This window comes from Pseudomonas sp. CFBP 8771, assembly GCF_014841695.1.
Classification (GTDB): Bacteria; Pseudomonadota; Gammaproteobacteria; order Pseudomonadales; family Pseudomonadaceae; genus Aquipseudomonas; species Aquipseudomonas baltica.
In genome coordinates this window covers 114307-170802 of record NZ_JACYUJ010000008.1, presented here as the reverse complement: position 1 = coordinate 170802, position 56496 = coordinate 114307, and the positions used below count along the sequence as shown (strand labels likewise).

Here is a 56496-nt window from a genome sequence, read left to right as displayed (position 1 = left end):
TGGCGCGCTGGCGCGAGCAGTTGTTCGCCTTCATGCTGAAGAATGCCAATGGCAACCTGCGCTTCTTCAAGCTGCCGGTGAACCGGGTGATCGAACTCGGTACGCAGGTGGAGATGTAGGTTCGGTGTAGGCCGCACAAAAAAAAGCCCCGGTACCTGCGCAGGTCCGGGGCTTTGCTTTTGCAGTCCGGTCAGTTCGAGCCGGTACGCTTGTCGATCTGCAGCACCAGGCGCTTGGCCAGCGCCGGGTAATTCTCGTCGAAATGGTGGCCCCCCGGCAGCTTGAGCTTCTCGCCCACTGCAGTCGCCTCGGTACAGCCGCTTTCGTCGGCCTCTTCTTCGCCATACACGCACACCACCTTGGCGGCCGGCAGCTTGGCCATTTCTGGCCCGGTGGGGGCCTCCTTGCCAGCGTTGCCGAGCCAACCCTCGACTTCGATCTCGAAGCTGCCACTGCGGGCGAACGCCAACAGGATGATAGCGCTGACGCTGTCCTGTGCCTCGGCGGGCAGGCGGTTATAGATGGCCGGAAGCACGTCGGCACCGAACGAATAACCGGTCAGCACGAAGCGTTTTGCGCCCCACTTCTGCCGGTAGAAGTGCATCAGCTCGACCAGGTCGTCGGCACTCTGCTCGGGCGTCTTGTGTTCCCAGTAGTAGCGCAGGGTGTCGATACCCACGGTCGGGTAGCCCATCGTCGCCATGTCGCCGGCAACCGCCTTGTCGAGGTCGCGCCAGCCGCCGTCGCCCGACAGGAACAGGCTGACGGTCTCGTTGCTCTGCGCGGCGGGCACCTCGACTACCGGGATGGCCAGATGGGTGCCCTCGGTGCCGACCAGGATGGCGGTGATCTGGTTCTTCAGCACCTGCGGCAGCTTCACGTCGTAGTCGCTGATGACAGTCTGCGCATTGGGCTGGTCACGCACGAACGCCGCACTGGCATCGTCGGGGTTGTCATTCCAGGCAACCATCCACTGGCCATGCTCGGCCTTCTTCGGCAGTTCCGGCAGACAGCCGTCCGGTTTCTCCACGCTCAGGTCCACCGACACTGCCTGAGCCTTGTCATTGTCCTGGGTGGCCAACCAGCGCCAGGCCAGCGACGCACCCGGACCTATGCCAGCCACCAGGTCCGGTGCGCCGTCGAGACGCTTGATGGCAGCGTCCAGGGCGGCCTGCTGCAGGCCGCAGTCGGTTTCCGGCAGGATCACCTGGACGATGTGCGCCGAGGCATCCCGGCTCAGGTCCAGCAGTTGCTTGTCGGTCAAGGCTTCGGCAGCAGGCAGTGCAATCGCCACTCGCGACTTGGTCCGAGTGCCGGGTACGACTTCGCGGGCATCGCTGCCGTTGTTCAGGCGTTGGGCGCTGAGCTGCGCTGCAGGAACAGGGCGGGTGGCCCACCAGTAATAACCGGCTACCGCCAGCAGCAGTACCACGATCAAGGCGAACAACTTGCGCCAGTTACGTCGAATCATCAGCGTTTCACCAATCCTGTCAGGCCACCTGCAATGAGGGCGGCGGTATCGGCCAGTGCGACCAGCGGGTCAAGGCCTGCCGGCACGGCCATGTAACGAGGCTCCCAGGTCGGTTGGAACTTGTCCTTGAAGCGACGCAAGCCCTGGAAGTTGTACAGCTGCTCGCCACGGTTGAAGACCATCGAACCCAGGCGCTGGGTCAGGGGTGCGCCGCGCCGAGGCTGCAGGCCCGACAGCGGCACCATGCCCAGGCTGAAGCGAGCGTAACCGTGTTTCTTGTAGTGCTGGATCAAGCCTACCATCATGAATTCCATGGTCAATTTGGGCGCCTGGGGATGCGCGCGCATCAGGTCCAGACTGGCCAGCTCTCTGCTGTCGGTTTCCAGCAGGTTGGCGAACGCCACCGGCTTGCCCTCGAAATGGACGATCGCGATACGAAAATGGTTCAGGTATTCCGGGCTGAAGCGGCCCAGGGAAAACCCCTTCTCGCGCACGTTCTTGCCACTGAGCCAGGCGTCGGAAATGACCTTGAGCTCGTCCAGCGGTGCCTGGCCGGGCTCGTAGATCTCCAGGGACAGGCCGTCGCGACCGCCGCGGTTCCAGGTGTAGCGCAGATCCTTCATTTCCTTGCCCTTGGCTTCCAGATCGAAAGCGTGCAAGTCGACCCGAGCCTCTTCACCCAGCTTGATAGCGGTCAGGCCGATGTCCATGTAGAACGGCAGGTTCTCTGCCCTGACCTGATAGAACACCGGGCGGGCGTGGTGAAAGTCGCACAGGTCGCGAAACTGCCAGATCATTTCGGCACGCGGCTGGGTCGGGCCGATGGGGTCGTACAGCGCCACCAGGCTGCGCCCGCGGCGGGCGTACATCAGAAACGCCTCGTCCTTGGGGTGGAACAGCAGCGCCTTGTCGCCGGTCAGGGCCAGGCCACCATCGGGCTGGTGCGACGCCTTGAGGATGGTTGCAGCGCGCTGCAGTTCATCGGGTGTGGGCAGGTGGATCACCGGGCGTGCGGTGCGCAGCAGCCAGGTCAGGGCGACCACGATCAACAGTACCGCGCTGCCCAGGGCCGAGCGAAGGCCGCGGGGGGCATCGGCATCCAGTGCGAACTGCCACCACAGCTTGGTGCTGTAGGGCACATCCTGGTAAGCAAAGAACAGCAACCAGATCGAGGCGCCCACCACGCACACGCTGGCGATCAGGTACAGCGGTGAAAACGGCAACTCCAGCAGGCGACTGGGGCGGTAGAACGAGCGCTTGAACACGGCGAGCAGCAGTGCGGTCATGCACAGCAACGACGCTTCTTCCCAGTCGAAGCCCTTGAGCAGCGATAGCACGGCGCCCGCCAGCAGCAGCACCATGGTCAATACCCAGGCCGCCGACAGGCGTCGGCGCAACCCTTGGGCCAGCAGCAGGCACAGCACGCCCACCAGGCTTGCGCCCAGGTGCGAGGCGTCGATGAGGCGATGGGGAATGAGGAAGCCCAGGTCCTGCAGGCGGGTGTCGATCTCAGGCGTGGCACCGGAAAACAGCAGCACCACGCCGGACAGGAACACCAGCACTGCCAATATCGGCGCAGCCAGCCCGGAAGCCACGCGAATCGCCTGCTGAGCGAAAAACAGGCGGCGTGCTTCGTTGGCCAGCAGCACCACGCAGGCCACCAGCATCGGCAACACCACATAGATCAGGCGGTACAGCAGCAGGGCCGCGGCGAGCGGCGCGGCGCCCAGGGTATCGGCGAACGCCGCCAGCAGGATCGCTTCGAACACGCCGACTCCGCCAGGCACGTGGCTGAGTACGCCTGCGGCAAGCGCCAGCAGGTAGATCAGCACGAAAGCGCCGAACGGCGGCGCTTCGGGCAGCAACAGATACAGCACGGTGGCTGCGGCCACCACGTCCAGCGCGGTGATGACCAGTTGCAGCAGTGTCAGGCGTGCGCTGGGCAGTCGCAGCGTGCGACGTCCCGCTCGCACCAACAGATTGTGAGGCAGCGGCTGCTCGGCCAGGCGCCGTCGATAGACGCCCAGTACCAGCAGCGCGGTCAGTACCAGCACGACTGCGGCAATCATCCCCAGCAGCCCCTGTGACAGCCCCAGAGCCATGGAAGCGGCGGGCAGGCTGCTGAGGGTGGCCACCGCAGCGAGCGGCGGCAGGGCGCAACCCAGCGAAAGGCTGGCGAACAGGGTCATGCGCGCAACTTCGCCGGCGCCCACGCCCAATCGCGAGTACAGCCGATAACGCACCGAACCGCCGGACAGCATCGACAGGCCAATGGCATTGCCGATGGCGAACGAGGTGAACCCCCCCAGGGCCAGGGTGCGTGCGGGGAGGGTGACGTTGGCATAGCGGCTGGCCGACCATTCGTAGCCAAGCAGGATGATGAACCCGCAGACCATGGCCAGCAGCGCCCCGCCCAAAGCGGCAGGCGGGGTGGCCAGGACCGAGTCGTGCAAGGCGTAGATGTCCAGCTCGCTGAGCAGGTGCCGACAGGCCAATAGCGCGATGGCGAACAGCAACAGGGTAACGGCCAGCCCCACCGGTTGCCGGTAGCGGCTCAGCAGATCGAGCCAGCGGGCACGCGCAGGCTTGATCGGACTGGCAGCGGCAGCGGCGGGGGGGAGTTCCACAGCGGTTGAATCGGGCAAGTCAGAGCGCATCAATCACCTCTTGGATTGTGCGCAACAGGATGCCGGGATCCCGTCAAAGTACCAATCCCTGTGGAAAAAATAATTCGCGCCATTCTAGCGCCTGCGCACGACCGGTGACCGACGCGTGGCGAACTGTAAAGCAACTTTCACATTGCTGGGTTGCAGGGCGTGTTGCCGTGGCGGAGGGCTTTATCGAGCGCATACGAAAAAGGCCACCCGTTTATAGAGTGGCCCTTCCGATGTTTGGTTGCGGGAGCCGGATTTGAACCGACGACCTTCGGGTTATGAGCCCGACGAGCTACCAGACTGCTCCATCCCGCGTCTGTGGAGGCGCATTCTACAGATAGTTGAAAGGCTGTCAACGCTTAAAATGCATTAAGGTTCGAATCAGGCCGAATTCCTGCACCAACGGCAAGAAAAAGCCCCCGGCGCTTGCACGACGGGGGCTGATTCACACGGGCTGATTACACCAGTGGCTTGGGCTCGTCCTGGGTATCTTGCGCGACAGCGGCGCTGGATACCTCAGTGTCGGGCTGCGAGGCAGCGACTTTCGCTGCTTCCTCGGCTTCGCGCTTGCGACGACGCACTTCACGTGGGTCGTTGGGTGCACGACCATTGCTTGGCAGGGCCGGCGCCGGTTCGACTTCCTGAGCAGGCTCGGGCTCCACGACCGTTGCGGGCTCGCTTGCCTGCACCGGCTCGACGACCGGCAGGACGGCAGCCGGTTCGACCACTACAGGCTCGGCGGCTACTGGTTCCGCGCCAGCCGGTTCGCTGATGTGGTGCAAGGCAGGCTCGGCAGGCAACCACGGTGCGTCTGCGGCAGGCTCGGCAGCGCGAGGCTGAGGCGTCGGCTCGCTGACCTGTGCCGGATCGACCACCACCGGTGCGTCCACTTCGACGTCGGCGCCAGGTTGGCTGATCGGCGTTGGCGTGGCGTCGAACGGAGGCGTCAGTTCCACCGGCTCGGCGACGTGCTCCTGCGCAGGCTCGACGGCTTCGACGGCCTCGGCAGGCTTGGCTGCTTCGGTGACGGGCTGCTGCTCGACTGCCGGTGCGGCGCTTTCGTTGGCAGGCGCAGCCCAGCTTTCGGGCGCCGAGACCGTGGCGGGCCGTTCGACTTCGGGCTCGCTGTGGGCCTGGGCCGGAGCAATTGCTGCAGTGTCTACCGGCACTTCAACAGCCGCTTCGGCGGTCGGCGCGGTGGCGACGATCTCCGGTGCAGCCAGGCTTTCGCTTTCGACGGCGGTGCCTTCGCCGGTGGCAGGCTGCACGCTGCGATTGGCCTGTTCGGCCTGCTCGTGGGCCTGGGCTTCGGCGGAGGCACTGATGGCGCTTTCCGCAACCGCTGCGGTGACGGCAACGCCGGCGGCCAGGGCTGCACCGCTCGACTCGCCTTCGGTGGCCGATTCGTTCGACTCTTCCGAGCCCTCGATCACGTCGCCGTTGGCATCGCGTTGACGTTCGCGGCGGTTGCTGCGACGACGCTGACCACGGGAGCGGCGACGCGGACGATCGCCGTCGTTGCTGTCCTGGTTGTCGTCCTGCAGCAGTTCCTCGTTGGTCAGTGCCTCTTCGGCATTGTCGACTTCGGTCTCGGCCGGGTTTTCCGGATGATCGACACGTTCCTCGCGCGCAGCGCGGGGCTGGCGTTCTTCACGGGCCGGACGCTCTTCGCGCGGTGCACGTTCCTCGCGGGCCGGACGCTCTTCGCGGGGCGCACGTTCTTCGCGCGGAGCACGCTCTTCGCGGACGACACGTTCTTCACGTGGCGCGCGCTCTTCGCGGGCCGGGCGTTCTTCACGTGCGGCCGGAGCGTCCAGCGGCTCACGCAGTTCACGGACGCGTGGAGCGTCGTCGCCACCATTGCGTGGGCGACGGTCTTCACGTGGTGCGCGCGGCTGGCGTTCCTCGCGCGGTGCGCGGGCAGGGCGCTCTTCACGGGCGGCAGGTGCGTCTTCACGGGCAGCGCGATCTTCACGCGGTGCGCGATCCTCGCGTGGCTTGCGTTCTTCGTCGCGGCGACCGCTGCTGCGGTTGCGGCTCTGCTGGCGACCGTTGCGACGCTCTTCGCGCGCCGGGCGCTCGGTGGTGGTGGCAGCGGGTTTCTCGACGACCACAGGTGCAGCAGGCGCTTCCTTGGTGGCGAAGAGGCTTACCAGCGACTTGACCAAGCCCTTGAACAGGCTGGGTTCGGCGATCTGCGGAGCAGGAGTGGGGGCAGGCGCTGCCGCAGCCACGGGGGCAGCTTCTTCGGCTACGACCGGCGCGGCGGCGCGGGTCGGCGCGGTTTTCACTGCGGCTTCCTGGCGGACCAGGGTGCGCGTGGCGGCAACCGGCAGCACTTCTTCCACTTCGGCAGCGGCGATTTCGTAGCTGGATTGGCTGTTCTGCGCTTCCGGGCTGTCGTCACGCAGACGCTGAACTTCGAAGTGCGGCGTTTCCAGGTGATCGTTCGGCAGGATCACGATGCGCGCACGAGTGCGCAGTTCGATCTTGGTGATGGAGTTGCGTTTTTCGTTGAGCAGGAACGCTGCGACCGGAATCGGCACCTGGGCGCGGACTTCGGCAGTGCGGTCCTTCAGGGCTTCTTCTTCGATCAGGCGCAGGATGGCCAGTGACAGCGATTCGACGTCGCGAATGATGCCGGTGCCGCTGCAGCGCGGGCAGACGATGCCGCTGCTCTCGCCCAGCGAGGGACGCAGGCGCTGACGGGACATTTCCAGCAGGCCGAAGCGGGAAATGCGACCCACTTGTACACGAGCGCGGTCGGCTTCCAGCGACTCGCGGACCTTGTCTTCCACGGCGCGCTGGTTCTTGGCCGGCGTCATGTCGATGAAGTCGATGACGATCAGGCCGCCGATGTCGCGCAGGCGCAACTGGCGAGCGATCTCTTCAGCGGCTTCGAGGTTGGTCTGCAGGGCGGTTTCTTCGATGTCGCTGCCTTTGGTGGCGCGCGCCGAGTTGATGTCGATGGACACCAGTGCCTCGGTCGGATCGATGACGATCGAACCGCCGGAAGGCAGCTCGACCACACGCTGGAAAGCGGTTTCGATCTGGCTCTCGATCTGGAAACGGTTGAACAGCGGCACGCTGTCTTCGTACAGCTTGATCTTGCTGGCGTACTGCGGCATCACCTGGCGGATGAAGGTCAGGGCTTCGTCCTGGGCTTCGACGCTGTCGATCAGCACTTCGCCGATGTCCTGGCGCAGGTAGTCGCGGATCGCCCGGATGATGACGTTGCTTTCCTGGTAGATCAGGAAAGGTGCGGAGCGGTCCAGCGAGGCTTCCTTGATCGCGGTCCACAGCTGCAGCAGGTAGTCCAGGTCCCACTGCATTTCTTCGCTGCTGCGGCCAAGGCCGGCCGTGCGAACGATCAGGCCCATGTCGGCAGGAGCGACCAGGCCATTGAGTGCTTCGCGCAGTTCGTTGCGCTCTTCACCCTCGATGCGACGGGAAATGCCACCGGCGCGCGGATTGTTGGGCATCAGTACCAGGTAGCGACCGGCAAGGCTGATGAACGTGGTCAGGGCAGCGCCCTTGTTGCCGCGCTCTTCCTTCTCGACCTGGACGATGACTTCCTGGCCTTCGCTCAGGACTTCCTTGATGTTGACGCGGCCTTCGGGGTTTTTCTTGAAGTACTCGCGGGAGATTTCCTTGAGGGGCAGGAAGCCGTGGCGTTCCGAGCCGAAGTCGACGAAGGCGGCTTCAAGGCTGGGTTCGATGCGAGTGATGCGGCCTTTATAGATGTTGGCCTTCTTCTGCTCGCGGGCGCCTGACTCGATGTCCAGGTCGTAGAGGCGCTGGCCGTCTACAAGGGCAACACGCAACTCTTCGGGTTGAGTTGCGTTGATCAGCATTCTTTTCATGTAGTACCGTCGGTTTCCGGGCTGCCGGAAACGGCGTTCGGCACACACGACTTCTCACGGTCGGTGTCAGGTGCGTCAACAGGGCCTAGGCCACTGCAGTGTCCAGCGATTTCTGCCCAACAGGGGCGGAACCGCGACGACGCGTCCTGCTTGCTGTGGTGTCAAAAGCACTCAGTCAGGAGGAGGAATCAATCGTCTGGCGTGGACGCCCTTGAGCGTCTTGTTCAAGACCGGCATGGCAGAAGTGCCTGAGGCTGCTTCCTGCCGTGACGCGGTACTACACGGTCCGACGGTTGTGCATCTCCACCCTACACGTATCCCTGATAATTCGGGTGCTGCCGCGCGCTGAATCCGCAACGGGTTGGCAATATCGCGAACTTCAATTCGTAAAGTTCGCCCTGTATGACTAAGGCATTGGGTTTCCGAAGCTTGTACCTGAACTGGGTAAGGACGACTGCAAAGCGTAAGTGGCGTCGAACAAAAGGCAGGAAGGTGTCCGGTATGCCGGGGTTCCTGGGCTTTCATCGGTTTTCTCGCACCTGCGCGGCGTTGCCCTCAAACACTCCGTAACTGGCAAAAGCCCCGTAGGACGGCCTCGCGTCCTCGAGAATTGCGTTGGTCAGGGCCGGTTCATAACCGCTTGTCCGCTGCCCAGCCGCTTATGGCGGCGTTCGCGACTATAGCAGCAATCATTAAGTGCTTCAAATCCATAAAAAATTGTTATGATCGCGGCCATGACGACTACTACTCCCCCAACCTCCGGCGTTCAGCTGATCGAGGTTGCGCCGGAACTTGCCGGCCAACGCATAGACAACTTTCTCATCACGGCGCTCAAGGGCGTTCCGAAAACCTTGATCTATCGCATCCTGCGCAAGGGCGAAGTGCGGGTGAACAAGGGGCGCATCAAGCCGGAATACAAGCTGCAGGCCGGCGACATCGTACGCGTGCCGCCGGTGCGCCTGCCCGAGCGCGACGCGCCCGTGCCGGTTGCGCAAGGGCTGCTGCAGCGGCTCGAAGATGCCATCGTCTACGAAGACAAGGCCTTGATCGTGCTGAACAAGCCGGCAGGCATTGCCGTGCATGGCGGCAGCGGCCTGAGCTTCGGCGTGATCGAAGCGTTTCGCCAGTTGCGCCCTGACACCAAGGAGCTCGAACTGGTGCATCGCCTGGATCGCGACACGTCCGGGCTGCTGATGATCGCCAAGAAACGCTCCATGCTGCGCCACCTGCACGCGGCGCTGCGTGGCGACGGTGTCGACAAGCGCTACATGGCGTTGGTGCGTGGGCATTGGGCGACCGCCAAGAAGCAGGTCAATGCGCCCCTGCTCAAGAGCAACCTGCGTTCGGGCGAGCGCATGGTCGAGATCAACGAAGAAGGCAAGGAAGCGCTGACCCTGTTCAAGGTGCTGCGCCGCTTCGGCGACTTCGCGACCATCGTCGAGGCGCGCCCGATCACCGGGCGCACCCATCAGATCCGCGTACACGCCCTGCATGCCGGGCACGAGATTGCCGGCGACACCAAGTACGGCGACGAAAACTTCTCCAAAGAGATTCGCGAGCTGGGTGGCAAGCGTCTGTTCCTGCACGCCTATGCCTTGACGGTGCCGCTGCCCGATGGCGGTGAGTTGAAAGTCGAGGCGCCGGTCGACGAAGTCTGGGCCCGGACCGTGGAGCGCCTGAGTGCAAGCTGATTACTCGCTGTTGATCTTCGATTGGGACGGCACCCTGTGCGACTCCATTGGCCGGATCGTCGAGGCCATGCACGCCGCCGCAGCACTGTCCGGCTACCCGCCGTGCAGTGACGAAGCGGTCAAGGGCATCATCGGCCTGGCCCTGTCCGAAGCCATCGGCGTGCTGTATCCCCAGCTCGACGAGGCGCAGGTGTTGGCCATGCGCGCGCATTACGCCGATGCCTACATGGCCCTGGACGCCACGCCGTCTGCGCTGTTTCCCGGTGTGCGCGAAGCCTTGCTCGGGTTTCGCGAGCAGGGCTATCGCCTTGCCGTGGCAACCGGCAAGGCGCGGCGCGGGCTGGATAGAGTGCTCAAGGCGCATGGCTGGGAAGACTTTTTCGACATCACCCGTGCTGCCGATGAAACCCGCGGCAAGCCCCATCCTCTGATGCTCGAGCAGATCATGAGCCATTGCGGGGCAGGGCCTGAGCGCTCGCTGATGGTCGGCGATGCCTCGTTCGATCTATTGATGGCGCGCAATGCCGGCATGCACAGCGTGGCCGTCGGTTACGGCGCCCTGCCGCTGCATGTGCTGCGGCAATACGAGCCGCAGCTGTGCATCGAATCGTTCGATCAATTGCCCGCGTGGCTCGACAGTCGTCGCGTATCAGCCTGAACAAGAGGTAGAGAATGTCCGATCAATGGAAAGCTCCACGCAGTGAAGAAGACAGCGCGCCCATAGGTGATGAGAAAAGCTGGCGACTGCTCGAAAAGACCCTGCTGGCCAGTGTGCAGGAACAGCGCCGCGCTCGCCGCTGGGGCATCTTCTTCAAGCTGCTGACGTTCATCTATCTGTTCGGCGCGATCTTTCTCTTCTCGCCGCTGCTGGATATGGAAAAGGCCACGAGCAGCAGTGCGTCCGGCTATACCGCGGTGATCGACGTGCGCGGTGTGATTGCCGACAAGGAAGCCGCGAGCGCAGACAATATCGTCGGCAGCCTGCGCAGTGCATTCGAAGACACCAAGGTCAAGGGCGTGATCTTGCGCATCAACAGCCCTGGCGGCAGTCCGGTGCAGTCCGGCTACGTCTTCGACGAGATCCGTCGCTTGCGCGGCGAGCACCCGGACATCAAGGTTTACGCGGTCATTGCCGACCTGGGCGCGTCCGGGGCCTATTACATCGCCAGCGCCGCGGATGAGATCTACGCCGACAAATCCAGCCTGGTCGGTTCCATTGGCGTGACGGCGGCCGGCTACGGCTTCGTCGGCACCATGGAAAAGCTGGGCGTCGAGCGCCGCGCCTATACCTCGGGCGAGCACAAGGCATTCCTGGATCCGTTCCAGCCCCAGCGTGCCGATGAGACCGAGTTCTGGAAGGGCGTGCTGGCGACCACCCACCGGCAGTTCATCGACAGCGTCAAGGCCGGCCGTGGTGACCGACTCAAAGACAAAGAGCATCCCGAATTGTTTTCCGGCCTGATCTGGTCGGGCGAACAGGCACTGCAACTGGGTTTGGTCGACGCGCTGGGCAGCAGCAGCATGGTTGCCCGCGACGTGATCGGCGCCAATGACATGGTCGACTTCACCGTGAAGGAATCGCCGCTCGACCGCTTCTCGAAGAAGTTCGGTGCCAGCGTTGCCGATCAGATCGCGATGTGGATGGGATTCCAGGGGCCGAGCCTGCGCTGAGTCGTTGCAGCGCTGTCGATGGCCTCTTCGCGGGCAGAGCCCGCTCCCACAGAAGGCTGCTCCTGCGCTTGTGGGGGGCGGGCTCTGCCCGCGAAAGCGGCAGTAATCACCCCCGCAAGGCTCAAGGCAGTTGCACACCCTCTGCAAGCAGCATGTCCACCAGGCGAATCAGCGGCAGGCCCACCAGGCTGGTGGCATCCGCACCTTCGGTGCTCTGGAACAGGGTCACACCCAGCCCTTCGGCCTTGAAGCTGCCGGCGCAGTCATAAGGCTGCTCCGCCAACAGGTAGCGTTCGATGGCAGCGGCCGATAGCGGGCGCATGTGCACCGTGAACGGCACCACATCGACCTGGCACTCGCCGCTTACCACATTCAATAGCGCCAGCCCGGTCAGAAACGTGACGGACCGGCCGCTGGCAGCCAGCAATTGCTCGCGCGCCTGTGCGAAGCCGCCAGGCTTGCCCAGAACCCTGTCTGCGAGCACCGCAACCTGGTCCGAACCAATGATCAAATGCCCGGGATGCAGCGCGGCCAGCGCCCGGGCTTTCTGCTCGGCGAGGCGTTTGACCAGGGCGCAGGCCGGCTCGTCTGGCAGGTGACTTTCGTCGATGTCGGGCGATGCGCAGGTGAACGGCAGGCGCAGCCGCGCCAGCAGTTCGCGGCGGTAGGGGGAGCTGGAAGCGAGTAGCAGGGCTGGCATGGAAGGCTCCTGTGGATGAACGGCCACTCTATCATGCACTTGGGCCTGAATTTCCTTTGACAGGTGAGGGGGTCGTCCCTAGAATGCTGCGCCTATGTTGAATGACCCGATTCCACCTCACGTTGACCCGCGCAAATTGGCAGATCGTGGCGTAACCCTAGAAGGTTCGCTGCTCTTGGCCGATTTGGAGAGACTCTGCGACCCGCTTTCCGACACCGTCGGTACGGTGCAGGCCAAATTCATTTTCGAGCGAGACGAACGCAAGGCCGTGGTCATCCACAGCTGCCTGGACGTCGAAGTCAAGATGGTTTGCCAGCGTTGTCTTGAGCTGGTAACCCTGCCGATCCACAGCGAATGCAGTTATGCCGTGGTGAAGGAGGGTGCGAACACCCAGTCGTTACCGAAAGGTTATGACGTGCTGGAACTGGGCGAAGATCCATTGGATCTGCAGGCGCTGGTCGAGGAGGAGCTGTTGCTCGCCTTGCCTATCGTGCCTGCTCATCATCCGGAAGAATGCCAGCAGCCGGCGGGAGCAGATGATCCCGATCCGAGCGAGGACGAGGTAACGCGGTCCAACCCGTTCAGTGTATTGGCGCAGTTAAAGCGTGACCCAAACGTTTAGGAGTTAATCAATTATGGCTGTTCAGCAGAACAAAAAATCCCGCTCTGCCCGTGACATGCGCCGTTCGCACGACGCACTCGAGGCAAGCACCCTGTCGGTCGAAAAGACCACCGGTGAAGTGCACCTGCGTCACCACGTATCGCCAGAAGGCGTATACCGTGGCCGTAAAGTGATCGACAAGGGCGCTGACGAGTAAATCTTGTCCGCTCAGTCCATCGCGATTGATGCAATGGGCGGGGACTTCGGTCCCCGCAGCATTGTTCAGGCCAGCCTTGCCTGCCTGTCAGCTACGCCCTCGCTGCACCTGACCCTCGTCGGTCACCCTCAACTTCTCGAAGAACTGATTGCCAGCCAGCCGGCAATGGATCGCTCACGCCTGCACATCGCTGCCGCCGGTGAAGTGGTCGGCATGGACGAGCGCCCGTCCCAGGCGTTGCGCGGCAAGCCGGATTCGTCGATGCGTGTGGCGCTCGAGCTGCTGCGTGACGAGCAGGTCCAGGCGGTGGTCAGCGCCGGCAACACCGGGGCTCTGATGGCCTTGTCCAGGCACTTGCTGAAGACCCTGCCGGGCATCGACCGCCCGGCCATGATGGCCGCGATCCCGACACGGGGAGGGTACTGCCAGCTGCTGGACCTGGGCGCCAATGTCGACTGCAGTGCCGAGCACCTGTATCAGTTCGCCGTGATGGGCTCGGTCGCGGCCCAGGCACTGGGCGTCGAGCGGCCGCGGGTTGCGCTGCTCAACGTGGGCACCGAGGACATCAAGGGCAACCAGCAGGTCAAGCTTGCCGCCAGCCTGTTGCGCAAGGCGCAGGGCCTGAACTATACCGGCTACATCGAAGGCGACGGCGTGTTTCGAGGCGAGGCCGATGTGGTGGTGTGCGACGGCTTCGTCGGCAATATCCTGCTCAAATCCAACGAAGGCCTGGCCGGCATGTTCGCCGAGCGCGTGCAGGCGCTGTTTCGCAGCAGCCTGATGGCGCGCGCCGCGGGCGTGCTGGCTCTGCCGTTGCTCAAGCGACTGCAGGCCGACCTGGCCCCTGCGCGCTACAACGGCGCAAGTCTGCTCGGCCTGCAGGGCATCGTGGTCAAGAGCCATGGCGCCGCTGGCGTGGAAGGGCTGCAGTGTGCGATAGACCGGGCGCGCGACGAGATTCGCGAAAACCTGCCGCGACGCCTGCATGGGCAGCTGGCGCAGAGGCTGCTTTAGGCGTGCGCGGCCAGAGGTGCTTAAATGTGACCACTGGCAGGTGTACGTTATCCAACTGTCAGTTCAGTGCGCCGGACAAGCTTCCGGCGTCGAATTTTCCGGCAACAAGATCATACAAGGGCTTGTTCAATGTCTGCATCCCTCGCATTCGTTTTCCCGGGGCAAGGCTCCCAGTCGCTCGGCATGCTGGCCGAGCTGGGTGCGCAGTACCCCTTGGTCATGGACACCTTCAAGGAGGCGTCCGACGCCTTGGGCTATGACCTCTGGGCGCTGGTTCAACAGGGCCCGGTCGAAAGCCTCAACCAGACCGACAAGACGCAACCCGCCATTCTTGCCGCTTCCATCGCGCTTTGGCGCCTGTGGTTGGCCGAGGGCGGCGAGCGTCCGGCCTATGTCGCCGGCCACAGCCTGGGCGAATACAGTGCGCTGGTGGCCGCAGGCTGCCTGTCCCTGGCCGATGCGGTCAAGCTGGTGGAGCGTCGCGGCCAGTTGATGCAGGAAGCGGTTCCCGCCGGGCAGGGGGCCATGGCGGCCATTCTTGGCCTGGAAGACGCCGATGTGCTGGCAGCCTGCGCCGAAGCGGCCCAGGGCGACGTGGTCAGCGCGGTCAATTTCAACTCTCCGGGCCAGGTGGTGATTGCCGGTTCGGCGCAAGCCGTTGCCCGTGCCATCGAACTGTGCAAGGCCAAGGGCGCCAAGCGCGCCATGCCGTTGCCGGTCAGCGTGCCGTCGCACTGTGCCTTGATGAAACCGGCTGCCGAGCGTTTCGCCGAGTCGGTCAATGCCATCGACTGGCAGTCGCCGCAAATTCCGGTCGTGCAGAATGTCAGCGCCGCTGTGCCGGCCGATCTCGACACCCTCAAGCGCGACCTGCTCGAGCAGTTGTACAAGCCGGTGCGCTGGGTTGAAACCGTGCAATACCTGGCCGCCCAGGGCGCACCGCGTCTCGTGGAATGCGGACCGGGCAAGGTCCTGGCCGGCCTCAACAAGCGCTGCGCCGAGGGCGTGAGCACCGACAACCTGAACACCCCCGAAGCCTTCGCCGCCACCCGCGCGGCGCAAGCCTGATCAAGGAGAACTTGCATGAGCCTGCAAGGTAAAGTTGCACTGGTCACTGGCGCAAGCCGTGGCATTGGCCAGGCGATTGCCCTGGAACTGGGTCGCATGGGCGCCACCGTCATCGGCACTGCTACCTCCGAAAGCGGCGCCGCACGCATTGCTGCCACGCTCAAGGAGCACGGCATCGAAGGCACCGGCCTGGAGCTGAACGTGTGCAGTGACGAGTCGGTGGCTGCCACCCTGGCCAAGATCCAGGAGCAGTTCGGCGCCCCGGCGATTCTGGTCAACAACGCCGGCATCACCCGCGACAACCTGATGCTGCGCATGAAAGACGACGAATGGCACGATGTGGTCGATACCAACCTCAACAGCCTGTTCCGCCTGTCCAAGGCCGTATTGCGTGGCATGACCAAAGCGCGATGGGGCCGGATCATCAGCATTGGTTCGGTTGTAGGTGCAATGGGCAACGTCGGCCAAGTAAACTACGCCGCGGCCAAGGCCGGTCTCGAGGGTTTCAGTCGTGCCCTGGCACGTGAAGTCGGCTCGCGCGCAATCACCGTGAACTCGGTGGCGCCCGGTTTCATCGACACCGACATGACCCGCGAACTGCCCGAAGCACAGCGCGAAGCGCTGCAGGGCCAGATTCCGCTGGGTCGCCTGGGTCAGGTCGACGAAATCGCCAAAGTGGTCGGTTTTCTGGCTTCCGACGGTGCAGCCTACGTCACAGGGGCTACAATCCCGGTGAACGGCGGCATGTACATGTAAATGAAAATGTGACGGATTGCTTCAAAAAAATGTCTTACCCGGCATCCAAAATCCGTTATAAAGCTGCATCCGAATTCTAGGTGGCGGGCTTACGTGGGGTCGCAGTGACGCTTTCAGTTTGAAAAGCCGAGCTTCTTCTATAAACTTACGTACCGGCCAGCCGCCTGACATATGTCCATTAGGAGTGAAAACAAGGTATGAGCACCATCGAAGAACGCGTCAAGAAGATCGTCGCCGAGCAACTGGGCGTCAAAGCGGAGGAGGTCAACAACACTTCTTCCTTCGTTGAAGATCTGGGTGCCGATTCCCTGGACACCGTTGAGCTGGTGATGGCTCTGGAAGAGGAATTCGAAACCGAGATTCCTGACGAAGAAGCCGAGAAAATCACCACTGTTCAAGCTGCCATCGATTACGTCACCGCCCACCAGGCGTAACGTTTTGTAATCGCCGTTGCTTGTCATGGAAAACCGCACTGCCTTCGTTGGCGTGCGGTTTTTTCTTTAGACGGCCGCGCGGTGATGTTTCCAGAATAAGGAGAGTGCTGTGTCGCGTAGACGCGTCGTGGTCACAGGTATGGGCATGCTGTCACCGCTGGGCACCGACGTGCCGAGCAGCTGGCAGGGCATCCTGGCCGGCCGCAGTGGCATAGGTCCCATCGAACATACGGATCTGTCGGCCTATTCGACCCGTTTCGGCGGCTCGGTGAAGGGGTTCGATGTCGAGCAATACCTCTCGGTCAAGGAGGCACGCAAGCTCGACTTGTTCATTCAGTATGGCCTGGCCGCGGGTTTCCAGGCAGTACGCAACGCGGGCCTGGAAGTCACCGACGCCAATCGCGAGCGTATCGGCGTGGCCATGGGCTCGGGCATCGGTGGGCTGACCAATATCGAAGAAACCTGCCGCATCCTGCACGACAGCGGGCCACGGCGGATATCGCCGTTCTTCGTGCCTGGCTCCATCATCAACATGATTTCCGGTTTCCTGTCGATTCACCTCGGTGCGCAGGGGCCCAACTACGCAATCGCCACCGCCTGCACCACCGGCACCCATTGCATTGGCATGGCGGCACGCAACATCGTCTATGGCGAGGCTGACGTGATGATCGCCGGCGGTGCGGAAATGGCCGCCTGCGGGCTGGGCATGGGCGGCTTCGGCGCGGCGCGTGCCTTGTCCACGCGCAATGACGAGCCAACCCGGGCCAGCCGTCCGTGGGACAAGGGCCGCGACGGTTTCGTCCTGTCCGATGGCGCAGGCGCGCTGGTGCTCGAAGAACTCGAGCACGCCCAGGCGCGTGGTGCGACCATCTATGCCGAGCTGATCGGTTTCGGCACCAGCGGCGATGCGTTCCACATGACTTCGCCGCCTGAAGATGGCGCCGGTGCGGCACGCTGCATGACCAATGCGCTGCGCGATGCCGGCATCACGCCCGACCAGGTGCAGTACATCAATGCCCATGGCACCTCGACCTCGGCGGGCGATCTGGCCGAAGTCAGCGCCATCAAGACCGTGTTCGGCGACCATGCGTACAAGCTGGCGGTAAGCTCGACCAAATCGATGACCGGTCACCTGCTGGGTGCCGCCGGTGCCGTCGAGGCCATCTTCAGTGTGCTGGCCATCAACAGCCAGATGGCGCCGCCGACCATCAACCTGGACGAGCCGGACGAGGGCTGCGACCTGGACTTCGTGCCGCACACCGCGCGCAGCATGCCGATCGACGTGGTGCTGAGCAACTCGTTCGGTTTCGGTGGAACCAACGGTTCCCTGGTGTTCCGGCGCTTTCCCGGTTGATGCAGGCCTGGCTCGACGGGCAGCCAGGCGATGCGCTGGGCCTGAAGAGTCGAGGCCTGGCCTACGGAGATGGTGTGTTCGAAACCATTGCCGTACGCAATGGCCAGGCGGTGCTGCTGGACCGTCACCTGACGCGCGTTGCGCTGGGCTGCCAGCGTCTGGCGATCGTGGCCGAACTGGCGGTGTTGCGCGACGAGGTTGTGCGCTATGCGGCGGCACTGGGTCAGGGCGTGCTCAAGTTGATCGTCACTCGCGGTGACAGTGCGCGCGGTTATGCCGCTGATCCGCAGGCCGCGGCGCGGCGCATTCTGCAAGGTTCTCCCAGCCCTGCCTATCCGCAGACGCACCGCGCGCAGGGTGTGGAACTCTACCCGTGCAGCACGCGGCTCGCCGAGCAACCCTTGCTGGCCGGACTCAAGCACCTCAATCGCCTGGAGCAGGTACTGGCCCGCGCCGAATGGAGCGACCCGGCTTTTGCCGAAGGTTTGATGCTGGACGTGTCCGGGCGCCTCGTCGAAGGGGTCTACAGCAATCTGTTCCTGGTGGTCGACGGGGTGTTGCACACGCCCGCGCTGCATCGCTGCGGCGTGGCCGGAGTGATGCGCGCCGAACTGCTGGAGCAAGCCGCGACGCTGGGTCTGCAGGTGTCCGTGGGTGACCTGTGGCCAGCGGACCTGGCACGGGCCGACGAAGTATTCGTCTGCAACAGTGTCTACGGCGTGTGGCCGGTGCGCGCTTTCACGTCGCTGAGGTGGTCGCCGGGACCGCTCACCCGTAAACTGCAAGGCATTGCCCACGCGCTATTGGATGCCTGATTTGTGAAGCGTAAATTTCTGCTGTTGCTGGAAACGCTCATCGTTGTTGCCGCACTGGCGACGGGCGTGGCGGCCTGGAAAGTCGACAGTGCCTTGAACCAGCCGCTGGCCGTGGCTCAAGAACAGCTGCTCGACGTGCCCAACCGCGCAACCCCCGGCGGCACGATCCTGCGCATGCAGGCGGCGGGCACCCTGCGCGATGCATTCTGGTTGCGCCTGTACTGGCGCTTCAACCGTGCCGGACAGCCTCTGCACACCGGCGAATACCGCATGACGCCCGGCATGACCGTCAACGACCTGTTCAACGTCTGGCAGCGCGGCGAGGTGGTGCAGTACAGCCTGACCCTGGTCGAAGGCTGGAATTTCCGTCAGGTGCGCGCGGCACTGGCGCGTCAGGACAAGCTCGAGCAGACCCTGGGCGGGCTCAGCGACAGTGAGGTCATGGCGCGCATCGGCCACCCCAAGGCGTTCCCCGAAGGTCGATTCTTCCCTGACACCTACAAGTACGTGCGTGGCATGAGCGATGTCGAGCTGCTGCAGCAGGCCTACGCCCGTCTTGAAGAAGTGCTGGCCAGCGAATGGAGCGAGCGCGCCGCCAGCGCACCCTACAGCGAGCCTTACCAGGCGCTGATCATGGCCTCGCTGGTGGAAAAGGAAACCGGTGTGCCTCAGGAGCGCGGCGAGATCGCCGGGGTCTTCGTGCGTCGTCTCAAGACGGGCATGTTGCTGCAGACCGACCCGACCGTCATCTATGGCATGGGCGAGCGCTACAACGGCAAGCTGACCCGCGCCGACCTGCGCGAGCCGACGGCCTACAACACCTACGTGATCGCCGGAATGCCGCCCACGCCCATTGCCATGGTGGGCCGCGAGGCGATTCATGCCGCGCTCAACCCGGTCCCCGGCAGCAGCCTGTATTTCGTCGCGCGCGGCGACGGCAGCCATGTCTTTTCCGACGATCTGGATGCCCACAACAACGCCGTGCGCGAGTACCAACTCAAACGTCGCGCCGATTATCGCTCGAGCCCCGCGCCTGCCGCGGCGCCGACAGAGACCGGTACGCGCGAGCCACAAGAGAAGCCGGACGCCGTCGAGGCACCTGCTCCATGACTTTGCAAGGACACCCTGTGACCGGTTTATTCATCACTCTGGAAGGGCCGGAAGGCGCGGGCAAGAGTACCAATCGCGAGTACCTGGCCGAGCGTCTGCGCGCCAGCGGACTGGACGTGGTGCTGACCCGCGAGCCGGGCGGCACGCCCCTGGCCGAACGTATCCGCGAACTGCTGCTGGCACCCAGCGATGAAACCATGTGCGTGGATACCGAACTGCTGCTGATGTTCGCCGCGCGCGCGCAACACCTGGCCCAGGTGATTCGCCCGGCGCTGGCGCGTGGCGCGGTGGTGTTGTGCGATCGGTTCACCGATGCCACTTACGCCTATCAGGGCGGCGGCCGTGGTTTATCCCAGGAACGCATCGCCCAGCTCGAAACCTTCGTCCAGGGCACGTTGCGCCCGGACCTGACGCTGGTGTTCGACCTGCCCGTGGAAGTCGGCTTGGCGCGGGCCAGCGCGCGGGGTCGCCTCGATCGTTTCGAACAGGAAGGCCGGGCGTTCTTCGAGGCCGTGCGTGGCGCCTACCTGGCGCGCGCCGCTGCAGCGCCTTCGCGCTATCGGGTAGTCGATGCCGGGCAGAGCCTGGCGCAGGTCCAGCAGGAGCTGGATGCGTTGCTGCCCGAGCTGCGAGGTTTGCCGCGTGGCTGACGCCTACCCCTGGCAGGATGACCTCTGGCAGAAGCTGGCCGGCCGCACCCAGCATGCTCACGCCTACCTGCTGCACGGGCCGCAGGGCATCGGCAAGCGTGCCCTGGCCGAGCGCCTGATGGCACTGTTGCTGTGCCAGCGTCCGGCCGCGCAGCACGCCTGTGGGGCCTGCAAGTCGTGTCTGTTGCTGCAGGCCGGCAGCCATCCGGACAACTTCATCCTCGAACCTGAGGAAGCGGACAAGGCGATCAAGGTCGACCAGGTGCGCGAGTTGGTCGCCTTCGTGGTGCAGACCGCGCAAATGGGCGGGCGCAAGGTCGTGCTGATCGAGCCTGCCGAAGCGATGAACGTCAATGCGGCCAACGCATTGTTGAAAAGTCTCGAGGAGCCTTCGGGCAATACCGTCTTGCTGTTGGTCAGTCATCAGCCCAGTCGACTGCTGCCCACGGTCAAGAGCCGTTGCGTGCAGCAGGCGTGCCCGTTGCCTACTCAGGCCGTCAGCCTGCAGTGGCTGGCCACGGCGCTGCCGGAAGTGGACGGGGCTGCGCGCACCGATCTGCTCGCGTTGGCCGCAGGCTCGCCGCTGGCAGCGGTGAGGTTGCAGGCTGGCGGTATCGTCGAGCAGCGGGCGCTGGTAGTCGAAGGGGTGAAGAAGCTGCTGAAAGGGCAGCAGACGCCCAGCCAGTTGGCCGAAGCCTGGAGCGCTGTGCCATTGCTGCTGCTGTTCGACTGGTTCTGTGAGTGGTCGAACCTGTTGCTGCGCTATCGCCTGACGACGGACGAGCAGGGGCTGGGCTTGAGCGACATGCGCAAGGTGCTGCAATATCTGGCTGACAAGAGTACCCAGAGCAAGGTACTGGCCATTCAGGATTGGGTGTTGATGCAGCGCCAGAAAGTGCTGGCCAAGGCCAACCTGAACCGGGTATTGCTCATCGAGGCGCTGCTGGTGTCCTGGATGGCCTTGCCGGGGCAGACGTGATGGGTGCATTGTGATCGAACGCTGCCGATGTTGGTTGCGGTTTGTCTGATGTACCGTGGTGATACCGGACGCGGCTCGCGCCGCTGCTACAGGGATGCGCCGGTTGTAGCAGCGGCGCAAGCCGCGTCGACGGCGGACGTGGTTGGGTCGGTGCGACGCGGTGACGCCGGATGCGGCGGACGCGGTTTGACTGCTGCGAAAATTCACTATCAGTAACGGAGCACGAATGAATCAACCCGTCAGTCCCGGACCGCGCAACGGTATTCTGTCCCTGACCATCAAGGACAAAGCCGTCCTGTACGCGGCTTACATGCCGTTCATCAAAAACGGCGGCTTGTTCATTCCGACCAGCAAGAGCTACAAGCTGGGCGATGAGCTGTTCATGCTGCTCAACCTGATGGATGAGCCGGAGAAGATTCCCGTGGCCGGTCGCGTCGCCTGGATCACCCCCAAGGGCGCCCAGGGTAACCGCGCTGCGGGCGTGGGCGTGCAGTTCAACGACGGCGACAATACTGCGCGCAACAAGATCGAAACCTATCTGGCCGGCGCCCTGAAGTCCGACCGTCCCACTCACACGATGTAGTCCCCATACCCCCATGCTCGTAGATTCCCACTGTCACCTCGACCGCCTCGACCTTGCCGAACACGACGGCTGCCTGGACACCGCCTTGGAGGCCGCGCGTACCTGCGGTGTAGGGCATTTCCTGTGCATCGGCGTCAGCGCCGAGAACGCCGCCACGGTCAAGGCCCTGGCCGGCCGCTACGACGACGTCGATTGCTCGGTCGGCATTCATCCCCTCGACCTCGCTCCCGGCAAGCCGCCCGCGCTGGACTGGCTGATGGCCGAGCTCGACGCGCCATGCGTGGTGGCGATCGGTGAAACCGGCCTGGACTACCACTACGAACCCGAGGCAGCGCAGCTGCAGCAGGAGTCGTTTCGACTGCACCTGCAGGCGGCCAATCTGACCGGTAAGCCGGTGATCGTGCATACCCGCGGCGCGCGCGCCGATACCCTGGATTTGTTGCGCGAGGCGCAATTGCCCCAGGCCGGCGTGCTGCATTGCTTCACCGAAGACTGGGCGATGGCCAAGGCCGCCCTCGACCTGGGGTTCTACATTTCGCTGTCGGGCATCGTGACCTTCCGCAATGCCGATGCCCTGCGTGAAGTTGCGCGGCAGGTGCCGGCCGATCGCTTGCTGGTCGAAACCGACTCGCCCTATCTGGCACCCATTCCCTACCGTGGCAAGTCCAATCTGCCGCAGTACGTCCGCGAAGTGGCACAGTGCATCGCCACGGTCCGCGGCGAGACATTCGACAGCCTGGCCGAGCGCACCACCGACAATTTCTGCCGGCTGTTCCCCCTGGCGCGTGTTCGTCGCCAGGCTTGAGCCTGCGCGGGCAAAAAAAACCCGGGCTCTGGGGGGAGAATCCCGGGTCAAGACCATTAGGAGTCACAACAGGCGCGTGGTCCATCGACGCCTTGCCGCCGCATCACTTGGGGGAGTATGGCGCGACGACAGTTCAAGTATTGTCGAATGGGTCAGGGGCGCCAGTGCCTTGCAGGGTTTTCTTAAACGTATTTGGAATACGCCCGCCGCTGCTCAGTACAGATTGCAGGGGTGCGTGGCATATGCGCCATAAAGCCAGAGATTTGGGATGATCCGTGCATTTTGACCTCATACAGGCATAATGACTGCCTCCGCTTTCGATCCAGTCCTTCCTATGCAAAAAGAACCTCGTAAGGTCCGTGAATTTCGCCGCCGCGAGCAGGAAATCCTCGACACCGCACTGGCGCTGTTTCTCGAGCAAGGCGAAGACAGCGTTACAGTCGAGCTGATTGCCGACACCGTGGGTATCGGCAAAGGCACCATCTACAAACACTTCAAGTCCAAGGCCGAGATCTACCTGCGCCTGATGCTCGACTACGAGCGCGACCTGAACGCTCTGCTGCATTCGGCCGACATCGATCGAGACAAGGAAGCCCTGTCCCGCGCCTACTTCGAGTTCCGCATGCGCGATCCGCAGCGCTATCGGCTGTTCGACCGGCTTGAAGAGAAGGTGGTCAAAGGCAACCAGGTGCCCGAGCTCGTCGAGCAGCTGCACACGATCCGCGCGTCGAATTTCGAACGCCTGACGTTCCTCATCGAGGGGCGAATCAGCGAGGGCAAGCTGGAAGACGTTCCGCCGTACTTCCACTATTGCGCTGCCTGGGCGCTGGTACATGGCGCGGTGGCGCTGTACCACTCGCCGTTCTGGAGCAACGTACTGGAAGATCAGGAAGGCTTTTTCCAGTTCCTCATGGACATCGGCGTGCGCATGGGCAACAAGCGCAAACGCGATCCGGAAATACCCGGCCCCAAAGAAGCCTGACCCCCGAGCCATCCCGAGCCCTGCAAACTGGCGCAGAAGCTGCATCATGTGGCTGATCGCCGGGATCTTGTCGCCGGCTCTGGAGGATGCATGCGTAACCTGGTCGTGCTGCTGGCGCTGTTGGCGTTGGGCGGTTGCATGAAGGTCAGTGATCTGGGCGAAGGCGCTCGCTATCACCTGAGCGATGCGGGTGTGTTGAATCACAGTGAAACTCGCCGGTTCAACAACTTGCGCGTGCAGCCTGACTCGTTCATCTATATTGGTCAGGGCGCGTTCGTGCCTCCCGGCGGCGCCTACCCGCGGCCCAACGTTGTGGCTGAACAGGCGTTCGAAGCGTTCGTCGAGTACTTTCCCCTGGTACGCCGCGCCCCGGCACCGCTGGGCCTGGAACAGGCCTTGGGCGAGGCGCGCAATGCCGGCGCGCATTACCTGCTCTACACCCGTTTTGCACGCGCCGACGACCGCATCGGCAATGCTGACGAATGGGCCGACCAGGAAGCTCTGGACCGGCTCGGCGTCGACAGCAGCGTGATTCAGATCATGCTCATCGAAACCAGCACCCGCTATCTCATCGACACCGCGACCATCCGCAGCCGTGGCGGGCTGTTGACGATGCGCGACAACAAACCGGAAGATTTGCTTGGCCCACCCCTTGAGGACTACGCTCGCAGCTTGTTGGGCGTAAGCCGCTGAGGAGACGAGCATGACGGGCAAGGCCGACGATTTGCTGGCGCACATTCCCACTGCCAAGAAGGGCTTGCCGCCCGTGCACCTGTGGAATCCCGATTTCTGCGGGCACATCGACATGCGCATCGCCCGCGACGGTGCCTGGTTCTATCAGGGCACGCCGATCGGCCGACCGGCGATGGTCAAGTTGTTCGCCGGGATCCTGCGCCGCGATGGCGACGAGTACGTATTGGTGACGCCGGTGGAAAAAGTCGGCATCGTCGTCGATGACGCGCCGTTCGTGGCCATCGACATGCAGGTGTCGGGGGAAGGCGAGCAGCAGTCGCTGCGCTTCACCAGCAATGTCGAGGACTGCGTCGACGCCGACGCGCAGCACCCGCTGCGGGTCGACATCGACCCCTGTACCCAGGAGCCTTCACCCTATGTGCTGGTGCGCAACAACCTGGAAGCACGCATTCACCGCAACGTGTTCTATCGGCTGGTCGAGCTGGCCGTGGTGCGTGACGGTTGGCTGGGGGTGTGGAGTGGCGGGGTGTTCTTCCCGATAGGGCAGGATCCAGCGCAGTGATCAAGCCCCCGTTTCGAGTAACGGGGGCTCTCTTGCGTTTTCAGCGGCGAATTCACACGGTCATTTCTGCGGCGTCAACGTCAGTCGCTTGGTCCCGTAGGCCTTGTCGAAATGCTGCGGCTGCATCGGGAAGCTGACGTATTGACCCTTGAGCCACGCGTCGATGCCGTCGGTGTAGTTGGCACTGGCCGGATTACCCGACTGCCCGCTGCTGCTAAGGCCGATCATCGGCTCGGCCTGGGCGAAGTCGACGACGATGCGCAGCGCCGGTATCGACGCGGTGTCGAAGCTGTCGCCCCAGCGGTAGGGCGCAGCGTTCAAGGTGGTGTGATCGCCACCGGTGGCAACCGGGCCGCGTAGCACGGGTGCGCCGGCATCGGGCCCGCCCGTGTCGGTCCAGGTGGTGCGATGCAGACGCCCCCATTGCCAAGTGCTTCGATCACTGCCCAGCTGCGCCTCGCCGGCGCTGACTGCGGCGGCCAGGCTGCGCGCCAGGATGGCCGGCTTGTCTTCCTTCTGCGCGGTGCTCAGATCGTCCCAGAACGGGCTGTCGTCACGCCCCAGCAGATGATCGGCCTGGGCCGAGTAGGAAGACATGCCCTGGGCCACGAAGGCCTTCCAGCTGGCGCTGTCGAGCGGGCCCAGCTCGTCGAGGAAGGTCCGCTGCGCGCTTTGCTGCAGAAACAGCTCGTACAGCGCGGCATCGGCGGATTGCGCGGCAAGGCGGCCATCGAAGGCCATGAGGCGAGTGTAGGCTTCGCGGGCCTTGGTCCGCTCGCCCTCGGGCAGCGCATCGATGGCACTTTTCAGCGGTTGTGCCATGCCGGGCGCAAGAAACATCTTTTTCAGTTTGGCGGCGAAGGGGGTGATCTGATCGGACTGCATGGCAATCATGCTGCGTGTGTCGTGCTTGCCGGCACCGGCCAGCTCGGCCAGGCGCTCGCTGCGCTCCGGGTAGTACCAGGCGTTGGACAGCTGGATGCCATAGCCGGGCGGGACGATGCGCTGGTTGGCGGTACCCAGCCAACCCTGCGGCGGGTCCTGGTCGTAGGGGTGAAGCATGGGGTCGGCGAGGCCATCCCAGTCATGTCGACCGTCCCAGCCGGGCGAGGGCAGCATGCCTTTGCCTTCGAGACGGTTGGGAAAGCGGCCGGTGACCTGCCAGCCAATGCTGCTGGCATCGGCAAACAGCAGATTGGTCGCCACCGCGCGTATCTGCCGGCTGGCATCCGAAGCCTTCTCGACATTGCTGGCGCGCGACAGATCGAACAGCGCATCCAGGCTCTTGTCGTCGGTCAAGTCCGGCAGTTGCAGGGCCAAGCCGTAGCCGCCGCTTGCCGGCATGCCGCTGACGTCGTTGAGCAGCGGGCCGTGACCGGTTTCGTAGACCGCCTCGCGCAGCGGACGCTGCCCCTTGGCCAGGTAGGTCTCCTGACGCACGCGGGCCGGCTGCCACTTGCCGTTGGACTGATACAGCACGCGGCCGCCTTCGCTGCGGACCTTCTCCAGAAAAAGATCCTGATTGTCGCCCATCACTGCCGCCATGCCCCAGGCGACTTGACCATTGAAGCCGGCCAGCACGCCCGGCATACCGGCCAGGGCGACACCTGCCGCCTGAAAGCGCGGCGCGCGCAGCTGCACGAAGCTCCACGCCGACGGAATGCTGGTTGCCACATGAATATCGTTGGCGAACAGGCTTTTTCCGGCCCGCGTGCGTTGCGGGGCGATGGCCCAGTTGCTGGAGCTTGGCGCGCCAAGCCGCTCGAGTTCGCGATTCATCGTGGCCAGGCCCGCCAGGCTGGTCAGCGAGTTGCCCAGCGACACGCCCTTGAGCTTGTCGGCCTCGGTGAAAGGCAGGCTCTCATCCGGATAGACCGGCAGCAGCCAGGCCAGTCTGTCGGTGCCCACTTTCTGCGCCAGTACCAGCGAACCCAACTCTTCCTGCAGGTTGAGCGATTGGCTGAACGACCACAACGCGAACATCAGCGCCGAGTCTTCGGCCTTCCAGTATTCGGGGGTGTAGCCTGCCAATTGCGCGGGCAGCTTGCCGCGGTAGCGAAACAGGTAGGCGTTGACGCCCCGTGCATAGACATCGAAGAAACGCTTCAATCGGGGTGAGGCCGCGGCATACAACTGGTCGGCGTTCTTCTTGAGGTTGATCCTGCGCAGCAGGCGGTCGCCGTCCAGCGCTTCGACGCCGTCCAGTTCGGCCAGGCGTCCCTGGGCCAGCAGCCGCAGACGGATCATCTGGGTGATGCGGTCGCTGGCGGCCACGTAGCCTTGGGCAAACAGAGCATCGTGGAAGGTATTGCTTTCGATCAGCGGCATGCCCAGCCCGTTACGTCTGACCGAGACATTCTGCGCCAGGCCCTTGAGCGGCTGTACACCCACGCTTGGCGGCAGGTTTTGCTCGGCGGAGCCGCCCAGCCATTGTTGGCAGCCGGTCAGGGTGAGCATGCCGGTGACCACGGCGGCGCAGCCAAACGTGGGCGTGAAGAAGAAACGGGCGGGCGAGGCCATGGCGAAGCTCCTGCGGGGGCTGGCGTAAAAGGCGCTACGTTAGAGAGGGCGGGGGCGACGCGCAAGCGTCAGGCGGGGGATATTTTCTTCGTGCCCAAGCCGCTCGCGGACACAGCGCACAGCGGTGGGATTGGGGTCAAGGGAGGGGCTGCCAGCACGCAGCACCCTCGGGCATCGTTTCGGCTCAGGCGCCGTGGCACTTCTTGAATTTCTTGTCGCTGCCGCAGGGGCAGGGATCGTTGCGGCCTACATCTTTGAGTGCATTGCGCACCGGTTCCTGTGGGGCGTGGTTGCAGTGCGGGCCATGCACGTGACCGTGGTCGTGCTCATGAGCGTGATCGTGGTCATGGTTGCAGTCAGGGCCGTGCACGTGGGGTTGCTGGGACATCGAGAATACTCCGCAGTTGAAATTGGCCGGAATTATCTCACCCTGGGTTCGGAATAGCAGCGCTGCGGGAAAAATCTTTGTGACATCTCAGCGACCGGACAAGCCGCTCGCGTCGATTACCCCGGTGTGGTTGAGCACCACGTCGTGGCCGAACAGCACCCCGGTGCGCAATTCGCCGCGCAACTCGTAGCGGATCCCTCGCTCGGGGTGCTTGAGCAGGCGTGACAGCTCGCGCGCGTGTTGCCAGAGATTGGTGCGCACCGGCAGCTCGTAGTATTCGCCACTGTTGGCGGCCACGCTGAACCAGTCGCTGGCGTCGCCTTCGGTCAGCAGCATGTCTTCCAGGCGCACGCTGTAGCTCATGCCGCGCACCGGCAGGCTGCGGCCGTTGGGGTTGTCGATGCGAAAACGCAGGATCAGGCGCTGTTGCAGCATGTTGGCCTTGACCACTTCGACCTTGACCAGATGCACCTGAGGATCCTGGTAGTTGCCGGTGAACCAGGTGGCGCAGCCCGTGAGTCCCAGCAGTGAAAGCAAGCCGATGCTGCGCAGAACGAGAGTGCAAGCGGACATGGCAGGGACCTCCGGATTTGTCTTGAGTCTAACAAGGCGCACGGGCATGACAAGGGCGTGCTTGTTGCGCCGAAACATCGTGGTCCATAATCACTGTTACGGTGCTGGCTTTTCGGCATCTGTGCGGACGCCCAGCGCCCGCAACGGTGCCATGCCAGGAGAGTTGCCATGCGTTTCTACGAGATCGTCTTCAGCGGCCAATGCGTGCCCGGCGCGGCGCTGGACCAGGTCAAGAGCAACCTGGCAAAACTGTTCCAGGCCGACGCCCAGCGAATCGAGATGCTGTTTTCCGGACGCCGATTGGTCCTCAAGAACAACCTCGACGCCCAGGCGGCGGAAAAATACCGTGCGGCGCTGGCACGCGCAGGGGCCGTGGCCAGCATCGACGAAATGGCTCAGGACATTGAAGAGATCATCATGACCGCGCCGGCGGCGGCAGGCGACTTCGGCCAGAAACCCATGGCGGTGGCCCGCCGCGCCGAGGTCGTGCCGCGTGATGCGTACATGGCAGCGTTCGTGGCTGTGGATGCGCCGGACTTCGCCATCGCCGAGGTGGGCGCCGATCTGCAGGATGAACGACCCGCGCAGCGCTCGGCGCAGCTGAACCTGCAGCAGTTCAGCCTGGCGCCTGCCGGCAGCGACATGGGCCAGTTGCGGCACGAGGAAACCGTTCAAGTGCCGGACATTTCCCATCTGAAAATCATTGGCTGATGTAGCCTGCGCAACACTTCTTGAACTTTTGCAACAAAACACTACCAGCGGGGATGGTGATACCTAGGGCGCTCGTTAACACCGGTTCCACCACCTGCCGTGATACCTTCTGTGAATCTCGTCGGCTACCGCCATAGCTTTGTGGAGTATGGCGGCAGCTTCTCTATAGGCTAAGGGATCACTCGTACCTTCGTAAATGGCACCGCCTTCGGTGACATCTGCCACAACGCTGTCTACATATTGGTAGAATCTCACCACCAGTTGAGCGTCCCTCGGCGTGAGATAACCCACCTTGTCAATGTTTGCGGTGTACACCCTTCGATAGTGTTCATGGACACGTACCTGAAGGCTCGCGTTTTCCCGCCGCTCTCTGGGTATCGACTCTAAGTGCTCCGCCATTTGGATCAGGCCAGAATAATATTCCCGTTCCTCAGCGATATCTTTCAGTGCAAGCACCTCCGCCACAATGGCTACTCGGACACTGCGACGATCCTGCCTGCGTTGCCACCACCATCCTATTGCCGCTAACGTCGCTGGTATGGCCAGCCCAATCACGCTGTCTGACATCACGCCCTCTTTCTAGGTGCTGATAGGTCTATAAATAATGATAATGATGCTTCTGCACCTCGTGGTGTCCCGCTGTGTTCGTTTTGATCTGTGCATGAATTACGTGCTTCAACTACGTCAGAGCCACAGGTAATGGTTGAGCTTAAAGTACATGTAGACCGCCGCTAAGGTGCTGCCTGCTCCAAAGATCAAGGGCGCCACGAAATCGGTAAACCATGGTGTGACGAATGCGCCTTTGACGATCACCAATGCTTTGATTAGCAAATTCGTGAAAAACGATGGGATGTACGTCTCAAACTGACGAATCTTATTAGAGTAGTTCTCCTCATTCCCACCCACCAGCCTGTACTCATACGACAACTTCATTTCTGTTCGGTAAGAGCGGGAGACGAAGCGGATATCCACACCTTCAGGATGTCGTTCGTTTTCAGCCTCTATCTTCGAATAGCATGTTAACCACGCCTTACCCCAAGCGAATTTATGGGCCGTTGGACCGTCTGGCTTTGCGGTAAAACGCCTCCGCATATCCTTCTTCATCGCGAACTGTCTCAACGCAATGGCAGTGCGCTTCAACCTTATGTCATACAGATCATTCATCGGCTCGTCGAAATGCAACGCGAAACGCTCCAATCTCTGGCAATACCTCACAAGCAGGTACAGGTTGAGCAAGGCCAAGATGAGCCATGCCTGATCCACTCTCTCGTTGAGTTGGATCGCCGTCCCCATCAGTTGGAATTGTTCGAGCTTGGCTCCGAAAAACCACAAAGCAAGTACTACGCCCGAGTAGGCGAGCAACAGGCTCCGGGCTTTGGGAAAACTCGACTCGTCTAGATCGCTCATGCTCGCCCCCAGTGTTAAAGCTCGATGGTAGCACTGTGCCTTGTTGCAAAGGAGGGGAGTGGGGGCAGCCTTTCACAGACAGGTTTCAAATTCCCCGCCAAAAATAATGGCCTTCGTTATAGGGGCTTTGTTTTTTCTGGCTGAAAATAAGGGGGATCGAGACAGGCGCTTAACCTACAATCGCAGCCTCGACAGGAAAGGTCAAAAGGGAACCAAAAATAACTATCGGGTGTTGGGCGTGGCCCGTGGTGGGGCGTGATGAACTGGGAGTTGGACAAGTAGGGACTGCTCGCAGGGGGACGATCCGGTGTGAGCGTGTACAGGTCAAATTGCTGAGAGCCTTACAGGACGCGGCCTGTGGAAGGGTTACACTTCAATCTCCATTCCGGTATACACCGACCTCAGTGGCCGTTTGGTGTTATCCGAAGGTCAATCCAGTGGACGCCATTACCCGGCTCACTTGCATGGGCGACCAGCTTGCACCACGACTGGTGGTGATTCCCTTTTCATTCAGACATGCTGCAACCTGTGGCAGGGTCTTCGCACCTCGACGGATGCACAGTTCAATGTGGTCCTGCACGGATTTTAGGAACGTCTGGACTCTGGCTTGTACTGCCTCGTGGGCTTTTGCACGGTTAGTGTCTGTACGGCCCTTGGCGAGAGCGGTGGACCGATTGGCCACTTTCTCCATTGCCTGAACATCACCTTTGTCAGCGTCCCGCTTGAGTGCTGCGAGAGCGTCCTTGGTGCGGCTGGCGATAAATTCTCTTTCCTGTTCAGCCAAAGCGGCAAACAGATGAATTTGGAAGTTGGTTGCGTGGGGCATTGTGGCTACCCGGATTTCTGCACGCTTCATCAGTGAGGCCACGTGTTCAACGTCCCGGCTTACTCGGTCAACCTTGGCGACTAGCACTGGCAAGTTGTGGGACAAAGCCTTGGCCATCTCTGGACGGTCGAGTGGGGCAACAGTACCGGACACTGTCTCTGTGTATTCCGCGATTACCTCCCAGCCTTGGGACTTGGCAGAAGCTTCCACGTAATCGCGTTGAGCCTTGAGACCCAAGCCGCTCTTTTCCTGAGCACCAGTGGATACCCGGTAATAGGCGATCACTTGCTTGGACATTCTCGGCACTCCCTATTTGGTGTGAGGCCATCATAACGATTCTTAGATGAATGTTCAAGAAATGTTATGGTGTAGTGGCACGCAATTCCTATGCCGAGATGGGTGCATGATGGGGGGAATATGACTGGTTCAGGACTGCAACGGGACCAACATCATCTATTGAAGTACTCGAAGAACGATTCGCCCAGTGGCGTGAGTCTGCACACAAGCTGGGTGGCATGTTCGTCTGGTATCACTTCTGCCCGGATGTAGCCGGCTCTGAGCAGCGTTTGCACCCAGAACAGACTCTCCCCGTCCAAGGGCAATGGTTCACCCAAACTGGCGAGGTACAACAAGCGGGGTGTGTAAGGCACTGGGAGGCGCACGATGGTTAACTCCATGCTCAAACACCTAGTTTGGACCATGGATGGAAATACGCTAACCCGGCTGTTCAAAGACCTTCAAGTAGGTCGGCAAGAGCAATGCCCAGAGCATCGGCAATCACCTTGGCTGCATCAAGGCTGGGATTTGCAGCGCCTGTCTCTATGCGAGACATGTAGGTGCGCATCACGCCGCACTTGTCGGCAAAGGCTTCTTGGCTAATGCCTCGTTGCTTGCGAAGGTCGCGGATTCTTTGGCCGAAAGCTGTTCGGAGAGCTTGATTTGTCTGCATCTGCTAATGATGGTTGTATGCAGCCTAATCGTGAACACACCAATAAGTGACACACCAATCGTTACATTTTGCGTAAATGATGGCATTATGGGGTCTTCGCCATTGACCCGTTTAGGATCGCACGATGAAGAATTTTGCCCTTACGCTTTGCCTGTTGCCACTGATCACATTTGCTGCGGTGGCAGAAACCTACCCTAAGAAGACCTTGGTAGCTGGTTCAATGGTCTGCTTCAAAGTTGGTGATTGGAGAGACATGGTGGAGGCTTCACTTGATCAGGATGAAGGCGCAGCTGAGCGTCTGATAGGCTCCGGTAAGTGCAGGACGGTTTCGAATGCCACCAAGGTCAGTTACATTGAGGCCGTCAAACTCATTGGCAATTCTGCACTGGTCCAACTGCCGAGCGGTAAGACGGCCTTCACTGCTGATGGTTGGTTGCGTTGAGCTGTCCCTAAGCGGAAAAAGACGGTGGTGTTAATATTCCATACTGGTCGAGGGTGTGAGGGGGCAGGAATAATTCTTGCCCCCTTGCACATCAGTGCTGATAACGGAACGTTGGGATCATTTCGTCAGCATTGAAGCACAGTCGATCAGCGTACTTGATCAAGGCTCGTACAACGCGCAGATCAGGTGCAGGCTCTCGCAGGTAGGTACGAAGATTATTATCAACCACGCCAGCTTTCATTCGCTGCCAGTCGCAATGGGCTTCTAGTGCGTCTGCTCTCCATTCTCCAAGTAGGGTTGAACCGCCATGCATGATCTGAGCTTGGAATCCGCTGCCAAACATGGTGACTCCCGGATACCCTGAGCGAGGTACTTTCCTTCTCCACCGTACAACCATATTGATGTGCGAAGGTACGAAGCAGCATGTATCGGGGCTATAGACCCTGTTTCCCGGCATGAGAATGTCTTTGTCCAGCTGGTAGTCAACGATGCTGTTCTGGTCGAACCATGCCTCGAAGTCCGAGTACCTGTGCCAACATGGTGAAACGGTACAATCGTCATAGGTCGCTCGTGATCTTGTTGAGTGTTCGTTGTAGCAGCAGTCAAGCATCCTATGCCAGACGCGGTGTGACCAATTGTCTGTACCGGGAGTGCTTGTAATATCGTCAATTCCTACACCGTACAGCAAAGCTTCCTTTGGCTTGTTGATGACCGGCTTCGTAGGGGGGAGCAGGATTGGTGCGTAGTCTGGAGTTCGTGATCTCGAACCCTTTCCACGGGAAGGAAGGGTTTCCGTTTCTTGTGTTGCGTACGTTGTGAACATATAGGCTCCTTTATATATTTTTTGTGGTATTCCTCTTTATGGGACTGAGGCTGAGACTGTAGGCCGTGTCTGCCCAAAGGTCTTTCTTTAATAATAAGAATTCACTCAAGCCCTTGTAGTGCGTGGCCTGTAGCAAGATTCTTGCGTAGTTTTTTTGAAAAACTGCTGTAGGCTAAGCCGCGAGTTTCGGTATGGCTTTGGCAGTCGTCGGGCTGTTGTTTACTGGGTTCAGGTACCAGTCCTTCACGTATTCCTCCCGTGTATAGTCGTCACCTCGGAAGATTAGGCGCGGATTGATCGTCAGCTTGATCTCGCCTGTGCGAATGCCGCCATGTCTTGAAGTGCTGACTCTGACCATGTTGCTGCTAATCAACGTGCTCAGCTTTTTCATCAGGTTTGACTCTGACGTGGCCAATGCCTTCGCCAGTTCCGTTTGAGTCATGATGATAATGTTCCGGTACAGAACCAGTTCGTGCAGGTGACTTAGGGTGTTCATCATGGGAACAGTGATACGACTGTCCATGCCTGTTCGGCGCCATACACCATGGGCTTGGTCCTGAGCGTCAATTAGACAGTGCAGGGTATGCGGTGGCAGCTTGCGTCGGTCTACGTGTGACAGGACCACGTTCAGATCGTCAGCACTCCGGCACTTACGAAGTTCTGGCCGGTAGTCAGGGCGTTCGCTGAAGACAGAAGCCTTCTTGTCGTAGCCAAAGATTTCGCCGGTTGCCGGGCTGAGCAGCAGTCCATCGACGTTAAGGAAGGATGATGCGGTAAAAGCTGGGCACTCGTATGCCATCGTTTGTTCTCCTCTTCAAGTTCATTGCATGGGCAGTTCCTCTCGGGTTGTGCCAATTCGGTTTGGTAAATCACAGGCGTTAAAAAGCCCCCTTGCAAGGCACCTGTTTGGTGGTCGCGATGGAGGCTTTCGAATTGTCTGTCTACCTACTGGGTAGGTGGTGAATCATACACGATTTCGACGGCTGGTCAAGCACGGAGTTGACAGGCGATATTTTTTCAGAACTGGTTTCTGCAGATGGCAACGCCTGTTGCTTAGTCGAAACCGTACCGCTGCCCAGTAAATACTGAGCTTTCGCAATGAACAGAGCTAGGGACGGACGATTCGATGTGGGGTTTTGCTGGAGTTTACGATAGTTTATTCGGAGTTATTGGACGTGCTTCAGCGCCTCGACCATCGCCTTGATTGGGATCCTGCTGCCGTAGATGCTAAAGGTGACGGAACTGTCGTGGTGTTCTACCAGCCGCATTATTGGTGTGCCTTGCACGCCAGCATGGCGGGGGTCGCCGGTACAGGTGTGGCAAAAACCGTGGAGGGCTTTGCTCAGGTTGGCCACACTCTGTCATTTCGGTAATTCATAGCCAAACCATTTCAAGCCTGTATCACCTAGCTTCGAGAATCGTAATTCCGTGCAAGAAGTGGTGCATCAAATTTGCTAGACAGCTGATAAGGAGGATTGACTGTTCATCAGGCCATCTGAAAACTCTTTTCCCAGCGATGTCAGTTTGCCTACAAGAAGAGGCACCTTGCACGAGAAACGCCTGAGTCGTGATACGCCACCTGTTAGGAGTGCTTGAGCTTAATGGATGTTGTTTCCTTGGAATGGCGAAAGACGTCCGTTGCTGTCTGGGTATAGTAGGTTGTTACCATGTGGTACCGTGATCCTCATAGCGGCGCTCTTCCGGCGAATATCTGTTGATTAAGGCTCAAACCCACCGCTCTGCTGAAAGCTGACCTGCAAAGAACGGGAACGTTTCCGACGAAGCATTGGCCAAACCTGAACGCATAATTGGCCTCACTGAAAGCCTGACCGGATGCTAGTGTAAAAATGAGAGCTCATAGGCGTATTCGCAGGTTTATTAAGCAGCTACACTGGCAGGACTCCTATGGCGAAGAGGTGACTGATGGAAGGCGATTTTTCACAGCGGATGGGGTTTCGCCCACTCAAACCAGAAATCCAATTAGAGGGTATAAATTATGAGCTGCTAAGTTCGCTCTGGAATGTCCTCTTCTCTTACTATTTCAATAGGTATTGTCCGAAAGTTGGTTCGGCATATAGAAGGGTAGAAGGGTCGAATAGGCATAATTTTGCAAAAGGTTACTACTGGCATTTCAAAAAGTTGCCTATTGACCGAATTGAAACTAACTGGACTGATTTTCTCGCTAACCTTAGAAAAGACTTCTTCTCATATAAGTGGCACCGTGTATATAGTTTTGTTGAGTTTATTCTTGCGTATATAGAGGAAAGATATCTAGACGACGTCATCCAAAGCCTGAATTTAACTTTGGAGCGAGAAGGTAGCGCTTATCGCTTGATAGGTGGAAAAATATGCCCGATCACATCTCAAGAAGAAATAGCTTCAGTCGAAGAAGCCTTAAAGATAGGTGATGTTTACCAAGGCATTGGCGAGCATTTAAGTTCGGCAATAAGAATGCTAAGTGATAAGCAAAATCCTGATTATCGTAACTCTATAAAAGAATCTATCAGCGCTGTAGAGTCAGTCGTCCGGCATGTTACTGGGGGAGCAAGTTCCACCTTGGGTCAAGCATTGAAAGTTTTGGAAAAAACACACGCTTTACATCCGGCACTGAAAACTGCTTTTCAGAACTTGTATGGGTATACTAATGATGCAAACGGCATCAGGCACTCACTCATGGATAATGAAGACAAACTAACAAGTGCTGATGCGCGATTCATGTTGATAACATGCTCCGCATTTATTAATTTCACAATAGATAGTATGCGGGAGTAAGAGCAATAGTCTCAGGTGAGCTTGGAGACGAAAAGGTATGACGTCTCATAACGGCTTAATAGGCACAGCAATCGGGTCGTTGCAACGTGTGTGAACCCTACAGAAGAAGGATGATTTCGTATGGCGGACTACTTACCTGTCGAGCATGTGAAAGAAATGCTTGGAAGTATTAAAGACGGCTTCTTGTTTGAGCGTCTTGCTCAAGAGCTTATCGCTCATAGGATGGGGTATACTTTTTCGCCATCTGGCGGCATACATGACCGTGGGATAGATGGACTGGACTACTGTAACGAGATTTTGAGTAGTGCAAAGTCCATATACCAAATGAGCATCGATAAGAATCCAGATCAAAAAATTCGCCGAACTGTTGCTGCTTTGAAAAAAAACAGTTTGGAATACTCTACGCTTTACTATATTACAAACCAAAAAGTTGAGGATAAAGACCTTATTGCGGATAGGTATTTTGAATCACATGAAATAAATGTAAGAGTTTTTGACTTGGACTGGCTTGCGATAAATGTGAACCACAGCCCCGCAACCCAATCCTGTATGAAAAGCTACACTTCACGAAATACATCTGCTAATGGTAGTCCGAGTAACGCGTTTCACGTAGAGAACTACGTTAGTAATCCTGATCTTTATGTATTTCTAACGCAGCAGATAGGAGAAAGCGGCGAGATAGAAAAAACAAACGAACGGCTTATTGAGAGCTTGATTCTCTACGCGCTACGTGACACCGATCCTGATAAGGGGACGCTCATGTCTGCATCCGAAGTATTAGGGGTAGTTCAAGGTCTTTTAGACTTTGATATGGAACGCATAGAGTCTAAGATCAATAAACGTTTGAAGTCTCTCAGCGGCAAGGATCGTCATCGGGTCAACCACCACACCAACGTTAATAAATACTGTTTGCCATATACAACCAGACTTGAAATCATGGCTGATAATTCCCGAGATGAGGCTCGATATACTGCCTTTATGGAAGAGGCCGAAGCGATCATTAAGAAGAATCTTGATGGCGAGGCCGTACAGGTGAAAGATGTCGCGGGCCTCTTGAAAACGACACTTGAGAAGATATTTTACCATCAGGGGCTGGAGTTCTCGGATTTCTTACTCAATGATGGTGGAAAAGACTCTTTTGAATCCAATCTTAGCTCAACTGTTTTCGAGATTTTGAACGAGAGGAATATCGTAAAGGCGAAAGACAGCAAGCTGGAGAATGCATTAATTCTATCTATTCGGGACCTCATGTATAGTGGCAGTATTCAAAGCAAAGAATATTTGCGTGCACTTTCAAAGACCTATCAGATGCTTTTCTTGCTAAAGTGTGAGCCTAAGGTAGTTGATTTCTTCCAGTCAATGGCAGGGAATATGCGAATCTTTGTATGCACATCGATCTTAGTACCTGCGCTTTCCGAAATCTTTCTTGAGCCACAGAATCAGCGTTATTGGAGTCTTCTTAAGGCGGCCAGTTCTCGGGGCGTAAAACTGATCGTGAATGATAGTATCGTCAGTGAGTTGGATTTTCACATAAAGCGGTCTATGCATATCTACAGAAATGAGTACGCTGATCAAATAGATTTCTATACCAACGAAGCTCCGGCCTTGATCGATCAGATATTGGTGCGTGCATATGCGCACTCCAGAAAAGAAGGTCGAAAAGGAGATTATTTCGAGTTCATCGAAAATTTTATCACACCCAACGGCCCAGATACTCAACAGGAGCTGATAGATTTTTTGCAAAATGAGTTCGGGATAGAATTTGTTACGCCGGGTGAAATAGGTGCAGTTATAGATCATTCTGACTTCGAAGCTCTTTACAATGAGCTGAAGATTGCAAAAGGGTCTGAGGAGAAAGCTCGAACTGATGCCTCCCTGATTCTCACAATTTATGCAATGCGAGACAAGTTTGGTGAGCGGAAATCTTCTTTAGAAGGTTATAAAACATGGTGGTTGTCGTCTGATACTGTTACGCACCGGACTATCGCGAAACTTTTCAAAGAGAAGTACCCAGTAAGTTGCTATATGCGGCCGGATTTTCTATATAATTACATTAGCTTCACTCCTGCTAAGGAGAAGGTGAGTAGTATATATAAAAACACTTTTCCAAACTTGCTGGGTGTTCAGATTTCTCATCACATCCCATCCGAGATTTCAGAAGGGATCAGAAGGTCTATAAAGGAACATTCAGATCAAATGGATAGCCGGGTTTCTGCAAAAATACGCAGCTTGGTTGATCGATTAAAGTCTAATCCCCAGCTTAAGTATAGAGATGAATTAAGCTCTTTCTTTTCGACGCCTAAACGTAACGCATAGGTGCTCAGCGTAAATAATTTTTAACGGAAACTGCATTGTTGATAAGTTTTGGATAGCCGCCTTCAGAGGCGGCAATTCAATAAGCTCATAAAATTTAAGTCTGCTTTCTTTGGGTTTCTTTGATAGCTCGCTCAAGTAGAGTTGCTAAAATTTCATTTCGGACATCTGCGATTCGAGCCAATTTCTGCTGTGTGGTCTCGTCTATATCGCCTTGTAGTCTGAGTGTTTCAATGAGGTCTCGGTCCAAGGATCGAACTGTAATATCACTGTTCTCATGCATGATCATGAAGCTGGACGTCTTGTTTACGGTGATTGTATAACTCTCGTTCAGGCGTCCGAACTTTATCGCTACTATTGAAACTCCCAGCCTTTTTAGAAGGTTGTTCGCTGCTGATCGACCTTCAAAAGTGACAAGGTCGAGTTTCTCAAAGAAGTCGTTCTTGTTTATAACTCTATCGGTGGCAATTTGCTCTGCTATGGTTGAGCGTTCAGATTCGAGGCCGAGGATGTTGGCCTCTAGTTCGCTGAGAAGCTTTGCTGTGATCCTTGATGGGTAGTCAGCATGGGACGCTTCGGCGTCGTCTTGACGTTGCTTGTGCTCTGCTATGCGACCATCGAGCACTTGGAGTGACCGCTGCAAGCTGCCCGAGCTGTCCTGCACAAGTGAAAGGCTATCGACCTTGGCCAGTACCTCACGAAAGACAGCCTCGGAGCGCGGGGCGCTAATAACGCCCATATCACATAGCCCCTTGATCGTCTTGGAGCATTTGTAATACTTGCGGGCTCGCTGGCCTTGGAGATGCATGGGAAAGCCACATTTGAAACAGTTGAAGATGCCAGCAAGCACGTTGAAATTGATTGTGTTCTTGGTTACGCCGTGTGTTTTACGGGAGGATCGAGCGGCTTGGGCAAGGTAGAACTCGTCCTCGGTCACGACTGCGGGGAACTGCCCTTTGATAGGGTCGCCATCTGGCGTTCGCTTTCCGTCTATGAATATATGCGGCTGGTATTCACCCAAAGTCGTTCGGCTGTCCAAGATGTGACGCACGGTTGAGAAGCCCCAAAGCCCGGAGAAGTTCTTGCGTCCTGCACTGAAAGCCGGGATGCCTTCTTGATTCAACGTGGCGGCAATGACGCGGGAGCCGTGCCCCTTGGTGGACATGTTGAAGATGCGGCGGACTACAGCTGCCTTGTCAGGATTGAGCACGTAGCCATCGGGCATAACATCCAACCATAGTGGGCGGAGCTTGCCGAGAGGTTTGCCAGAAGCGCGAGCGTCCTTCTGTTTGTTTCGCCATGCCGATGAAACACGTTTTCCCTTAGTGGCGCTCTCTTCATGCGCACGTGACATGGTGATAATCGAAACGATCAGGTCAATCTCGTTGTAGTCACGGGTGTACAGGCGCCTATCAGTGCTGGTGTAAACGTTAATGTCTTTGGCTAGCAGGTCCAGAAACCTTGGCAGAGCGTCACGCACTTTCTCCCGTGATAGGCGGTCAAGGGATTCGACAACCAGATAGCTACCTGCTGGGATTGTGCCGTCTTCAACGTACTTCAAGAAGCGAGCTAGCTCGCCTGTATCGTCCAGTTGCTTGCCTTTGTAGGCACTTCGCCCGCTGTCGAAAAACAGGTAGTCGCGTTGGTCAGCCATTTCAAGACTGTGTTCGTCACAGAATGCCTTGGCTGCCCGCACCTGTCTGGCGTAGCTATCACCTGCCGACTGCTTCGCACTGCTGAATCTGATGTAGCTGAAAACCTTGCTCATGCTGAATGCTGTCCTTACCCGTTGCCGTGTAGGTAATTGTGGCAGCACTTCTTGAATTTCTGCCCACTGGCACAGGGGCAGCTGTCGTTGCGGCTGGCCTTGAGCAGGACGGTCGGGTCGATGAAATACCAGCGGCCGTCGTGCTGCACGAACGCCGACCGCTCGCGATGGCAGTGCTCGCCGGTGCTGTCGTGCCAGCGCGCAGTGAAGGTCACGAACGCGTGTTCCGGCTGGCCGCCGAAGACTTCCGCCGCCACCACCTCCAGGCCCAGCCAAGTGCTCTGCGAACTCCACTGGGCAATGGCCTGGCGATCCAGACCGGCCTGCTGGGCGTGCAGGGTGGTGTTCACCAGATAGTCCACCAGGCCCAGCACGTAGGCACTGTAGCGCGAGCGCATCAGGCTCTGCGCATCGGGTGCCGGCTGGCCCTCGTGATAGCGACCACAACAGGCCGGCAGCAGGTTGCCACTTGCGCACGGACAGATCGAAACGCTCATATCACCACCAATACTTGCCGAAGTTTTCCGGGTTGGCCCAGAACTTGGCGTTCAGCCAATCCGGGACTTGTTTGTATTCGCGCACATCGTAGGTGTACAGCTTGAGCACCTGCTGGTCGCGGGCGAAGCGTTCGCTGGCCTGCAGGGCCAGGGCGTAGAAGTCGGTGTCGCTCCAGCCGCTTGCGACCGGGTCGGCGAGCACGGCGATGCAGCTCGCATTGAGGTTGCGGATGCCGGCCAGCAGACGCGTGCCTTCGGCCTTGTTCAGATGCTCCAGGCAATCCACCGCCAGCGCCAGGTCGAAACGCTGGCCGGCCAGGTCTGCGGGCAGGGGCCCGGGCGCGGCTCTGTATATACGGGTTTCGGGGTGCGCTGCCTCGAACGCGGCCAGGGCGGGGAATGCACTCGCGCCTATCAGCAGCAGGCGCTGCGGCGCGTGACGTTCGAGCAAGGCCGCCAGAGCCTGTTGCGGGGTACGGGAAGATACTGCGTCGGTCATTGAAGCTCCTCGGTCGTGGCCACCACATTATAGGGCCCCGACCCGATGGCCCAGCATTGATTGGATGGCGCGCCCTATGGCTTATTGCTGGCGCATATGCCAACCACGGTCTTTACTCCCAGAACGTCGGCCCCTGCTGCCGATTCCCTGAGGAGAAACTAGATGAGCATAGTTCGGACGGCATTACCCTTGATATTGGTCAGCAGCGTGTTGACGGGTTGCGCAGGCTTGCAGAAAACCGACTGGCCGATGTGCGCGGCCGTGGGCGGGGTGACCGGTGCGGCGTTGGGCGCCATCGAAAGCGGGTCGCTGGCAGCCGGTGTTGGCGCGGCGGCTGCCGGTGTCGGCGCAGCCTATTGCTGGGTGCATGGCGATGGCGACGAAGACGGTGATGGCGTACCGGACAGCCGCGACAAGTGCCCCGGCACTCCCAAGGGCACGCCGGTAGACGCCAATGGTTGCCCGCCGCCTGCCCCGGCGCCGATGCCAGTCGCTGCCGAGCCGGCACCGATGCCCAAGGAGGAGACGATCGTCATCCGCAACGTGCATTTCGAATTCGACAAGGCCACCCTCACCGCCGCCGACCGGGCGCAGCTCGATACCGTCGCCACCCGCCTGAAGACCGAAGCGACCACTGCGCGCTTGAGCGTCAGCGGTCATACCGACAGTGTCGGCAAGGACGCCTACAATCAACGGTTGTCCGAGCAGCGCGCCAAGGCAGTGACTGACTACCTGGTCAGCGGCGGCGTACCGCGGGCCAGCGTGGTATCGGTCAAGGGCGTGGGCGAGGCCCAGCCGGTTGCCGACAACAACACGGCCGACGGTCGCGCCATGAACCGTCGTACCGAGATTCTCATCCAGCGTTGAACCTTTAGCGCCAACCGCCGGTCCCCTTGTACAACGACCGGCGGCACGCTTTACTTCTCAGTTGCCGGCGCCCGCCGGCGACTCAGGAGCCTTGAATGAAGCTGAAAGATCTATCGCGGACCGTACTTCCCGCTCTGCTGGTCGCCGGTGTGCTGAGCGGCTGTACCACCTCCCCTGAAGGGGCGTCCCCACTCAACTCGCGTACCTGGCCTGTCTGCAGCGTGCTGGGTGGCCTCGCCGGTGGCGGGCTGGGTGCCATTGAAAGTGGTGCGTGGGCCGCTGGCGGTGGCTTGGCCGGCGCGGTGGTGAGCGGTCTGGTCTGCTATGCCCAGGATGGCGACAAGGACGAAGACGGCGTATTCGATCGACGCGATCGTTGCCCCGATACCCCGGCCAATACGCCAGTGAAGCACAACGGCTGCCCATTGCCGGTCTACCCCGCCGTGACCAAGGCGCCCGAGCCGCCAGTGGCCGATATCCCCGAAGTAGTCACCTTGAGCGATGCGGGCGACGTACCGTTCGAATTCGGCAGCGCCGAACTGACCTCAAGTGCCCGCACCGAGCTGACATCGCTGGCAGCGCGGATGAAGACGGCCCAGGTGGCCATGGTCAAGATCGTCGGTCATACCGACAGCGTCGGCAGCGATGCCTTCAATCAGAAGCTGTCCGAGCAACGTGCCGCCAGTGTCGTCTCCTTCCTTCTGGGCCAAGACGTTGCGGCAGACAAGCTGAGCAGCGAGGGTCGCGGTGAAAGCGAGCCTGTCGACAGCAACGACACCGACGCCGGACGCGCCAAGAACCGTCGCGTGGAAATCCATCTGAGCCACTGATCGATGTGGGTCGGCAGGTTTTTCCTGCCGGCCTCTGGTCACCGTCACCTCTCAGCCGTTAATGTGCGCCTAGCCAATGCCGTGGGGGGCACATGAAAGGATTTCTGATTCTGGGTAAATGTCTGACTTTGCTGTTCTGGTGGGTGGTACTGCTCAACCTGTTCATGCCGATGGTCAAACCGTTTCATGCACTGATCAACCTGGCCGGCGGCACGTTGCTGTTCCTGCACCTGATCGAAGCGATCGCCTTCAACAAGCGCCTGCGCGGGCGCAGCCATCCGTGGCTTGACCGAGTCCAGATCCTGCTGGCCGGGATCTTTCACATCCAGTCCATTCCCGCACCGTCCGATACCGAGGCTAGCCATGCGTAAGCTGGGTTTGTTGGCAGTACTGTTTGCGCCGCTGGCATTGGCCGAGTCGGTCAGTGTCGAACCTCATTCGCTGTTGCGCCTGCCGGCCAGCTCCAGCGTGCTGCAGCTGCAGCGCCTGGAGGTAGCGGATTACGGCACCTTGCTGATTCCCGCCAACCTGACCGAACTCAGTGTCGAGCAATTGCGCCTGGGGCATGAGGCCCGCATTGCGATAGTGCCGGGCGAGCAGGAGTTGCGCCTGCGCGCGCAGCATGCAGAACTCGGCAGCGGCAGCCAGATTCTCGCCCGTGGCGCGCCCGGTACCCATCAGAAGGCGGCTCGCGCAGGGCGTAATCTTGACGTGCAGTTGCAATCGCTGGACGCCCTGGAGGTGAACATCGACGCGCGCGGCGGCGCGGGTGCCGATGGCTATGCGGGTCTGGACGGTGGCAATGGCCAGGCGCCCGGTTGTACCTGGGGCTCGGCGGGGCGCGGTGGCAACGGTGACAATGGCGGCGACGGCCTGCCTGGTGCGCCTGGCGCCAATGTCCGCCTGCGTCTGCCGGCGACCTTCGCCAGCGAAGCGATCCAGGTGCGCACCGACGGCGGCCAGGGCGGCGCTGCCGGTGTTCCCGGACGTCCGGGCGCCGGAGGCAAATCCAAGGGCTGCGTGGTGTACCGCGCCGAAGGCGGCAAGTCGGGTCGCGAGGGCTTGCCGGGAAGAGCAGGCGAGGCGGGCACCGAAGGCACGTTGAGCATCCAGCGCTTCTGACCAGGTTGGTTCAGAACTGCCTGGCCATACCCAGCACCACGGTCGCCAGGCCCAGCAGCAGGCCACCCACCGCCAGGCGACGCAGCTGCTTCATGGCGATCGCGCCGTCCGTCCACGCCTGGGCCGCCACGGCCTTGCGCAGCGCGGGCAGTTGCAGGCCCTGCATGCGCAGGAACAAGGCCACCATGACCACGTACAGGCCCATCATGATCTGTACGTCGCGTGGCGCCGTCTCGAAGCCGGTGAAGCGCAGGCGCAGCAGGGCGACGCCGCTGATCGGAAGAATCAGCACGGCGGCCCAGACCCCGCCGAACAGCCGTGGGAAAATATCCACCAGACGCTGCAGGCGCTGAACCCGCGAAGGCACTGCCAGCCCGGCCGGGCGCAGGATCGTCCACGTCGCCAGCATGCCGCCCAGCCACATCAGCACAGCGAGCCCATGCAGGGTTTGAAACACGCTGTCGGCGCTCATGGGTATCTCCAGCCAGCACATCGAAGTCGAGCAGCGTATGATAGCGACCCGATGAGAAACACTGAAAATATATCCAGCCTTTCGCCATGACCAGCCGATGATCAGTAACGAACTCAAAACCACGATCCAGGGCGCCTACACGCGTTTTCTCGAAGCCAAGAGCCTCAAGCCGCGCTATGGCCAGCGCCTGATGATCGCCGAAATCGCCAAGGTATTGGGCGACATCGCGTGCGATGACGAAGGCCGGCGTACGGGCGATCCGGCGGTGGTGGCGGTGGAAGCGGGCACCGGCACCGGCAAGACGGTTGCCTACAGCCTGGCCGCGATTCCGGTGGCCAAGGCGGCCGGCAAGCGCCTGGTGATTGCCACGGCCACGGTCGCGCTGCAGGAACAGATCGTGTTCAAGGATCTGCCCGACCTGATGCGCAACAGCGGGCTGAACTTCACCTTCTCGCTGGCCAAGGGCCGCGGACGCTACCTGTGCCTGTCCAAACTCGACGTGCTGCTGCAGGAAGGACACGCGCAGAGCGCGACCGCGCAGCTGTTCGAAGAGGAAGGTTTCAAGATCGAGGTCGACGAGGCGAGCCAGAAACTGTTCACCAGCATGATCGAGAAACTGGCCGGCAACAAATGGGACGGTGACCGCGACAGCTGGCCGGTGGCCCTGGAAGATCAGCAATGGTCGCGCCTGACCACCGACCACAGCCAGTGCACCGGCCGCCATTGCCCTAACTTTGCCCAGTGCACCTTCTACAAGGCACGCGAAGGCATGGGCAAGGTCGATGTGATCGTCACCAACCATGACATGGTACTGGCCGACCTGGCGTTGGGCGGCGGGGCAGTGCTGCCCGACCCGCGCGACACGTTGTACGTATTCGACGAAGGCCATCACCTGCCTGACAAGGCGATCGGCCATTTCGCGCACTACAGCCGATTGCGCTCCACAGCCGACTGGCTGGAAACCACGGCCAAGAACCTGACCAAGCTGCTCGCCCAGCACCCGCTGCCGGGTGACCTGGGGCGATTGATCGAGCAGGTGCCGGAGCTGGCCCGTGAGATCAAGACCCAGCAGCAGTTCATGTTCAGCGCCTGCGAGCAACTGGCGGACTTCAAGCCCGGCGAAGACATGGAAGGCCGTGAGCGTCCGCGCCATCGCTTCGTCGGCGGAGTGGTGCCCGAGCATATGCGGGAAATGGGCATCGAGCTGAAGAAGGGCTTTTCCAAACTGACCGACCTGTTCACCCGCTTGAGCGAGTTGCTCAAGGAAGGCATGGACGGCGAAAAGAACGTGGGCATTGCCAGCCATCAGGCCGAGGAATGGTACCCGCTGTTCGGCAGCCTGCTGGCTCGCGCTCAGGGCAGTTGGGAATTGTGGACGGCCTTCACCGCCGAAGACCCCGAAGACAGTCCGCCCATGGCGCGCTGGCTGACCCTGGCCGATGGCGGTGCGCTGTACGATATCGAAGTCAATGCCAGCCCGATCCTGGCGGCTGAGATGCTGCGCCGCAACCTGTGGAACGTCGCCTACGGTGCCTTGGTGACATCGGCTACCCTGACCGCATTGGGCAAGTTCGACCGTTTCCGCATGCGCGCCGGGATTCCCAAGGCCTCGGTGACCGCCATCGTGCCCAGCCCCTTTCACCATGAACAGGCCGGGGTGCTGCGCGTCCCCGACCTGCGAGCCGACCCCCGCGACGCGGCGGCGCACACCGCTGCGATCATCCGCGACCTGCCGGACCTGGTCGAAGGCTATCGTGGAACCCTGGTACTGTTTTCCTCGCGCAAACAGATGCAGGACGTGTTCGACGGCCTGGACCGCGACTGGCGCAAGCAGGTGTTCATCCAGGGCAACCTGTCCAAGCAGGAAACCCTGAACAAGCACAAGGCGCGTGTCGATGGCGGGGACTCCAGCGTGCTGTTCGGTCTCGCCAGCTTCGCCGAAGGCGTCGACTTGCCCGGTGCCTATTGCGAGCATGTGATCATCGCCAAGATCCCCTTCGCAGTGCCTGACGATCCGGTCGAAGCGGCACTGGCCGAATGGATCGAGGCGCGCGGTGGCAACCCGTTCATGGAAATCGCCGTGCCCGATGCCTCGCTGCGCCTGATCCAGGCCTGCGGGCGATTGCTGCGTACCGAGCAGGATCGCGGCACCATCACGCTGCTCGATCGACGCCTGGTCACCCAGCGCTACGGCAAGGCCATCCTCAACGCATTGCCACCGTTCCGTCGGGAGATTTCCTGACGACCCGCACGGCTCCGGTGCGACGATAATCGAGGGCAGGGCGGTTCACAAAGCGCTGAATCGCTGAAACAATGCGCTTCATTTTTCGCGGCGTGGTCGATGGGAGTCAGGGTGCAGATACAAGGTCACTTCGAGTTGCAGTTCGAAGCCGTGCGTGAAGCGTTCGCGGCACTGTTCGACAACCCTCAGGAGCGCGGCGCCGCGCTGTGCATCCAGGTGGGTGGCGAGACGGTCGTCGATCTCTGGGCCGGTACTGCCGACAAGGACGGTACCCAGGCCTGGCACAGCGACACCATCCTCAACCTGTTCTCCTGCACCAAGACCTTCACCGCCGTGACTGCCCTGCAGTTGGTGGCCGAGGGCAAGCTGGCGCTGGACGCTCCGGTGGCCCGCTACTGGCCGGAATTCGCCGCCGCCGGCAAACAGTCGATCACCTTGCGCCATCTGCTCTGCCATCAGGCCGGCCTGCCGGCCTTGCGTGACATGCTGCCGCCCGAGGCGCTCTACGACTGGCCACGGATGACTGCCGCGCTGGCGGCGGAAACGCCATGGTGGCAACCAGGTACCGGGCATGGCTATGCGGCCATTACCTACGGCTGGCTGGTCGGTGAACTGCTGCGGCGGGCCGATAACCGCGGGCCGGGCGAATCCATCGTGGCGCGGGTGGCCAAACCCCTGGGGCTGGATTTCCACGTCGGGCTGGCGGATGAGGAATTCCACCGTGTTGCGCACATTGCCCGCGGCAAGGGCAATGTCGGCGACGAAGCGGCCCAGCGTCTGTTGCAGGTGACCATGCGCGAACCCGCGGCCATGGCCACGCGCGCCTTCACCAATCCGCCATCGGTGCTGACCAGCACCAACAAGCCGGAGTGGCGGCGTATGCAGCAGCCTGCAGCGAACGGTCATGGCAATGCCCGCAGCCTGGCTGGTTTCTACGCCGGTCTGCTCGACGGCAGCCTGCTCGAATCCGACATGCTTGCCGAGCTTACCCGGGAGCACAGCCTGGGCCTGGACAAGACGCTCATGACGCCCACGCGATTCGGCCTGGGCTGCATGCTCGACCAGCCACAGGTGGCCAACGCCACCTTCGGCCTGGGTGCGGGCGCCTTCGGTCACCCCGGGGCAGGGGGGTCGGTCGGCTTCGCCGATCCGGAACATGATGTTGCCTTTGGTTTTGCCGTGAACACACTGGGCCCCTATATACTGATGGACCCACGGGCACAGCACCTGGTGCGCGTTCTGCGCAGTTGTCTCTGAAGCGATTGATCACAAATCGACCAGCGGTCGTCCATTGGGCTATGACTGCTCTACTCTATCAATCAATAATTTAGGCCGGTTTGTTAAACCGGTTTGTATTTACCAACACCTTGTGGAATGCACCATGTCACCGAATAAATCCATCGCGTTTGCCTTGTGCCTGGCCGCTACCGGTTGTGCTCAAACTCCCCAGGATTCCTCGGCCCAGGGCGGGCATGCCTGGTGGCCATTTGGCCGTGACGCAGTCGCCAGCAAGGCGGCTGACAAGGAAGTCGAGCAGGCCATCACCGACAAGGTGGCCAAGGCCGATTCCAAGTCCGACAGCGAAAGCCGTTGGTGGTGGCCGTTCGGCGCCAGCAGCACCCCTGCCCAGGCCAAGGTTGCCGACGTGCCGAAGGTCGACCCCAAGGTCACCCAGGCCTGGCTCGACGCCTACGAGCCGAAGCTGCGCGAAGCCATCAAGGACAGCAAGTTCGAACTCGAGCGTCGCGAAGACCTGCTGGTGATCACCGCACCGGTCGACTCCTCGTTCAACCCCGACCGGCCTTCGATGCTGCTGCCGATCAGCCTCGGCCCGATCACCCGCGTGGCCAAGGCCATCGACGCCGATCACAAGACAGCCGTGCTGGTCCTGGGCCATGCCGACACCAGCGGCCCCGGGCCGCTGAACCAGAAACTGAGCCAGGAGCGTGCGCAGTCGATCGCCTCGATCTTCCGCCTCAGCGGTCTGCAGCGTGATCGCCTGATGCTGCGTGGCATGGGTTCGGTCATGCCCCGTGCCGCCAACGACAGTGTCGAAGGTCGTTCGCTCAATCGTCGCGTGGAAATTCTCCTGACCCCGCAGAACACCATGCTGGCCCTGCTGGCCAAGTACAACCAGCCGACTTTCACTGCCGCTGAAATGCTTGCCACCCAGGACGTCAAGGCCGTGCCTGCACCGGTTGCCAAACCTGCTGCCAAGGCGCCGGCCAAGGCTGCAACCGCGAAGAAAACCGCAGCCAAGCCAGCCGTGGCCAAGAAAGCCGCCCCAGCTGCCAAGAAAACCGAGGCCAAGAAAGCCGTCGCCAAGAAAGCCGTGAGCAACGACCAGGCCAAGGCGCACTGATGCAAGGATCGCTGCCATGACGCAAGCCCTGGCCGACATGCGCCGTAGTTACACCCGTGATGGGCTGGACGAGGCGCAGGCACCGTCCGAGCCCTTCGCGCTGTTTCGCCAGTGGTTCGGCGAGGCAGTCCAGACCGAGCAGGCGCCGGTGGAAGCCAACGCGATGACGCTGGCTACCGTCGATGCCGAAGGTCGTCCCCATTGTCGCGTGTTGCTGCTCAAGGGCCTGGATGATCAGGGTTTCACCTTCTTCAGCAACTACGACAGTGCCAAGGGCCAGCAGCTGGCAGATCGGCCGTTTGCGGCCATGACCTTCTTCTGGCCTACCCTCGAGCGACAAGTGCGAATAGAAGGGCGGGTGAGCAAGGTCAGCGCGGCCGAGTCCGATGCCTACTATCGGGTTCGTCCCCTTGGCAGTCGCCTCGGTGCCTGGGCCTCGCCGCAAAGCCAGGTCATTGCCGATCGCAGCGAGCTGCAAGCGCTGCTGCAGGCAACCGAGCAGCGCTTCAGCGCTGCCGAGCCCGAGTGCCCCGCGCACTGGGGCGGTTATCGCCTGGTGGCTGATCGAATCGAGTTCTGGCAGGGGCGTCCCAGTCGCCTGCACGACCGCCTCAACTATCGCTTGCAAGCCGGTTCGTGGGTTCGCGAACGTCTGGCTCCGTGACCCTGCTTTGACCTTTTGCCACTGCCCGTTGTCCAGACGTTCAGTGGCTTGTCGAGCATCCAGGCCCGCGTCTGCGCCCTTTGACGCACCTTTGACGTAAATTTTTATAGACCGTGTCGTGACAGCCGTTGGCCTGCGGCGTCTAATGCACACATGTCCCATGGAGTCCTGCCAAAATGCGCAAGTCAGTTCTGCTAGTTGCCTGCTTCACCACGATGTCCCTGCTGCTGGGCGGATGTGCCTCCAACCTGTCGGGCGACTCCTACTCGCGCGACGAGGCGCGCCGTGTGCAAACCGTGCGCATGGGCACCATCGAGTCGCTGCGTCCGGTCAAGATCGAAGGCACCAAGACACCGATCGGCGGTGGCGCGGGTGCCGTGGTCGGTGGTGTTGCCGGCAGTGCAGTCGGTGGCGGTCGCGGCAGCATCGTCGCTGCCGTGATCGGCGCCGTGGCTGGCGGTCTGCTGGGCTCGGCCACCGAAGAAGGATTCACCCGCACCCAGGGCGTGGAAATCACCGTGCGTGAGGACGACGGCAGCATGCGTGCCTACGTTCAGGCCGTACAGGAGAACGAAGTGTTCCGTGTCGGCGAGCGTGTACGCATCATGACGGTAGACGGCACCAGCCGCGTTTCGCACTAAGCGAACTCGTCGACGAAAAAACCGGCCTAGGCCGGTTTTTTTGCGCCCGCTTGAGGCGTGAGCGGCATGCGTTTTCCAGGCAATGCCAATACGCAGTGGCGAAGGGTCAGTGCAGACCCAGAATATCCCGCGCTACGGCTTCGGCGATACGTACGCCGTCCACGCCGGCGGAGAGGATCCCGCCCGCATAGCCAGCACCTTCACCGGCCGGGAACAGACCCTTGAGGTTCAGGCTCTGGTAGTCGGCACCACGGGTGATGCGCAGGGGCGAGGACGTGCGTGTCTCGATGCCGGTCAGCACGGCGTCATGCATCGAGAAGCCTTTGATCTGGCGTTCGAATGCCGGCAGGGCTTCGCGGATCGCTTCGATGGCGAAAGCCGGCAGCGACAGTGCCAGGTCGCCCAGCGTGACCCCCGGTTTGTACGAAGGCTCGACGCTGCCCAGTGCTGTGGAGGGCTTGCCGGCAACGAAGTCGCCCAGCAATTGCGCCGGCGCCTGATAGTTGCTGCCACCCAGCAGGTAAGCCGTGGACTCGAGCTGTTCCTGCAGTTCGATGCCGGCCAGCGGGCCGCCGGGATAGTCCTGTTCCGGGGTAATGCCGACGACGATGCCTGAGTTGGCATTGCGCTCGTTGCGCGAATACTGGCTCATGCCGTTGGTGACCACGCGACCCGGTTCGGACGTGGCCGCGACCACGGTACCGCCGGGGCACATGCAGAAGCTGTACACCGAGCGGCCATTCTTGGCGTGGTGGACCAGTTTGTAGTCAGCGGCACCCAGCTTCGGGTGGCCGGCGTACTTGCCCAGCCGGGCGCGGTCGATGATGCCCTGCGGGTGCTCCACGCGAAAACCGATGGAGAAGGGCTTGGCTTCCATGAACACATTGCGCGCGTGCAGCATGCGAAAGGTATCCCGGGCGCTATGTCCCAGGGCCATGACCACATGGTTGGAGAGCAACTGCTCGCCGCTTTCCAGAACCACTCCCTGCAGCCGCTCGCCATCGACCAGCAGGTCGGTGACTTTCTGCTCGAAGCGGATCTCGCCGCCCAGCGCGATGATCTGCTGGCGCATGTTCTCGACCATGCCGGTCAGGCGGAACGTGCCGATGTGTGGCTTGCTGACGTAGAGGATTTCCTCGGGCGCTCCAGCCTTGACGAACTCGTGCAGAACCTTGCGCCCATGGTGCTGTGGGTCCTTGATCTGGCTGTAGAGCTTGCCATCGGAAAAGGTGCCGGCACCGCCCTCGCCGAATTGCACGTTGGACTCGGCGTTCAGCACGTTCTTGCGCCACAGGCCCCAGGTGTCCTTGGTGCGCTGGCGCACCTCCTTGCCACGCTCGAGCACGATGGGCTTGAAGCCCATCTGCGCCAGCAGCAGGGCGGCGAAGATCCCGCAGGGGCCGAAACCCACGACCAGAGGGCGCTGGGCATAGTCCCCTGGCGCATGCCCGACTACCTTGTAGCTGACATCCGGGGCCACGTTGACGTTGTGGTCATCGGCGAAACGCTCGAGCACCGCGGCTTCGTCGCGCACTTGCAGATCGACGGTGTAGATGAACTGCAGTTCGCTGTTCTTCTTGCGCGCATCGTAGCTGCGTTTGAATAGAGTGAAGTCCAGCAGGTCGGCGTCGGCGATGCCCAGGCGCTGCACGATGGCAGGTTGCAGGGCGTCGTCGGAGTGGTCCAGGGGCAACTTGAGTTCGGTGATTCGTAGCATGACAGGTCCAAAAATCCGGGCGCGCCCCGGGGGCATAACAGAACCCGGCATTATAAACGCGATGCGCTGCCCGTCGTCAGGTAAAAAACGCTGGACGGTGCAGCTTACTGATTGCGTGCGCCGCCGAAGGTCGCGCAGCCACGCTGCACGTCGCCGTTGACGCGCAGTTCGGCAGCGAGGAATTGCACACCCTGATTGCGCGTATCGACGCAGCGTTGCGGTGCCACCCACAGCTCGATGCGCTGGCCGTTGGCCTCGGTGGACAGGTTGAAGCGGCCATCGCCGACCTGTTCCTCGACATAGGGCAAGGCCAGGGGAGCCTGACCTTCGCGATCCACGATCATGCCCTGGCCGGTCACCCTGACCTGCCAGCGCGGGGACTCGCCAGCGGCGCTCAGGCTGGACAGCTTGAAGTCCGGGTCCTTGCACGCGGCCAGCGAGCGATCGAGTCGATACAGCTGCTGCAGGCGCAGTTGGCCATCGGTGCTGCCGTTGGTGCTGGCGTCGAAACGTCCGCGCAGGTCGGCATACACCACAGGGCGATTGCCGGCCAGTTGCGAGGCCTCCTGCAACACCCCGGTGCCATTGCTGTCGGTTACCGCATAGCGGCGCGGGTCACCACAGGGCTGAAAGAACAGCCGGCCGTTGTCGCCCTGCAGGGCGCCTTGCATGCGGGTCAGGCCTGCAGTGGAAGGGGCATCCGCAGCGCGGTTGAAGATGGACTGGCAGCTGGCGAGCAGTGGCAGCAGGGCGAGCATGGCGAGGGAGCGGGGCAGGTGCATCGTGGGTCTCCTGAACGATGAGGAGCACGGTAGCACAGGGCCCGTGAAAAGCGTGTTCGCAGGGACGACGGGACTACGTCGTCCGCTCCGCCTCACGGTCTGCCGTAGGAGCGGTCCGCGGCCGCGAAGGACTTACCGCGGTCTGTCAGTCGAGCCGCGGTGATGCCTTCGCGGCCGCGGACCGCTCCTACAGGTAGCGGGGCGCACAAGCCTGGCGGCCCGCTCAACCGCCCAGGTAGGCCTCGCGCACCTTGGGGTCGGTGAGCAGGGTTTCGCCGCTGCCTTGCATGACCACCCGGCCGTTTTCCAGCACGTAGGCACGGTCGGCGATCTTCAGGGCCTGGTTGGCGTTCTGTTCGACCAGGAACACCGTGACCCCATCACGGCGCAACTGCTCGATGATGTCGAAGATCTGCTGGATGATGATCGGTGCCAGCCCCAGGGAGGGTTCATCGAGCAACAGCAGCTTGGGCTTGCTCATCAGCGCGCGGCCGATGGCGAGCATCTGCTGTTCACCGCCCGACATGGTGCCCCCGCGCTGGCTGAAGCGTTCCTTGAGCCGCGGGAACAAGGCAAGGACCTTGTCCATCTGCTCCTCGTAGTCGCCCTTGTCGGTGAAGAACCCGCCCATGGCCAGGTTTTCTTCGACGGTCAGGCGCGCGAACACCCGGCGACCTTCGGGCACCACGGCAATGCTCTTGCGCATGATTTCCGCTGACTCCTTGCCCACCAGCTCCTCGCCCATGTAGCGAATGCTCCCCGAGTGCGCCCGCGGCGCGCCGCACAGGGTCATCAGCAGGGTTGACTTGCCCGCGCCGTTGGCCCCGATCAGGGTGACGATCTCGCCCTGGCGAACTTCCACATTGACTCCGTGCAGCGCCTGGATCTTGCCGTAGAAGGTAGAAACGTTTTCGAACTGCAGCATTTACGCTTCCCCCAGGTAGGCTTTGATGACGTCAGGATTGTCGCGGATCTGCTCCGGCGTACCATCGGCCAGGGGCGTGCCCTGGTTGATCACGACGATGTGGTCGGAAATGCTCATGACCAGTTTCATGTCGTGCTCGATCAGCAGCACGGTTGCGTTGTGCTCTTCACGCAGCACCCCGATCAGCGCCTTGAGGTCGTCGGTTTCACGCGGGTTGAGACCGGCTGCAGGCTCGTCGAGCATCAGCATGCGCGGCCGGGTCATCATGCAGCGGGCAATCTCCAGGCGGCGCTGCTGCCCGTAGGCGAGCGTCCCTGCGGTGCGGTTGGCGAACTCCTTGAGGTTGACCTTTTCCAGCCAATACTCGGCGTACTCCATGGCCTCCCTTTCGCTTTTGCGGAAGTTTGGCGTTTTGAACAACCCGGCAAAAAAGTTGGTGTTCAAGTGCCGATGCTGGGCGATCAGCAGGTTTTCCAGTGCGGTCATTTCCTTGAACAGCCGCACGTTCTGGAAGGTGCGCACCACGCCCTTGCGCGCGATCTGATGGCCGGGCAGTCCCTGGATCGGCTGGCCATCGAGCAGGATGGTCCCGCCGCTGGGCTTGTAGAAGCCGGTCAGGCAGTTGAACACCGTGGTCTTGCCGGCGCCGTTGGGGCCGATCAGGGCCACCACCTGTTTTTCCTTCACGCTCAGGGCCACGCCGTTGACCGCCAGCAGGCCGCCGAAGCGCATGCTCAGGTCGGTGACTTGCAGAATGTTCTGGCTCATTTGCGCAGCTCCAGGTGGGGACGCTGCATCGGAAGCAAGCCTTGCGGACGCCAGATCATCATCAGCACCATCAGGGCGCCGAACATCAACATGCGGTAGTCACTGAACTCACGCATCAATTCAGGCAGCAGGATCATCACGATGGCGGCGAGGATCACCCCCAGTTGCGAGCCCATGCCACCCAGCACAACGATGGCAAGAATGATCGCCGACTCGATGAAGGTGAACGATTCCGGGGTGACCAGGCCTTGCCGTGCCGCGAAGAAACTGCCGGCGAAGCCTGCGAATGCCGCACCCAAAGTGAACGCGGAGAGCTTGATCACGGTCGGGTTGAGGCCCAGCGCGCGGCAGGCGATCTCGTCCTCGCGCAGCGCTTCCCAGGCTCTTCCGATGGGCATGCGCAGCAAGCGGTTGATGACGAACAGCGCCGCCAGGGCCATCAGCAGAGCGATCAGGTAGAGAAAGATGACCTTGCCGATCGGGCTGTATTCCAGGCCGAAGAACTGGTAGAAGGTCTGGCTGCCTTCGGCGGCGCGGCGCTCGAACGAGAGGCCGAAGAACGTCGGCTTTTCGATGTTGCTGATGCCGTTCGGGCCGCCGGTGATGTCGGTGAGGTTGCGCAGGAATATCCGGATGATTTCCCCGAAGCCCAAGGTCACGATGGCCAGGTAATCACCTCGCAGGCGCAGCACCGGGAAGCCCAGGAGGAAACCGAAGGTTGCCGCCAGCAGACCGGCCAGTGGCAGGCACTCCCAGAAGCTCAGGCCGAAATAATGCGAGAGCAGGGCATAGCCGTAGGCGCCGACTGCATAGAAACCCACGTAACCCAGGTCGAGCAGGCCAGCCAGGCCGACCACGATGTTCAGGCCGAGGCCGAGCATGACGTAGATCAGGATCAGGGTTGCGATGTCGACCGCGCCACGCGAACCGAAGAACGGCCAGATGAACGCCAGCACCACCAGGGCCAGGATGAACCAGCGCTGAGTGCTGGGCAGGGTCAGGAAGTTCGAGGCCTTGGCCGGTATCAGCGGCCTGCTCGAATCGCGGCGCAGGCCACCGATGCGCTCGGCGAACAGCACCCGCAGGAACATCAGCAGCGAACAGCCGGCAATGGTCAGCAGGGTGCCGGTGCTGGCGTTCTGCACAACCAGGGTAACGCCGGAGAAGGCCAGTTTCAGGCCCAGTACCGGATAGGCCACGGCCCATACCAATGCCGCGCTGAACAGCGCGGATCTAAGAGACTTGCTCATACTTTCTCAACCTCCGGACGGCCCAGGATGCCGGTCGGACGGAACAATAGAACCAGGACCAGCAGGCCGAACGACACGACATCCTTGTACTGGTCACCAAAGATATCCGCGCCGAACGCTTCGGCTACGCCCAGCACCAGGCCGCCCAGCATGGCTCCTGGGATGCTGCCGATACCGCCCAGCACCGCTGCGGTGAAGGCCTTGAGCCCGACCAGGAAGCCGGCGCTGGGGTTGATCACGCCATACTGCATGCTCAACAGCACGGCCGCGACTGCGGCCAGTGCCGCGCCTATCACGAAGGTGAGGGCGATGATCGCGTTGGTGTTGATGCCCAGCAGGTTGGCCATTTTCATGTCCTCGGCGCAGGCGCGGCAGGCACGCCCCATGCGCGAGCGGGAAATGAACAGGGTCAGGCCGTACATCGCTCCCAGCGTGACCAGGAATACCAGAATCTGCATGTAGGAAATCTGTACTTCCTCGGCACCACCGGGGCCGAAGGTCAGGCTGCCGGGGAGCAGATTGGGAATGGCGAAGTTGCCGGAACCCTGGGACAGCTGCACCGAATTCTGCAGGAAGATCGACATGCCGATCGCCGAGATCAACGGGATCAACCGGTTGCTGTTGCGCAGCGGTCGATAGGCGACACGTTCGATGCTGTAGCCATAGGCACTGGTGACCAGGATGGCGGCGGCG

The 56496-nt window shown here is 60.8% G+C and carries 56 protein-coding genes and 1 tRNA gene (2 of these 57 cut by a window edge); 33 read left to right on the top strand and 24 right to left on the bottom strand.

Translation table 11 applies throughout. From position 1 onward, the window contains the following. Positions 1-119: the 3' end of a potassium transporter Kup gene (locus tag IFT80_RS19110; RefSeq protein WP_122476508.1), read on the top strand. 1780 nt of this gene lie to the left of the window's left edge; 119 of the gene's 1899 nt are visible here — the last part of the coding sequence; the start codon falls outside the window, past its left edge; its stop codon occupies positions 117-119. Positions 120-190: 71 nt separating this feature from the next. Here IFT80_RS19110 and IFT80_RS19105 read toward each other — a convergent pair whose 3' ends face one another. The 4 genes from IFT80_RS19105 to rne form a co-directional block, all read right to left on the bottom strand. Next, the gene (locus IFT80_RS19105; protein ID WP_192138101.1) at positions 191-1471 is read right to left on the bottom strand and encodes a virulence factor family protein; all 1281 of its coding nucleotides are present in this window, start codon (positions 1469-1471) and stop codon (positions 191-193) included. Further along, entirely contained in the window at positions 1471-4128 is a 2658-nt protein-coding gene (mprF, locus tag IFT80_RS19100) for a bifunctional lysylphosphatidylglycerol flippase/synthetase MprF (RefSeq protein ID WP_192138100.1), read from the bottom strand. The genes IFT80_RS19105 and mprF overlap by 1 nt, the downstream gene beginning before the upstream one ends. 235 nt (positions 4129-4363) lie before the next feature. After that, positions 4364-4440: transfer RNA gene (locus IFT80_RS19095), tRNA-Met, on the bottom strand. 143 nt (positions 4441-4583) lie between these two features. Further along, on the bottom strand, positions 4584-7979 hold the full coding sequence (gene rne, locus IFT80_RS19090) for a ribonuclease E (RefSeq protein ID WP_192138099.1): 3396 nt from the start codon (positions 7977-7979) through the stop codon (positions 4584-4586). Positions 7980-8722: 743 nt separating this feature from the next. Between rne and rluC the strand changes: the two genes are divergently transcribed. Genes rluC through IFT80_RS19075 form a run of 3 tightly spaced genes read left to right on the top strand, consistent with a single transcriptional unit; the run spans position 8723 to position 11350 of the window. Continuing rightward, positions 8723-9679 (top strand): 23S rRNA pseudouridine(955/2504/2580) synthase RluC, encoded by a 957-nt coding sequence (gene rluC, locus IFT80_RS19085; RefSeq protein ID WP_122476782.1) that lies wholly within the window; start codon positions 8723-8725, stop codon positions 9677-9679. After that, positions 9669-10337, top strand: coding sequence for an HAD-IA family hydrolase (locus IFT80_RS19080; RefSeq protein ID WP_192057861.1), 669 nt, complete (start codon positions 9669-9671; stop codon positions 10335-10337). Before rluC ends, IFT80_RS19080 begins: the two co-directional genes overlap by 11 nt. Positions 10338-10351: 14 nt before the next feature. Beyond that, positions 10352-11350 carry a S49 family peptidase gene (locus tag IFT80_RS19075; protein WP_192138098.1) on the top strand — a complete coding sequence of 333 codons (999 nt, stop codon included), beginning with the start codon at positions 10352-10354 and terminating at the stop codon, positions 11348-11350. Positions 11351-11471: 121 nt separating this feature from the next. On the opposite strand, the gene IFT80_RS19070 is transcribed toward IFT80_RS19075, so the two are convergent. Beyond that, complete coding sequence (locus IFT80_RS19070; protein WP_122476498.1) at positions 11472-12050, bottom strand: Maf family protein; 579 nt, start codon at positions 12048-12050, stop codon at positions 11472-11474. 94 nt (positions 12051-12144) lie between these two features. On the opposite strand from IFT80_RS19070, the gene IFT80_RS19065 reads away from it, so the two are divergent. The 16 genes from IFT80_RS19065 to IFT80_RS18990 all read left to right on the top strand — a co-directional run bounded on the left by IFT80_RS19065 (position 12145) and on the right by IFT80_RS18990 (position 24673). Then, complete coding sequence (locus tag IFT80_RS19065; protein ID WP_122476496.1) at positions 12145-12672, top strand: YceD family protein; 528 nt, start codon at positions 12145-12147, stop codon at positions 12670-12672. 13 nt (positions 12673-12685) lie between these two features. Further along, positions 12686-12868, top strand: coding sequence for a 50S ribosomal protein L32 (gene rpmF / locus IFT80_RS19060; protein ID WP_003179396.1), 183 nt, complete (start codon positions 12686-12688; stop codon positions 12866-12868). A 3-nt stretch (positions 12869-12871) separates the two neighbouring features. Beyond that, positions 12872-13882, top strand: a complete 1011-nt coding sequence (gene plsX / locus IFT80_RS19055) for a phosphate acyltransferase PlsX (protein WP_185794285.1) — start codon at positions 12872-12874, stop codon at positions 13880-13882. Positions 13883-14011: 129 nt separating this feature from the next. Then, positions 14012-14950, top strand: a complete 939-nt coding sequence (gene fabD / locus IFT80_RS19050) for an ACP S-malonyltransferase (RefSeq protein WP_192052824.1) — start codon at positions 14012-14014, stop codon at positions 14948-14950. A 15-nt stretch (positions 14951-14965) separates the two neighbouring features. Beyond that, a complete protein-coding gene (gene fabG, locus IFT80_RS19045; RefSeq protein WP_192138097.1) occupies positions 14966-15706 on the top strand; it encodes a 3-oxoacyl-ACP reductase FabG in 741 nt (246 codons plus the stop codon). A gap of 197 nt (positions 15707-15903) precedes the next feature. Next, on the top strand, positions 15904-16140 hold the full coding sequence (gene acpP / locus IFT80_RS19040; protein WP_043185221.1) for an acyl carrier protein: 237 nt from the start codon (positions 15904-15906) through the stop codon (positions 16138-16140). Between the two features lie 109 nt (positions 16141-16249). Next, positions 16250-17494 carry a beta-ketoacyl-ACP synthase II gene (gene fabF / locus IFT80_RS19035; RefSeq protein WP_122476489.1) on the top strand — a complete coding sequence of 415 codons (1245 nt, stop codon included), beginning with the start codon at positions 16250-16252 and terminating at the stop codon, positions 17492-17494. Then, a complete protein-coding gene (gene pabC / locus IFT80_RS19030; RefSeq protein WP_192057864.1) occupies positions 17494-18309 on the top strand; it encodes an aminodeoxychorismate lyase in 816 nt (271 codons plus the stop codon). The genes fabF and pabC overlap by 1 nt, the downstream gene beginning before the upstream one ends. 3 nt (positions 18310-18312) lie before the next feature. Continuing rightward, positions 18313-19419, top strand: a complete 1107-nt coding sequence (gene mltG, locus IFT80_RS19025; RefSeq protein WP_192138096.1) for an endolytic transglycosylase MltG — start codon at positions 18313-18315, stop codon at positions 19417-19419. Positions 19420-19436: 17 nt separating this feature from the next. Next, positions 19437-20069 (top strand): dTMP kinase, encoded by a 633-nt coding sequence (tmk, locus tag IFT80_RS19020; protein ID WP_192138095.1) that lies wholly within the window; start codon positions 19437-19439, stop codon positions 20067-20069. Continuing rightward, a complete protein-coding gene (locus IFT80_RS19015) occupies positions 20062-21048 on the top strand; it encodes a DNA polymerase III subunit delta' (protein WP_192138094.1) in 987 nt (328 codons plus the stop codon). The genes tmk and IFT80_RS19015 overlap by 8 nt, the downstream gene beginning before the upstream one ends. A gap of 226 nt (positions 21049-21274) precedes the next feature. Further along, on the top strand, positions 21275-21631 hold the full coding sequence (locus tag IFT80_RS19010) for a PilZ domain-containing protein (protein ID WP_043185228.1): 357 nt from the start codon (positions 21275-21277) through the stop codon (positions 21629-21631). 13 nt (positions 21632-21644) lie between these two features. Continuing rightward, the gene (locus IFT80_RS19005) at positions 21645-22436 is read left to right on the top strand and encodes a TatD family hydrolase (protein WP_192057867.1); all 792 of its coding nucleotides are present in this window, start codon (positions 21645-21647) and stop codon (positions 22434-22436) included. A 334-nt stretch (positions 22437-22770) separates the two neighbouring features. After that, positions 22771-23418 (top strand): TetR/AcrR family transcriptional regulator, encoded by a 648-nt coding sequence (locus tag IFT80_RS19000; RefSeq protein WP_192057868.1) that lies wholly within the window; start codon positions 22771-22773, stop codon positions 23416-23418. A 90-nt stretch (positions 23419-23508) separates the two neighbouring features. Then, positions 23509-24111, top strand: coding sequence for a DUF4823 domain-containing protein (locus tag IFT80_RS18995; protein ID WP_122476479.1), 603 nt, complete (start codon positions 23509-23511; stop codon positions 24109-24111). Between the two features lie 10 nt (positions 24112-24121). Continuing rightward, positions 24122-24673 (top strand): DUF1285 domain-containing protein, encoded by a 552-nt coding sequence (locus tag IFT80_RS18990; protein WP_122476477.1) that lies wholly within the window; start codon positions 24122-24124, stop codon positions 24671-24673. A gap of 60 nt (positions 24674-24733) precedes the next feature. Here IFT80_RS18990 and IFT80_RS18985 read toward each other — a convergent pair whose 3' ends face one another. From IFT80_RS18985 to IFT80_RS18975, 3 genes are all read right to left on the bottom strand, one after another. Continuing rightward, the gene (locus IFT80_RS18985) at positions 24734-27193 is read right to left on the bottom strand and encodes a penicillin acylase family protein (RefSeq protein ID WP_192057869.1); all 2460 of its coding nucleotides are present in this window, start codon (positions 27191-27193) and stop codon (positions 24734-24736) included. Positions 27194-27377: 184 nt separating this feature from the next. Beyond that, the gene (locus IFT80_RS18980) at positions 27378-27581 is read right to left on the bottom strand and encodes an SEC-C metal-binding domain-containing protein (RefSeq protein WP_192057870.1); all 204 of its coding nucleotides are present in this window, start codon (positions 27579-27581) and stop codon (positions 27378-27380) included. A gap of 87 nt (positions 27582-27668) precedes the next feature. Next, positions 27669-28154, bottom strand: coding sequence for an LEA type 2 family protein (locus tag IFT80_RS18975; protein WP_192138093.1), 486 nt, complete (start codon positions 28152-28154; stop codon positions 27669-27671). A gap of 168 nt (positions 28155-28322) precedes the next feature. Here IFT80_RS18975 and IFT80_RS18970 point away from each other — a divergent pair, with 168 nt between their 5' ends. Further along, complete coding sequence (locus IFT80_RS18970; protein WP_192057871.1) at positions 28323-28865, top strand: hypothetical protein; 543 nt, start codon at positions 28323-28325, stop codon at positions 28863-28865. A gap of 75 nt (positions 28866-28940) precedes the next feature. Here IFT80_RS18970 and IFT80_RS18965 read toward each other — a convergent pair whose 3' ends face one another. From IFT80_RS18965 to IFT80_RS18950, 4 genes are all read right to left on the bottom strand, one after another. Continuing rightward, positions 28941-29432 (bottom strand): hypothetical protein, encoded by a 492-nt coding sequence (locus tag IFT80_RS18965; protein ID WP_192138092.1) that lies wholly within the window; start codon positions 29430-29432, stop codon positions 28941-28943. Positions 29433-29549: 117 nt separating this feature from the next. Next, entirely contained in the window at positions 29550-30272 is a 723-nt protein-coding gene (locus IFT80_RS18960) for a hypothetical protein (protein ID WP_192138091.1), read from the bottom strand. 418 nt (positions 30273-30690) lie between these two features. Further along, complete coding sequence (locus tag IFT80_RS18955; RefSeq protein ID WP_192138090.1) at positions 30691-31395, bottom strand: recombinase family protein; 705 nt, start codon at positions 31393-31395, stop codon at positions 30691-30693. Between the two features lie 430 nt (positions 31396-31825). Continuing rightward, positions 31826-32047 carry a helix-turn-helix domain-containing protein gene (locus IFT80_RS18950; RefSeq protein WP_192138089.1) on the bottom strand — a complete coding sequence of 74 codons (222 nt, stop codon included), beginning with the start codon at positions 32045-32047 and terminating at the stop codon, positions 31826-31828. Between the two features lie 124 nt (positions 32048-32171). On the opposite strand from IFT80_RS18950, the gene IFT80_RS18945 reads away from it, so the two are divergent. Next, complete coding sequence (locus IFT80_RS18945; RefSeq protein WP_192138088.1) at positions 32172-32489, top strand: hypothetical protein; 318 nt, start codon at positions 32172-32174, stop codon at positions 32487-32489. Between the two features lie 91 nt (positions 32490-32580). Here the strand turns inward: IFT80_RS18945 and IFT80_RS18940 are convergent, their stop codons facing one another. Beyond that, positions 32581-32832: a hypothetical protein gene (locus tag IFT80_RS18940; RefSeq protein ID WP_192138087.1), complete on the bottom strand. Its 252-nt coding sequence runs from the start codon at positions 32830-32832 to the stop codon at positions 32581-32583. 652 nt (positions 32833-33484) lie between these two features. Then, positions 33485-34111, bottom strand: a complete 627-nt coding sequence (locus IFT80_RS18935; protein ID WP_192138086.1) for a replication/maintenance protein RepL — start codon at positions 34109-34111, stop codon at positions 33485-33487. Positions 34112-35235: 1124 nt separating this feature from the next. On the opposite strand from IFT80_RS18935, the gene IFT80_RS18930 reads away from it, so the two are divergent. Next, complete coding sequence (locus IFT80_RS18930) at positions 35236-36084, top strand: AbiJ-NTD4 domain-containing protein (protein WP_192138085.1); 849 nt, start codon at positions 35236-35238, stop codon at positions 36082-36084. A 120-nt stretch (positions 36085-36204) separates the two neighbouring features. After that, on the top strand, positions 36205-38400 hold the full coding sequence (locus IFT80_RS18925) for a hypothetical protein (protein WP_192138084.1): 2196 nt from the start codon (positions 36205-36207) through the stop codon (positions 38398-38400). A 94-nt stretch (positions 38401-38494) separates the two neighbouring features. Here IFT80_RS18925 and IFT80_RS18920 read toward each other — a convergent pair whose 3' ends face one another. Genes IFT80_RS18920 through IFT80_RS18910 form a run of 3 tightly spaced genes read right to left on the bottom strand, consistent with a single transcriptional unit; the run spans position 38495 to position 41161 of the window. After that, the gene (locus IFT80_RS18920) at positions 38495-40165 is read right to left on the bottom strand and encodes a recombinase family protein (protein WP_192138083.1); all 1671 of its coding nucleotides are present in this window, start codon (positions 40163-40165) and stop codon (positions 38495-38497) included. A gap of 14 nt (positions 40166-40179) precedes the next feature. Continuing rightward, on the bottom strand, positions 40180-40662 hold the full coding sequence (locus tag IFT80_RS18915) for a YchJ family protein (RefSeq protein WP_192138082.1): 483 nt from the start codon (positions 40660-40662) through the stop codon (positions 40180-40182). A gap of 1 nt (position 40663) precedes the next feature. Further along, positions 40664-41161 (bottom strand): DUF6231 family protein, encoded by a 498-nt coding sequence (locus IFT80_RS18910; RefSeq protein ID WP_192057873.1) that lies wholly within the window; start codon positions 41159-41161, stop codon positions 40664-40666. A 162-nt stretch (positions 41162-41323) separates the two neighbouring features. Between IFT80_RS18910 and IFT80_RS18905 the strand changes: the two genes are divergently transcribed. The 4 genes from IFT80_RS18905 to IFT80_RS18890 all read left to right on the top strand — a co-directional run bounded on the left by IFT80_RS18905 (position 41324) and on the right by IFT80_RS18890 (position 43980). Next, the gene (locus IFT80_RS18905) at positions 41324-42028 is read left to right on the top strand and encodes an OmpA family protein (RefSeq protein WP_122476464.1); all 705 of its coding nucleotides are present in this window, start codon (positions 41324-41326) and stop codon (positions 42026-42028) included. 101 nt (positions 42029-42129) lie between these two features. After that, positions 42130-42858, top strand: a complete 729-nt coding sequence (locus IFT80_RS18900; protein ID WP_122476780.1) for an OmpA family protein — start codon at positions 42130-42132, stop codon at positions 42856-42858. 92 nt (positions 42859-42950) lie between these two features. Next, positions 42951-43229, top strand: coding sequence for a DUF1145 domain-containing protein (locus IFT80_RS18895; RefSeq protein ID WP_122476462.1), 279 nt, complete (start codon positions 42951-42953; stop codon positions 43227-43229). Beyond that, on the top strand, positions 43222-43980 hold the full coding sequence (locus tag IFT80_RS18890; protein WP_192057874.1) for a collagen-like protein: 759 nt from the start codon (positions 43222-43224) through the stop codon (positions 43978-43980). Before IFT80_RS18895 ends, IFT80_RS18890 begins: the two co-directional genes overlap by 8 nt. Before the next feature lie 10 nt (positions 43981-43990). Here the strand turns inward: IFT80_RS18890 and IFT80_RS18885 are convergent, their stop codons facing one another. After that, complete coding sequence (locus IFT80_RS18885; protein ID WP_192052892.1) at positions 43991-44452, bottom strand: DUF2269 family protein; 462 nt, start codon at positions 44450-44452, stop codon at positions 43991-43993. 97 nt (positions 44453-44549) lie between these two features. Between IFT80_RS18885 and dinG the strand changes: the two genes are divergently transcribed. From dinG to IFT80_RS18860, 5 genes are all read left to right on the top strand, one after another. Beyond that, a complete protein-coding gene (gene dinG, locus IFT80_RS18880) occupies positions 44550-46694 on the top strand; it encodes an ATP-dependent DNA helicase DinG (protein WP_122476457.1) in 2145 nt (714 codons plus the stop codon). Positions 46695-46805: 111 nt separating this feature from the next. Beyond that, a complete protein-coding gene (locus IFT80_RS18875) occupies positions 46806-47951 on the top strand; it encodes a serine hydrolase (protein WP_192057875.1) in 1146 nt (381 codons plus the stop codon). 124 nt (positions 47952-48075) lie between these two features. After that, complete coding sequence (locus IFT80_RS18870; RefSeq protein ID WP_185794304.1) at positions 48076-49056, top strand: OmpA family protein; 981 nt, start codon at positions 48076-48078, stop codon at positions 49054-49056. A gap of 16 nt (positions 49057-49072) precedes the next feature. Continuing rightward, the gene (pdxH, locus tag IFT80_RS18865) at positions 49073-49720 is read left to right on the top strand and encodes a pyridoxamine 5'-phosphate oxidase (RefSeq protein WP_192052896.1); all 648 of its coding nucleotides are present in this window, start codon (positions 49073-49075) and stop codon (positions 49718-49720) included. 176 nt (positions 49721-49896) lie between these two features. Further along, positions 49897-50361, top strand: a complete 465-nt coding sequence (locus tag IFT80_RS18860) for a glycine zipper 2TM domain-containing protein (protein ID WP_043185261.1) — start codon at positions 49897-49899, stop codon at positions 50359-50361. Positions 50362-50467: 106 nt separating this feature from the next. On the opposite strand, the gene IFT80_RS18855 is transcribed toward IFT80_RS18860, so the two are convergent. The 6 genes from IFT80_RS18855 to livH form a co-directional block, all read right to left on the bottom strand. Next, positions 50468-52078 carry an NAD(P)/FAD-dependent oxidoreductase gene (locus tag IFT80_RS18855; RefSeq protein WP_192052898.1) on the bottom strand — a complete coding sequence of 537 codons (1611 nt, stop codon included), beginning with the start codon at positions 52076-52078 and terminating at the stop codon, positions 50468-50470. Positions 52079-52182: 104 nt separating this feature from the next. Further along, entirely contained in the window at positions 52183-52860 is a 678-nt protein-coding gene (locus tag IFT80_RS18850; RefSeq protein WP_122476450.1) for a hypothetical protein, read from the bottom strand. 223 nt (positions 52861-53083) lie between these two features. Further along, entirely contained in the window at positions 53084-53785 is a 702-nt protein-coding gene (locus IFT80_RS18845) for an ABC transporter ATP-binding protein (protein ID WP_122476448.1), read from the bottom strand. Then, complete coding sequence (gene livG, locus IFT80_RS18840; protein ID WP_192047653.1) at positions 53786-54553, bottom strand: high-affinity branched-chain amino acid ABC transporter ATP-binding protein LivG; 768 nt, start codon at positions 54551-54553, stop codon at positions 53786-53788. Continuing rightward, complete coding sequence (locus IFT80_RS18835) at positions 54550-55803, bottom strand: high-affinity branched-chain amino acid ABC transporter permease LivM (RefSeq protein ID WP_122476445.1); 1254 nt, start codon at positions 55801-55803, stop codon at positions 54550-54552. The genes livG and IFT80_RS18835 overlap by 4 nt, the downstream gene beginning before the upstream one ends. After that, positions 55800-56496, bottom strand: the 3' portion of a protein-coding gene (livH, locus tag IFT80_RS18830; RefSeq protein WP_122476443.1) for a high-affinity branched-chain amino acid ABC transporter permease LivH. The gene runs 227 nt beyond the window's last position; only the last 697 of its 924 coding nucleotides appear in the window; its start codon lies off the right edge, out of view; the stop codon is at positions 55800-55802. The genes IFT80_RS18835 and livH overlap by 4 nt, the downstream gene beginning before the upstream one ends.

Bases quoted from the DNA above. Each gene is read 5' to 3' on its own strand.
- IFT80_RS18855 (WP_192052898.1), bottom strand. From the start codon at position 52,078: ATGCTACGAATCACCGAACTCAAGTTGCCCCTGGACCACTCCGACGAC.
- IFT80_RS18890 (WP_192057874.1), top strand. From the start codon at position 43,222: ATGCGTAAGCTGGGTTTGTTGGCAGTACTGTTTGCGCCGCTGGCATTG.
- IFT80_RS18920 (WP_192138083.1), bottom strand. From the start codon at position 40,165: ATGAGCAAGGTTTTCAGCTACATCAGATTCAGCAGTGCGAAGCAGTCG.
- acpP (WP_043185221.1), top strand. From the start codon at position 15,904: ATGAGCACCATCGAAGAACGCGTCAAGAAGATCGTCGCCGAGCAACTG.
- IFT80_RS18905 (WP_122476464.1), top strand. From the start codon at position 41,324: ATGAGCATAGTTCGGACGGCATTACCCTTGATATTGGTCAGCAGCGTG.
- IFT80_RS18980 (WP_192057870.1), bottom strand. From the start codon at position 27,581: ATGTCCCAGCAACCCCACGTGCACGGCCCTGACTGCAACCATGACCAC.
- IFT80_RS18885 (WP_192052892.1), bottom strand. From the start codon at position 44,452: ATGAGCGCCGACAGCGTGTTTCAAACCCTGCATGGGCTCGCTGTGCTG.
- pdxH (WP_192052896.1), top strand. From the start codon at position 49,073: ATGACGCAAGCCCTGGCCGACATGCGCCGTAGTTACACCCGTGATGGG.
- IFT80_RS19010 (WP_043185228.1), top strand. From the start codon at position 21,275: ATGAATCAACCCGTCAGTCCCGGACCGCGCAACGGTATTCTGTCCCTG.
- IFT80_RS19075 (WP_192138098.1), top strand. From the start codon at position 10,352: ATGTCCGATCAATGGAAAGCTCCACGCAGTGAAGAAGACAGCGCGCCC.
- pabC (WP_192057864.1), top strand. From the start codon at position 17,494: ATGCAGGCCTGGCTCGACGGGCAGCCAGGCGATGCGCTGGGCCTGAAG.
- IFT80_RS19065 (WP_122476496.1), top strand. From the start codon at position 12,145: ATGTTGAATGACCCGATTCCACCTCACGTTGACCCGCGCAAATTGGCA.
- IFT80_RS18930 (WP_192138085.1), top strand. From the start codon at position 35,236: ATGGAAGGCGATTTTTCACAGCGGATGGGGTTTCGCCCACTCAAACCA.
- IFT80_RS18965 (WP_192138092.1), bottom strand. From the start codon at position 29,432: ATGTCAGACAGCGTGATTGGGCTGGCCATACCAGCGACGTTAGCGGCA.
- rluC (WP_122476782.1), top strand. From the start codon at position 8,723: ATGACGACTACTACTCCCCCAACCTCCGGCGTTCAGCTGATCGAGGTT.
- IFT80_RS18870 (WP_185794304.1), top strand. From the start codon at position 48,076: ATGTCACCGAATAAATCCATCGCGTTTGCCTTGTGCCTGGCCGCTACC.
- IFT80_RS18895 (WP_122476462.1), top strand. From the start codon at position 42,951: ATGAAAGGATTTCTGATTCTGGGTAAATGTCTGACTTTGCTGTTCTGG.
- fabG (WP_192138097.1), top strand. From the start codon at position 14,966: ATGAGCCTGCAAGGTAAAGTTGCACTGGTCACTGGCGCAAGCCGTGGC.
- IFT80_RS18975 (WP_192138093.1), bottom strand. From the start codon at position 28,154: ATGTCCGCTTGCACTCTCGTTCTGCGCAGCATCGGCTTGCTTTCACTG.
- IFT80_RS18850 (WP_122476450.1), bottom strand. From the start codon at position 52,860: ATGCACCTGCCCCGCTCCCTCGCCATGCTCGCCCTGCTGCCACTGCTC.
- IFT80_RS18940 (WP_192138087.1), bottom strand. From the start codon at position 32,832: ATGTTTGGCAGCGGATTCCAAGCTCAGATCATGCATGGCGGTTCAACC.
- IFT80_RS18910 (WP_192057873.1), bottom strand. From the start codon at position 41,161: ATGACCGACGCAGTATCTTCCCGTACCCCGCAACAGGCTCTGGCGGCC.
- IFT80_RS18945 (WP_192138088.1), top strand. From the start codon at position 32,172: ATGAAGAATTTTGCCCTTACGCTTTGCCTGTTGCCACTGATCACATTT.
- IFT80_RS18970 (WP_192057871.1), top strand. From the start codon at position 28,323: ATGCGTTTCTACGAGATCGTCTTCAGCGGCCAATGCGTGCCCGGCGCG.
- IFT80_RS19105 (WP_192138101.1), bottom strand. From the start codon at position 1,471: ATGATTCGACGTAACTGGCGCAAGTTGTTCGCCTTGATCGTGGTACTG.
- mprF (WP_192138100.1), bottom strand. From the start codon at position 4,128: ATGCGCTCTGACTTGCCCGATTCAACCGCTGTGGAACTCCCCCCCGCC.
- livG (WP_192047653.1), bottom strand. From the start codon at position 54,553: ATGAGCCAGAACATTCTGCAAGTCACCGACCTGAGCATGCGCTTCGGC.
- IFT80_RS18835 (WP_122476445.1), bottom strand. From the start codon at position 55,803: ATGAGCAAGTCTCTTAGATCCGCGCTGTTCAGCGCGGCATTGGTATGG.
- IFT80_RS18960 (WP_192138091.1), bottom strand. From the start codon at position 30,272: ATGAGCGATCTAGACGAGTCGAGTTTTCCCAAAGCCCGGAGCCTGTTG.
- IFT80_RS18915 (WP_192138082.1), bottom strand. From the start codon at position 40,662: ATGAGCGTTTCGATCTGTCCGTGCGCAAGTGGCAACCTGCTGCCGGCC.
- rpmF (WP_003179396.1), top strand. From the start codon at position 12,686: ATGGCTGTTCAGCAGAACAAAAAATCCCGCTCTGCCCGTGACATGCGC.
- IFT80_RS18925 (WP_192138084.1), top strand. From the start codon at position 36,205: ATGGCGGACTACTTACCTGTCGAGCATGTGAAAGAAATGCTTGGAAGT.
- IFT80_RS18935 (WP_192138086.1), bottom strand. From the start codon at position 34,111: ATGGCATACGAGTGCCCAGCTTTTACCGCATCATCCTTCCTTAACGTC.
- IFT80_RS18955 (WP_192138090.1), bottom strand. From the start codon at position 31,395: ATGTCCAAGCAAGTGATCGCCTATTACCGGGTATCCACTGGTGCTCAG.
- fabD (WP_192052824.1), top strand. From the start codon at position 14,012: ATGTCTGCATCCCTCGCATTCGTTTTCCCGGGGCAAGGCTCCCAGTCG.
- IFT80_RS18985 (WP_192057869.1), bottom strand. From the start codon at position 27,193: ATGGCCTCGCCCGCCCGTTTCTTCTTCACGCCCACGTTTGGCTGCGCC.
- IFT80_RS19005 (WP_192057867.1), top strand. From the start codon at position 21,645: ATGCTCGTAGATTCCCACTGTCACCTCGACCGCCTCGACCTTGCCGAA.
- IFT80_RS18860 (WP_043185261.1), top strand. From the start codon at position 49,897: ATGCGCAAGTCAGTTCTGCTAGTTGCCTGCTTCACCACGATGTCCCTG.
- IFT80_RS18845 (WP_122476448.1), bottom strand. From the start codon at position 53,785: ATGCTGCAGTTCGAAAACGTTTCTACCTTCTACGGCAAGATCCAGGCG.
- IFT80_RS19000 (WP_192057868.1), top strand. From the start codon at position 22,771: ATGCAAAAAGAACCTCGTAAGGTCCGTGAATTTCGCCGCCGCGAGCAG.
- IFT80_RS19070 (WP_122476498.1), bottom strand. From the start codon at position 12,050: ATGCCAGCCCTGCTACTCGCTTCCAGCTCCCCCTACCGCCGCGAACTG.
- dinG (WP_122476457.1), top strand. From the start codon at position 44,550: ATGATCAGTAACGAACTCAAAACCACGATCCAGGGCGCCTACACGCGT.
- rne (WP_192138099.1), bottom strand. From the start codon at position 7,979: ATGCTGATCAACGCAACTCAACCCGAAGAGTTGCGTGTTGCCCTTGTA.
- IFT80_RS18995 (WP_122476479.1), top strand. From the start codon at position 23,509: ATGCGTAACCTGGTCGTGCTGCTGGCGCTGTTGGCGTTGGGCGGTTGC.
- IFT80_RS18950 (WP_192138089.1), bottom strand. From the start codon at position 32,047: ATGCAGACAAATCAAGCTCTCCGAACAGCTTTCGGCCAAAGAATCCGC.
- IFT80_RS18990 (WP_122476477.1), top strand. From the start codon at position 24,122: ATGACGGGCAAGGCCGACGATTTGCTGGCGCACATTCCCACTGCCAAG.